Origin of the sequence: Gillisella vitis (assembly GCF_021559775.1) — a bacterium.
Classification (GTDB): domain Bacteria; phylum Pseudomonadota; class Alphaproteobacteria; order Rhizobiales; family Rhizobiaceae; genus Allorhizobium; species Allorhizobium ampelinum.
Genome location: NZ_CP056048.1, coordinates 691,917 through 749,587, shown reverse-complemented (window position 1 = coordinate 749,587; position 57,671 = coordinate 691,917). Strand labels below are relative to the sequence as shown.

At 57.9% G+C, this 57,671-nt stretch carries 51 protein-coding genes and 1 riboswitch (2 of these 52 cut by a window edge); of the genes, 26 read left to right on the top strand and 25 right to left on the bottom strand.

Annotated features, from left to right (window positions below):
• From AVCG78_RS20375 to AVCG78_RS20360, 4 genes are all read left to right on the top strand, one after another.
• On the top strand, positions 1 to 439 hold the final stretch of the coding sequence (locus AVCG78_RS20375; protein ID WP_071204163.1) for a PLP-dependent transferase. The gene continues 749 nt to the left of window position 1, outside the view; the window shows 439 of its 1,188 coding nt (coding positions 750–1,188); its start codon lies off the left edge, out of view; it ends in the stop codon at positions 437 to 439.
• 191 nt (positions 440 to 630) lie between these two features.
• On the top strand, positions 631 to 1,881 hold the full coding sequence (gene lysA, locus AVCG78_RS20370) for a diaminopimelate decarboxylase (RefSeq protein ID WP_071204200.1): 1,251 nt from the start codon (positions 631 to 633) through the stop codon (positions 1,879 to 1,881).
• Between the two features lie 631 nt (positions 1,882 to 2,512).
• Complete coding sequence (locus AVCG78_RS20365; RefSeq protein ID WP_071204161.1) at positions 2,513 to 3,337, top strand: helix-turn-helix transcriptional regulator; 825 nt, start codon at positions 2,513 to 2,515, stop codon at positions 3,335 to 3,337.
• Positions 3,338 to 3,560: 223 nt separating this feature from the next.
• Entirely contained in the window at positions 3,561 to 4,838 is a 1,278-nt protein-coding gene (locus tag AVCG78_RS20360; protein ID WP_071584414.1) for a glycosyltransferase, read from the top strand.
• Positions 4,839 to 4,858: 20 nt separating this feature from the next.
• Here AVCG78_RS20360 and AVCG78_RS20355 read toward each other — a convergent pair whose 3' ends face one another.
• Positions 4,859 to 5,749, bottom strand: a complete 891-nt coding sequence (locus AVCG78_RS20355; protein ID WP_071584415.1) for an SMP-30/gluconolactonase/LRE family protein — start codon at positions 5,747 to 5,749, stop codon at positions 4,859 to 4,861.
• 164 nt (positions 5,750 to 5,913) lie between these two features.
• On the opposite strand from AVCG78_RS20355, the gene AVCG78_RS20350 reads away from it, so the two are divergent.
• Both AVCG78_RS20350 and AVCG78_RS20345 read left to right on the top strand, forming a co-directional pair.
• Positions 5,914 to 6,333 carry a GlcG/HbpS family heme-binding protein gene (locus AVCG78_RS20350; RefSeq protein WP_071204155.1) on the top strand — a complete coding sequence of 140 codons (420 nt, stop codon included), beginning with the start codon at positions 5,914 to 5,916 and terminating at the stop codon, positions 6,331 to 6,333.
• Complete coding sequence (locus AVCG78_RS20345) at positions 6,330 to 7,202, top strand: NAD(P)-dependent oxidoreductase (protein ID WP_071204153.1); 873 nt, start codon at positions 6,330 to 6,332, stop codon at positions 7,200 to 7,202. Before AVCG78_RS20350 ends, AVCG78_RS20345 begins: the two co-directional genes overlap by 4 nt.
• Before the next feature lie 50 nt (positions 7,203 to 7,252).
• Here AVCG78_RS20345 and amaB read toward each other — a convergent pair whose 3' ends face one another.
• Entirely contained in the window at positions 7,253 to 8,788 is a 1,536-nt protein-coding gene (gene amaB / locus AVCG78_RS20340; protein ID WP_156582612.1) for an L-piperidine-6-carboxylate dehydrogenase, read from the bottom strand.
• Positions 8,789 to 8,847: 59 nt separating this feature from the next.
• Positions 8,848 to 10,131 (bottom strand): NAD(P)/FAD-dependent oxidoreductase, encoded by a 1,284-nt coding sequence (locus tag AVCG78_RS20335; RefSeq protein WP_071204151.1) that lies wholly within the window; start codon positions 10,129 to 10,131, stop codon positions 8,848 to 8,850.
• A 214-nt stretch (positions 10,132 to 10,345) separates the two neighbouring features.
• On the opposite strand from AVCG78_RS20335, the gene AVCG78_RS20330 reads away from it, so the two are divergent.
• Entirely contained in the window at positions 10,346 to 11,245 is a 900-nt protein-coding gene (locus tag AVCG78_RS20330) for a LysR family transcriptional regulator (RefSeq protein WP_071584416.1), read from the top strand.
• A 122-nt stretch (positions 11,246 to 11,367) separates the two neighbouring features.
• Positions 11,368 to 11,513: riboswitch (FMN riboswitch) on the top strand.
• A gap of 127 nt (positions 11,514 to 11,640) precedes the next feature.
• The gene (locus AVCG78_RS20325) at positions 11,641 to 12,117 is read left to right on the top strand and encodes a 6,7-dimethyl-8-ribityllumazine synthase (protein ID WP_071584417.1); all 477 of its coding nucleotides are present in this window, start codon (positions 11,641 to 11,643) and stop codon (positions 12,115 to 12,117) included.
• A 49-nt stretch (positions 12,118 to 12,166) separates the two neighbouring features.
• On the opposite strand, the gene AVCG78_RS20320 is transcribed toward AVCG78_RS20325, so the two are convergent.
• From AVCG78_RS20320 to AVCG78_RS20285, 8 genes are all read right to left on the bottom strand, one after another.
• Positions 12,167 to 13,483, bottom strand: coding sequence for an extracellular solute-binding protein (locus tag AVCG78_RS20320; RefSeq protein ID WP_071584554.1), 1,317 nt, complete (start codon positions 13,481 to 13,483; stop codon positions 12,167 to 12,169).
• Positions 13,484 to 13,570: 87 nt separating this feature from the next.
• Entirely contained in the window at positions 13,571 to 14,413 is an 843-nt protein-coding gene (locus tag AVCG78_RS20315) for a carbohydrate ABC transporter permease (RefSeq protein ID WP_071584418.1), read from the bottom strand.
• Positions 14,410 to 15,375, bottom strand: a complete 966-nt coding sequence (locus tag AVCG78_RS20310) for a carbohydrate ABC transporter permease (protein WP_139191381.1) — start codon at positions 15,373 to 15,375, stop codon at positions 14,410 to 14,412. Before AVCG78_RS20310 ends, AVCG78_RS20315 begins: the two co-directional genes overlap by 4 nt.
• On the bottom strand, positions 15,368 to 16,468 hold the full coding sequence (locus AVCG78_RS20305) for an ABC transporter ATP-binding protein (protein ID WP_071204142.1): 1,101 nt from the start codon (positions 16,466 to 16,468) through the stop codon (positions 15,368 to 15,370). Before AVCG78_RS20305 ends, AVCG78_RS20310 begins: the two co-directional genes overlap by 8 nt.
• Positions 16,469 to 16,516: 48 nt before the next feature.
• Entirely contained in the window at positions 16,517 to 18,040 is a 1,524-nt protein-coding gene (gene arfA, locus AVCG78_RS20300; protein ID WP_071204140.1) for an arabinosylfuranosidase ArfA, read from the bottom strand.
• Positions 18,041 to 18,249: 209 nt separating this feature from the next.
• Positions 18,250 to 19,176 (bottom strand): ArsR/SmtB family transcription factor, encoded by a 927-nt coding sequence (locus AVCG78_RS20295; protein WP_071204138.1) that lies wholly within the window; start codon positions 19,174 to 19,176, stop codon positions 18,250 to 18,252.
• 77 nt (positions 19,177 to 19,253) lie between these two features.
• The gene (locus AVCG78_RS20290; RefSeq protein ID WP_071204193.1) at positions 19,254 to 20,633 is read right to left on the bottom strand and encodes a M20 family metallopeptidase; all 1,380 of its coding nucleotides are present in this window, start codon (positions 20,631 to 20,633) and stop codon (positions 19,254 to 19,256) included.
• Positions 20,634 to 20,715: 82 nt separating this feature from the next.
• Entirely contained in the window at positions 20,716 to 21,456 is a 741-nt protein-coding gene (locus tag AVCG78_RS20285; RefSeq protein ID WP_071204191.1) for a FadR/GntR family transcriptional regulator, read from the bottom strand.
• Positions 21,457 to 21,655: 199 nt separating this feature from the next.
• Here AVCG78_RS20285 and kdgD point away from each other — a divergent pair, with 199 nt between their 5' ends.
• The 10 genes from kdgD to AVCG78_RS20235 all read left to right on the top strand — a co-directional run bounded on the left by kdgD (position 21,656) and on the right by AVCG78_RS20235 (position 33,599).
• A complete protein-coding gene (kdgD, locus tag AVCG78_RS20280; protein WP_071584419.1) occupies positions 21,656 to 22,561 on the top strand; it encodes a 5-dehydro-4-deoxyglucarate dehydratase in 906 nt (301 codons plus the stop codon).
• A 112-nt stretch (positions 22,562 to 22,673) separates the two neighbouring features.
• On the top strand, positions 22,674 to 24,590 hold the full coding sequence (locus AVCG78_RS20275) for an ABC transporter substrate-binding protein (RefSeq protein WP_071204134.1): 1,917 nt from the start codon (positions 22,674 to 22,676) through the stop codon (positions 24,588 to 24,590).
• A 218-nt stretch (positions 24,591 to 24,808) separates the two neighbouring features.
• Complete coding sequence (locus tag AVCG78_RS20270; RefSeq protein WP_012654022.1) at positions 24,809 to 25,792, top strand: ABC transporter permease; 984 nt, start codon at positions 24,809 to 24,811, stop codon at positions 25,790 to 25,792.
• Entirely contained in the window at positions 25,789 to 26,952 is a 1,164-nt protein-coding gene (locus AVCG78_RS20265) for an ABC transporter permease (RefSeq protein ID WP_139191380.1), read from the top strand. The genes AVCG78_RS20270 and AVCG78_RS20265 overlap by 4 nt, the downstream gene beginning before the upstream one ends.
• Before the next feature lie 9 nt (positions 26,953 to 26,961).
• Complete coding sequence (locus AVCG78_RS20260; protein WP_071204132.1) at positions 26,962 to 28,668, top strand: ABC transporter ATP-binding protein; 1,707 nt, start codon at positions 26,962 to 26,964, stop codon at positions 28,666 to 28,668.
• Positions 28,665 to 29,525 (top strand): SMP-30/gluconolactonase/LRE family protein, encoded by an 861-nt coding sequence (locus tag AVCG78_RS20255; protein WP_071204131.1) that lies wholly within the window; start codon positions 28,665 to 28,667, stop codon positions 29,523 to 29,525. The genes AVCG78_RS20260 and AVCG78_RS20255 overlap by 4 nt, the downstream gene beginning before the upstream one ends.
• 137 nt (positions 29,526 to 29,662) lie before the next feature.
• Entirely contained in the window at positions 29,663 to 30,427 is a 765-nt protein-coding gene (locus tag AVCG78_RS20250; protein WP_071204129.1) for an NAD-dependent epimerase/dehydratase family protein, read from the top strand.
• A 145-nt stretch (positions 30,428 to 30,572) separates the two neighbouring features.
• A complete protein-coding gene (locus AVCG78_RS20245) occupies positions 30,573 to 31,763 on the top strand; it encodes a thioesterase domain-containing protein (RefSeq protein ID WP_234665036.1) in 1,191 nt (396 codons plus the stop codon).
• A gap of 214 nt (positions 31,764 to 31,977) precedes the next feature.
• The gene (locus tag AVCG78_RS20240) at positions 31,978 to 32,712 is read left to right on the top strand and encodes an SDR family oxidoreductase (protein WP_012654016.1); all 735 of its coding nucleotides are present in this window, start codon (positions 31,978 to 31,980) and stop codon (positions 32,710 to 32,712) included.
• 44 nt (positions 32,713 to 32,756) lie between these two features.
• A complete protein-coding gene (locus tag AVCG78_RS20235) occupies positions 32,757 to 33,599 on the top strand; it encodes a fumarylacetoacetate hydrolase family protein (RefSeq protein ID WP_071204125.1) in 843 nt (280 codons plus the stop codon).
• Between the two features lie 171 nt (positions 33,600 to 33,770).
• Here the strand turns inward: AVCG78_RS20235 and AVCG78_RS20230 are convergent, their stop codons facing one another.
• The 5 genes from AVCG78_RS20230 to scpA all read right to left on the bottom strand — a co-directional run bounded on the left by AVCG78_RS20230 (position 33,771) and on the right by scpA (position 39,652).
• Complete coding sequence (locus tag AVCG78_RS20230; protein ID WP_071204120.1) at positions 33,771 to 34,652, bottom strand: efflux RND transporter periplasmic adaptor subunit; 882 nt, start codon at positions 34,650 to 34,652, stop codon at positions 33,771 to 33,773.
• On the bottom strand, positions 34,649 to 34,858 hold the full coding sequence (locus AVCG78_RS20225; protein ID WP_070147578.1) for a DUF1656 domain-containing protein: 210 nt from the start codon (positions 34,856 to 34,858) through the stop codon (positions 34,649 to 34,651). Before AVCG78_RS20225 ends, AVCG78_RS20230 begins: the two co-directional genes overlap by 4 nt.
• Positions 34,859 to 34,863: 5 nt before the next feature.
• Positions 34,864 to 36,939 (bottom strand): FUSC family protein, encoded by a 2,076-nt coding sequence (locus AVCG78_RS20220; RefSeq protein WP_071204118.1) that lies wholly within the window; start codon positions 36,937 to 36,939, stop codon positions 34,864 to 34,866.
• Positions 36,940 to 36,944: 5 nt separating this feature from the next.
• Positions 36,945 to 37,409, bottom strand: a complete 465-nt coding sequence (locus tag AVCG78_RS20215) for a MarR family winged helix-turn-helix transcriptional regulator (RefSeq protein ID WP_071204117.1) — start codon at positions 37,407 to 37,409, stop codon at positions 36,945 to 36,947.
• A 104-nt stretch (positions 37,410 to 37,513) separates the two neighbouring features.
• Entirely contained in the window at positions 37,514 to 39,652 is a 2,139-nt protein-coding gene (scpA, locus tag AVCG78_RS20210) for a methylmalonyl-CoA mutase (RefSeq protein ID WP_071204115.1), read from the bottom strand.
• 118 nt (positions 39,653 to 39,770) lie between these two features.
• Here scpA and AVCG78_RS20205 point away from each other — a divergent pair, with 118 nt between their 5' ends.
• Entirely contained in the window at positions 39,771 to 40,040 is a 270-nt protein-coding gene (locus AVCG78_RS20205) for a type II toxin-antitoxin system ParD family antitoxin (protein WP_071204113.1), read from the top strand.
• The gene (locus AVCG78_RS20200) at positions 40,030 to 40,392 is read left to right on the top strand and encodes a type II toxin-antitoxin system RelE/ParE family toxin (protein WP_071204111.1); all 363 of its coding nucleotides are present in this window, start codon (positions 40,030 to 40,032) and stop codon (positions 40,390 to 40,392) included. Before AVCG78_RS20205 ends, AVCG78_RS20200 begins: the two co-directional genes overlap by 11 nt.
• Positions 40,393 to 40,433: 41 nt before the next feature.
• Here the strand turns inward: AVCG78_RS20200 and AVCG78_RS20195 are convergent, their stop codons facing one another.
• From AVCG78_RS20195 to AVCG78_RS20170, 6 genes are all read right to left on the bottom strand, one after another.
• The gene (locus tag AVCG78_RS20195) at positions 40,434 to 42,434 is read right to left on the bottom strand and encodes an acetyl-CoA carboxylase biotin carboxylase subunit (protein ID WP_071204109.1); all 2,001 of its coding nucleotides are present in this window, start codon (positions 42,432 to 42,434) and stop codon (positions 40,434 to 40,436) included.
• Positions 42,435 to 42,436: 2 nt separating this feature from the next.
• On the bottom strand, positions 42,437 to 42,811 hold the full coding sequence (locus tag AVCG78_RS20190; RefSeq protein WP_041698941.1) for a hypothetical protein: 375 nt from the start codon (positions 42,809 to 42,811) through the stop codon (positions 42,437 to 42,439).
• Positions 42,812 to 42,850: 39 nt separating this feature from the next.
• On the bottom strand, positions 42,851 to 43,228 hold the full coding sequence (locus AVCG78_RS20185) for a hypothetical protein (RefSeq protein ID WP_071204107.1): 378 nt from the start codon (positions 43,226 to 43,228) through the stop codon (positions 42,851 to 42,853).
• 79 nt (positions 43,229 to 43,307) lie between these two features.
• Positions 43,308 to 44,840 carry an acyl-CoA carboxylase subunit beta gene (locus AVCG78_RS20180; RefSeq protein WP_071204105.1) on the bottom strand — a complete coding sequence of 511 codons (1,533 nt, stop codon included), beginning with the start codon at positions 44,838 to 44,840 and terminating at the stop codon, positions 43,308 to 43,310.
• 253 nt (positions 44,841 to 45,093) lie between these two features.
• Positions 45,094 to 48,249 (bottom strand): efflux RND transporter permease subunit, encoded by a 3,156-nt coding sequence (locus AVCG78_RS20175; protein ID WP_071584423.1) that lies wholly within the window; start codon positions 48,247 to 48,249, stop codon positions 45,094 to 45,096.
• Between the two features lie 3 nt (positions 48,250 to 48,252).
• On the bottom strand, positions 48,253 to 49,413 hold the full coding sequence (locus AVCG78_RS20170) for an efflux RND transporter periplasmic adaptor subunit (RefSeq protein WP_071204101.1): 1,161 nt from the start codon (positions 49,411 to 49,413) through the stop codon (positions 48,253 to 48,255).
• A gap of 140 nt (positions 49,414 to 49,553) precedes the next feature.
• Between AVCG78_RS20170 and AVCG78_RS20165 the strand changes: the two genes are divergently transcribed.
• The 4 genes from AVCG78_RS20165 to AVCG78_RS20150 all read left to right on the top strand — a co-directional run bounded on the left by AVCG78_RS20165 (position 49,554) and on the right by AVCG78_RS20150 (position 53,380).
• Entirely contained in the window at positions 49,554 to 50,195 is a 642-nt protein-coding gene (locus tag AVCG78_RS20165; RefSeq protein WP_071204099.1) for a TetR family transcriptional regulator, read from the top strand.
• Between the two features lie 194 nt (positions 50,196 to 50,389).
• Entirely contained in the window at positions 50,390 to 51,520 is a 1,131-nt protein-coding gene (gene argE, locus AVCG78_RS20160) for an acetylornithine deacetylase (RefSeq protein ID WP_071204097.1), read from the top strand.
• Between the two features lie 15 nt (positions 51,521 to 51,535).
• Positions 51,536 to 51,892, top strand: a complete 357-nt coding sequence (locus AVCG78_RS20155; RefSeq protein WP_071204095.1) for a cupin domain-containing protein — start codon at positions 51,536 to 51,538, stop codon at positions 51,890 to 51,892.
• Positions 51,893 to 51,916: 24 nt separating this feature from the next.
• Positions 51,917 to 53,380, top strand: coding sequence for an aldehyde dehydrogenase family protein (locus tag AVCG78_RS20150; protein WP_071204092.1), 1,464 nt, complete (start codon positions 51,917 to 51,919; stop codon positions 53,378 to 53,380).
• 117 nt (positions 53,381 to 53,497) lie between these two features.
• Here AVCG78_RS20150 and AVCG78_RS20145 read toward each other — a convergent pair whose 3' ends face one another.
• The 3 genes from AVCG78_RS20145 to AVCG78_RS20135 form a co-directional block, all read right to left on the bottom strand.
• The gene (locus AVCG78_RS20145) at positions 53,498 to 53,674 is read right to left on the bottom strand and encodes a hypothetical protein (protein WP_174089740.1); all 177 of its coding nucleotides are present in this window, start codon (positions 53,672 to 53,674) and stop codon (positions 53,498 to 53,500) included.
• A gap of 185 nt (positions 53,675 to 53,859) precedes the next feature.
• Positions 53,860 to 55,134, bottom strand: a complete 1,275-nt coding sequence (locus AVCG78_RS20140; protein ID WP_071204090.1) for an NAD(P)/FAD-dependent oxidoreductase — start codon at positions 55,132 to 55,134, stop codon at positions 53,860 to 53,862.
• Positions 55,135 to 55,137: 3 nt separating this feature from the next.
• Positions 55,138 to 55,806 (bottom strand): haloacid dehalogenase type II, encoded by a 669-nt coding sequence (locus AVCG78_RS20135; RefSeq protein WP_071204088.1) that lies wholly within the window; start codon positions 55,804 to 55,806, stop codon positions 55,138 to 55,140.
• Between the two features lie 313 nt (positions 55,807 to 56,119).
• On the opposite strand from AVCG78_RS20135, the gene AVCG78_RS20130 reads away from it, so the two are divergent.
• Both AVCG78_RS20130 and AVCG78_RS20125 read left to right on the top strand, forming a co-directional pair.
• Positions 56,120 to 56,965, top strand: a complete 846-nt coding sequence (locus AVCG78_RS20130; RefSeq protein WP_071204086.1) for a GNAT family N-acetyltransferase — start codon at positions 56,120 to 56,122, stop codon at positions 56,963 to 56,965.
• A 16-nt stretch (positions 56,966 to 56,981) separates the two neighbouring features.
• Positions 56,982 to 57,671, top strand: the 5' portion of a protein-coding gene (locus AVCG78_RS20125) for an aspartate aminotransferase family protein (RefSeq protein WP_071204084.1). It continues 684 nt past the right edge of the window; the window shows 690 of its 1,374 coding nt (coding positions 1–690); the start codon lies at positions 56,982 to 56,984; its stop codon lies beyond the right edge, outside the window.

The following is a 57,671-nucleotide window of genomic DNA, read 5'->3' as shown; positions in this document are numbered from 1 at the left end:
ATTCGAGGCCTGGCTGGTATTGCGCAATCTGGAAACACTCCCTTTCCGCATGCGCCACCACCATGAGGCAGGTCTCGAAGTCGCGCACTGGCTGAAAGCCAGCCAAGCCGTAAGACGGGTCATGCACCCGGTCTTCAGCGATCATCCGGGCCGCAACACATTGACAGGCTTTGGCGGGCTGTTTTCGTTCGAAGTGACGGATGAAATCGATGTCGCGGCGTTTGTCGATGCCTTGCAACTGGTGCGGATCGGGGTCAGCTGGGGCGGGCCGGAAAGCCTAGTGGTGCCTGCCAAGGCGGCACTCAGCATTTCGCCGGAAACCAATGTCTTTGCCCGCTTCGGCGTCAGCGATCGGACCATCCGCCTCAATGTCGGGCTGCATGAGGCAAAGGCGATTATTGCCGATCTGGATCAGGCGCTCGCGCAAGCCGCACGGTAAAAGCTGCTTTCGATTGCCGTCTTAACAGCCATCCTGATTGATTGAAATTGCCACAAGACCGGCGGCGCGCCTGTAGCGCTTCGCCGGTATTTTTGCCATATGTCACGCGCGCGCCATTGTTTGCCTGCCTTTACTACATGCCGCGCTCAAATGTGCCGCCCGATTTTCGAACCCGGATCGATCCATATACCATGACATGCCTTTCAAACGACACACTCACCACGCTTGCACAAACCTACGGAACCCCCGTCTGGGTCTATGACGCAGACACGATCCGCGCCCGTATCGCGCAATTATCGTCCTTCGACGTCATTCGCTTTGCCCAAAAGGCTTGCTCCAACACCCATATCCTGCGGCAAATGCGTGAGGCCGGGGTGGTCGTCGATGCCGTAACGCTGGGGGAAATCGAGCGGGCCAGACGGGCGGGCTATGGCGCAGGCCAGGCCTCCGGTGTTGCCGAGATCGTTTTCACCGCCGATGTGTTTGACCGCAGCACACTGGACCGGGTTGTCGCTGACAAAATCGAGGTCAATGCCGGCTCCATCGATATGCTGCACCAACTTGGCGCACGCTCTCCGGGGCATCGCGTCTGGCTGCGCATCAATCCCGGTTTCGGCCACGGCCATAGCAATAAGACCAATACCGGCGGCGAAAACAGCAAGCATGGCATCTGGTTTGAGCAATTGCAGGAGGCTCTGGCCGCCGTGCGGCGCTACTCGCTGACGCTGGTCGGCCTGCACATGCATATCGGCTCCGGCGTCGATTACCGGCATCTGCAACGGGTTTGTGGGGCGATGGTGACATTCTGCTGCGAGCTTGGTGCCGATATCGAGGCAATTTCGGCGGGTGGCGGCCTCTCCATCCCCTATAAGGATGGTGAGGAAGAAATCGATACCGTCCATTATTTTGCACTTTGGGATAGCGCCCGCAAACAGATCGAGGAATATCTGCGCCACAAGATCCGGCTCGAAATCGAGCCGGGCCGGTTCCTGACGGCGGATTCGGGCGTGCTGCTGGCCGAGGTCCGGGCCACCAAAACCATGGGCAGCAATCATTTCATCCTTGTCGATGCCGGATTCAGCGATCTGGCCCGCCCGGCGATGTATGGCAGCTATCACGGCATCTCCGTCTTGCCCGCCCCGAATAATAGCGCGCCGCGCAGCGACGTGCCGGTGCCGACAGTGGTGGCAGGACCGCTTTGCGAATCCGGCGATGTCTTCACCCAGGGCGAATTCGGGACGATTGAAAAGCGCGACCTGCCGCAAGCGCAACCGGGCGACTACATGGTGTTTCACGACACCGGCGCCTATGGCGCCTCCATGTCGTCAAACTATAATAGCAGGCTGTACGCACCGGAAGTCCTGATCGAGGGGGACAACCACCGGCTGATTCGCAGGCGCCAGACGCTGGATGACCTGCTGGCGCTTGAAACAACGGCATAAGCCAAAGACCCAACGAGAGCCGAGACGGCAAATTCTGCCGACGACAACGAAGAATATGCTCAAGGCGGTCAAATGCCTGAGCATATTCGCAGGCCGAATGCGGCAAGGCCGTCGCCAGAATGGGCGGCAGGCATTTATGGCTACCTCTGACAGAACCTCGCGTTTTATAAACCGCACACAGGATGCTGTAATACGTTATATTTCCTGGATGATTTTGCATCGCAACACGCGAATTTACCCCTAAAAACGCCCAGAGTCACAACAGGACTCGTGCCACAACAGACCACAAACACGAAATTTGCGCGCGCAAAACTGACCTGATCTGGGGCAGTCGCCAATCGTAAACGCACCATACGGGCGTGGCAGGCGTCAATGTTCAGATTTTGTTTCCATTGAAATTGACCCGTTTCAATTTCAAATTGACATTGACCCCCTGCTTGTAAATGCTACACTGCAACATGACGCATAATACAACACATTTTCAAGCGCTACCAATAGTTACATTTATTTTCCAATATTAAAACAGCATTTTCTGAATTTTATATTTGCGGGCGTTTTAATCCTCCCAATTTCCGGCCCCGAATGCCCGGCCTCAAAAATTTCACGAAGTGACGATTTGGAGTTTTATTTCATGCATGACATCAAACATAAGACCGTAGATCCTCTCGATCGCTTTATTATGCGCCTCAATGCCGCCGTCTCCGCCGCTGAGATGAAAGCCGTCATGGAATCCAGTATAAAATCACTGGGTTACAAGTATTTTTCCTATCACATCCTTCAAACCCCTGTGCTGAATGCTACGAATGAGACCCGCCATACATTCGGCATCAACAACTATCCAGAGGAATGGGTTGAGCGATACGCATCGGAGCGGTATGTCTACTGCGATCCCATCGTCGGGATTTCTCTCTCTCGCAAGACCCCGTTTCGTTGGAACGATGCCATCGATAGCGACAAGCTGACGGAAGAAGAGCGTTGCGTTATCGAAGATGCTGCAAAACGTGGCATTGCCAACGGGCTGACCGTGCCTCTCATGTCCCGCCATGGCGAACTGGCAATCATGACTGTTATTCCCGACGAAAAATTCCAGGACAGCCTGCCGGAAGCGCATCTTATTCACATTATCTCGCAATTCTTTCATTCCTGTGCGCTGCCAGTTGTCATGGAAGAGCACCTGATCGGCAGCTATCGCCGCCGACGGTCATTCCTGTCGGCACGGGAAAAGGAAACCGTGATCTGGGTGTCCAAGGGCAAGTCGTCATGGGAAATTGCCAAAATCCTCGGCATTTCCGAAAAATCGGTTGAATTTTACATGGAGTCGGTCAAGCGCAAGCTGGAAGCCGTCAACCGTACCCAGGCCGTTGTCAAAGCAATCATGCTTGGATTGATCCAGACCGACCGTTTTCAGTCGGGCGACGGACGCAAAGCCACAATGGCCATGCCCAGCCGAGCCTGACGTCATCGTCGCTGACTAAAATCCTCTTAGGCTTGATAGGGGGAGTGGAGCTGAACGACTGACGTGTTGCAGTGCCAAGTCGCTAGCATTGGCACATTGCAATTCGAAAGTTGCATCGCAGAAAATGCATGGGGCATTGAGTGACTTGCCCAATAGCCGCTTTAGAATGTGTCCAATGTCGGGTGCCAATGTCAGGCATCACTATCTGGTGAATGAGTAAACCATGCAGATCGTCATATTCACGATTGGCACCGAAGGCGATGTGCGGCCGCTGGTTGCTCTTGGCGTTGGGTTGAAGCAGGCCGGTCACAAGGTCAGAATTGCCACCGATCCGCAATGTGCCGATCTCGTCACCCATCACGGCTTGGAATTCGCCCCCTTGCGTGGCGATTTCCTTGACTGGATGCGCAATGATCGGACGACGCTGTCCAACGGTCTTTCACCGCTTGCTATTGCCAAGGCGGCGCGGCGAAGGTTGAAAACCATGGCCGCCAGTTGGCCTGCCCAAGGCCTTAGAGCAACAGAGGGTGCCGATCTGCTGATTGGCAACGGTATGGTCTTTCATCTTGCCGCAGCGCTCGGCGAATATCTGGGCCTTCCTGTCGCGGAAACGCAATTGGTCCCCACCCTGCCCTCGCGGCAACCGCCGCTTCTGCCGCTGCCGGATTGGGCGAGGAGCTTGCCGGGGCCAATCAATGTGGCTCTTGGTCATGCCACGCAAATGCTGATTTGGCATATTTTGCGCCCCGCTTATAATGAGGTCGTGCGTCCGGCCCTGCGGTTGGCGCCTTATCCCTGGCGTGGTCCCTATACCTATAAGCCTCGTTCGCATCTGCGCCTATTTGCCTATAGCCCGACGCTGGTCGAGCCGCCTGCCTCGCTCCCCTCCAATGTTCGGGTTACCGGCCCCTGGCAGTTGCAGGAAAGTTCGACATGGGCCGCACCGGATGATCTGACGCGCTTTCTAAAAGGTGGGCCTCCGCCCGTCTATGTCGGCTTCGGCAGCATGGTTGGGCCGGATGGAGGCCGCTTCACTGATATCGTGTTGCAAGCGGTACGCAAGACTGGCAAACGCATCGTGCTTGCCAGTGGTTGGGGCGGGCTCAACGGCGCTGATAGCGAGGCTGGCGGAAATATCTTCCGGATAGACCGGGCGCCGCATGATTGGCTGTTTCCCAAAATGGCGCTGGCGGTTCACCACGGCGGCGCTGGCACCACGACTGCTGCGGCACGTGCTGGCATTGCCTCGGTGGTTGTGCCATTCTTTGGCGATCAGCCATTCTGGGGCAGCCGCCTTGAAAAACTCGGCGTTGCTCCGCCTGCGCTGGACCGCGCTGCCTTGACCGCAGATGCCCTAGCCTCGGCAATTATCTCTGCCGACTGCGACGACATGCGCCATCATGCGACAGCGCTTGGTCAACGCATGCGGGCAGAAGACGGGATCGCTGTGGCCATTTCTGCAATCGAAAGCCTTGGCGTGAAAAGCAAATGGTCGGTCTGACCTTTGCTAGATAGATCCTGTCAGGCCGCGCCCTTCCGGTTCAGGGAAATGGCATAAAGACTGGTTGTTGCGGTTATGAACAATCGATGCTTGCCACGCCCGCCGAAGCAGAGATTGGAGACCGTTTCCGGCACCAGGATCTTGCCCATCAAATGACCGTCCGGGGCGATGCAGTGGACGCCATCGGCAGCCGAGGACCAGAGATTGCCGTCAGAGTCGAGCCGCATGCCGTCGGCACAGCCCTTGTCGATTACATGAACAACGTTGCCGCCGGTCAGCGTCCATCCATCACCGACATCGAACACGCGGATATGCTGCGGATCGCTGCTATGCATACGGCCAGTATCGGCGACGTAAAGCCGTTTTTCATCCGGGCTGAAGGCCAGTCCGTTCGGCCCGTTGAAATCGGTCAGCACAGCAGAAATCACCCCGGATGGATCGACACGGTAGACATTGCAGGGCAATTCCTGCTCGCTTTTCGTGCCTTCATAATCGGTAGCGATGCCGTAATGCGGGTCACTGAACCAGATCGCCCCATCGGAAGCCACAATCACATCATTGGGTGAATTGAGACGCTTGCCATCATAGCTGTCGGCAATCACTGTGATCGTGCCGTCATATTCAGTGCGGGTCACACGCCGCGTGCCGTGCTCACAACTCACCAAGCGCCCTTGCCTGTCTCGGGTATGGCCATTGGCAAAATTGGAGGGCGCACGAAAGGTGGTAAGACTGCCATCTGGCGTCCAGCGCAGAATACGATTGTTGGGGATGTCGGAAAACAGCAGGCAATCCAGATCGCCAAACCAGACCGGTCCTTCCACCCAATCAAAGCCGGTTGCCAATTGCTTGACCGGGGCATTTCCCATCACAAACCCGCCGAAGGCAGGATCGGAAATTTCAAAGAACGACATGACGGAGCGCCTCCCAACACTTGATAGTCTGGACTTGGTATTCAAGTTCGAAAATCAAACTGACCGTGACAGGTGAGAACGCCTATTCCTACTCGCCAAGCTGGGCCGGTTCGAATATGGTATCGATAACATGACCGGTAGAAACTGCCAAGGGAGAGCATGCCATGAGCTTTACGATACCTTCAAGCGCCTTGACCGACGAAGGCGTCGCAGCACTTTTGCGCGCTGCAATTGATGCTGCGACGGCGATGGGCCAGCCGCAATGCATTATCATTGTCGATCACAGCGGCGTAGAGCTGGCTTCGTTTCGGATGCGCGGGTCGCGTTATCTCTCCTTAAAAAGTGCGAGGGCCAAGGCGCGGACAGCAGCCTCGCTTGCCGCTCCCAGCCACAGCGTTCCCGACCACGCCAAGCTGTTGCTGGCCGCCGCAACCCAAGGCGAAGCGACGGGGCTGAAGGGTGGCCTGCCCATTAAGGTCAACGGCATGTTGCTCGGCGGGATCGGGATCGGCTCCGGCTCGGGCGAACAGGACGAAGACGTGGCACGCGCAGCCCTTTCTGCCATTGGGGCGGAACTGTCATGACGCGGATCGCCTTTCTCGGCACTGGCTTGATGGGAGAGCCAATGGCCCGTCATCTGGCGGCGGATTTCGAGGTCGTGGTCTGGAATCGCTCCCCACAAAAGGCGCAGGCCTTGTCCGACGTGGCCCGCATTGCCGCCAGCCCGGCAGAGGCCGCCACAGGTGCGGATGTGGTCATTTCCATGCTGCTCGATGGCCCGGCCACCCGCGCCACACTTGAGGACAGCGGCGCAATGGCAGCGGCAGGCGATGGCGCGCTGATTATCGACATGGGATCGGTAGAACCGACCTGCGACCGCGATCTTGCGGCGCTGGCCCAGCAAATGGGCAAGCGTTTCCTCGATGCCCCCGTCTCCGGTGGCGTGGCTGGGGCCAAGGCAAAGTCACTATCGATTTTCGTCGGTGGCGCGCCGGAGGATTTCGCAGCCGCCGTGCCGGTTTTCGAAAAACTGGGCCGCCCGACATTGATGGGGCCAGTTGGCACCGGCCAGACGGCGAAACTCGCCAATCAGTTGATCGTCGCCGTCACCATCGGCGCGGTCGCGGAAGCCTTTCGGCTGGCACAATCGGCAGGATGCGATCCGGCAACGCTACGCGGCGCTTTACGGGGCGGCTTTGCCGATAGCCGGATTCTGGACCTGCATGGTGAGCGGATGGTGACCGGCAATTTCACACCGGGCGGACGGTCCGCCGCGCAGTTGAAAGACTTAAATAATGCGCTTTCGGTCGCCGCCGAGCACGATTTGACGCTGCCGCTATCGGAAACGGTGCGGGCGGGCTTCACCGACCTGGTGCAGAACAAAGGCGGCGCAGATCTCGACCACTCGGCCTATTATCTCTGGCTGCAACAGATTCAGCCCGTAAAGGATTGAAGTATCGCCGCCATACTCCCGGTCTCTACCGGGAGTATGGCGGCAAATGATCATTCGACGTCGAATTTCACGCCCTGGGCCAAGGGCAGCGAGCGTCCGAAATTCACCGTGTTGGTGGCGCGGCGCATATAGGCTTTCCAGGCATCCGAGCCGGATTCGCGTCCGCCACCGGTTTCCTTCTCGCCCCCGAAAGCGCCGCCAATTTCCGCACCGGATGGGCCGATATTGACATTGGCAATGCCGCAATCGGAGCCGCGATCCGATAGAAACGCCTCGGCTTCGCGCAGGTCGTTGGTGAAGATCGATGAGGACAGGCCCTGCGGCACATCGTTATTCAGCGCCAATGCGGCATCAAAATCGCTGTAGCGGATCACATAGAGGATCGGCGCAAAGGTTTCATCCTTCACCGGCCCGGTCTGCGAGGGCATTTCCACCAGGGCGGGACGCACATAATAGGCCGAGGCAGCCTCTTCTTCCCGCACGCGCATGCCGCCATGCACCACGCCGCCAGCCGCCTTTGCCGCAGCCAGCGCCGTTTGCATCGCCTCATAAGCGCGGCCATCGATCAACGGTCCAACCAGCGTGCCGGTCTCCAGCGGATTGCCGATGGTGACAGAGCCATAGGCCTTGATCAGCCGGGGAACCAGCGTGTCGTAAACGCTGTCATGCACGAACAGGCGGCGAAGCGTCGTGCAGCGCTGGCCAGCCGTGCCCATGGCGGCAAAGGCCACGCCGCGCAGGGTCAGGTCGAGATCGGCAGTTGGGCCAACGATGGCGGCGTTATTGCCACCCAGTTCCAGGATCGAGCGGGCAAATCGGGCCGCCAGACGCGGACCGACCGCCCGGCCCATGGCTGTCGAACCGGTGGCCGAAACCAATGGCACTTTCGGATGATCCACCAGCACTTCGCCAATGGCGCGCTCACCAATCAGCACGGTTGAAAGCCCGTCCGGCGCGCTGCCGCCAGCGGCCACATAACGGCGAACGGCTTTCTCGAAAATCGCCTGGGTGGCAAGGGCGGTAATCGGTGTCTTTTCCGAGGGCTTCCAGACGGTTGAATTGCCGCAAACCAGTGCCAGCGCCGCATTCCAGCACCAGACGGCCACCGGAAAATTGAAGGCTGAGATAATGCCGGTGACGCCGAGGGGATGCCAGGTTTCCATCATCCGGTGTTCGCCGCGTTCCGTGGCAATCGTCAGGCCGTAGAGCTGACGCGACAGGCCGACCGCGAAATCGCAGATGTCGATCATTTCCTGCACTTCGCCAAGCCCTTCGGACGTGACCTTACCAACCTCAATGGACACGAGACGACCGAGATCGTCCTTATGCGCCCGCAATTCCTCGCCCAGCAAGCGCACCAATTCGCCGCGCTTGGGGGCTGGCACCATGCGCCACGCTAAGAAAGCGGCATGTGCCTTGTCGATGGCCTTGCTTGCCTCATCGCTGGACACCGTTGCAAGCGTAGCAAGCGTGCTGCCATCGACAGGCGATGTGACCGTCAGCGAACCGCCCGACAAAGTCCCGGCGGAAATACCGAGATTTGCAAGAATGCGCGATACATCGGCAGGCAGGTTGAGTTTCGACATCGATATGATCTTTCCTTGAAACGTCGTTTGCATGTGAATGGTGTTGAGTGGCGACCGGATCAGAACCTGCTATCCGCCAGATGAGCGATTTGCGCGCCCGCTTCGTAATAGATTTCCTTTACCGCACGCAACGCAATGGTTTCCGGCTCAGACAGCGGCAAGGGCAGATCCGCCTCGCCGATCTCGCCCAGAACCAATTGCGCCAATGTCCGCCCGAAAGACGTCCCGGGCGCAATGCCACGGCCATTATAGCCGCTAAAGCCGACAACCCGCTTGGCAAACCGATGGAAGCGCGGCACGGCATCGCTCGTCATGCCGATCTTGCCATACCATTCGGTCTCGAACTCGACATCGCCCAATTGCGGAAACAGCCGCTTCAGGCTGCGCTTTGCCCAGGCGCGGTGGACCGCAGCCCCGCCATGGCGTAGTGCGCCGACACTTCCAAACACCAGGCGACCGGCCTGATCCATGCGGAAAGACGACAGGATTTCCCGTGTATCCCAGCAGCCTTCGCGGTTCGCCAACAAAGAGCGGCGCAAATTTTCTCCAAGCGGTACGGTGGCGAAATTGAAATAGGGAAGATGCATCTGCTCTTCCCGCACACTTTTCCAGGGACCGGTGGAATAAGCATCGGTGGAAACGATGATCCAGCGGCAGGAGACATGGCCGGACGCGGTCTTCACCACCCAGCTCTCGCCTTCTCGCTCAGTTTCCACCACCGGGCTGCAGGTGAAAATCCGCACACCGGCGCGAATGGCGGCAGCAGCAAGCCCCCGCGCATAGGCAAGCGGTTGCAGCGTTCCGGCCCGGGGATCAAACAATGAACCGGCATAGGCAGTGCTTCCGACGCGAAATGCCGTTTCCTCGGCAGACAGAAGCTCCACCGGCGCACCGCGCGCTACCCATTGCCGGTGACGGTTCTGCAATTCCTCCAACCCGGCGTTACCCACGGCCAGATGCAGCGTGCCATTGGTTTCCAACTCGCAGGCGATACCGTGTTTTTCGATTGTCTCGCGCACCAAGAGCGGCGCTTCGCCCAATTGCTTCAGCGCCCGCTCTCCATGCACAGGGCCAAGCACCTTCGGCACGTCGTCCGGCATCACCCACATGCCGCCGTTGATCAGCCCGACATTACGGCCCGCGCCGCCAAAGCCGATCTCGACCGCTTCCAGCAACACAACGGAAACCCCGGCCTCGGCCAGATGCAAGGCAGCGGACAGCCCAGTATAGCCGCCACCGACCACGACGACATCGGCAATCAGGTGGTCGGTGAGCACCGATGTGGGTGGCGGCGATGGCGCGGTTCGCTCCCATAGCCCGTGCGATCTTGGATTCCCCTGCATGACAGTTCCCTTATATCGCAACCGAACCGGAAGCCGGGCAAAACGGCAGCAATTATTCTGCCAAAACACTAGCAAGTGCTGAACCAGTCCGCCAGTGCGCAATTATCGATGTTTCTGCAAGAGTTCTTTCCCAAATGGAATGACCTCAGGCAAAAGACCGCCTATAGAAGACGATCTCATATTCTCATCTGATCTGGTGATACCCGGAGCCTCCATGCAAAGTCCCCGCCGTTTCCTGCCATCCCTGCATCTTCTTTCGGCTTTTGAGGCCGCGGCCCGCACCGGCAGCGTCACGGCGGCAGCGCGGGAATTGAGCCTGACGCAAAGCGCGGTCAGCCGGCAGATCAAGGCGCTGGAGGAACAGCTCGGCGTCGAGCTGTTTCACCGTGAACGCCAGACGATCCGGCTGACGGCAGGCGGCAACATCTATGCCCGCGAAATCCGCGATGCGCTGCGGATCATCAGCACCGCATCGCTGACGCTGAAGGCCAATCCGTTCGGAGGGACGCTCAATCTCGCCATCCTGCCCACCTTCGGCACCCGATGGCTTGCGCCGCGCCTGCCGGGATTTCTCAGCCGCCATCCCGGCATTACCATCAATCTCGTCACCAAGCTTTCCTATTTCGATTTCCGGCTGGAGCCGGTCGATGCTGCCATTCACTTCGGTCTGGCCGATTGGCAGGGGGCGGAAATGTCGCTGCTGCGCTCTGAAACCGTCATTCCCGCCTGTAGCCCTGAGTTGCGTGACACCTACCGGTTTCAGACCCCGCTGGATCTGCGCCAGGCCCCTCTTCTCCATCTCACCACCCGCCCCGACGCATGGGAACGCTGGCTTGCCAGCAATGATGTGCAGTCAGACCAGGTACGTGGCATGTTGTTTGACCAGTTTGCAACAGCCGCTCAAGCCGCGATGGCAGGGCTTGGCGTCGCGCTGCTGCCTGAATTCCTGATTGAGGAGGAAATGGCCTCCGGTCGCCTGGTCAAGGCTATCGACCGGCCGATGCAAAGCACCGAGGCCTATTATCTCGTCTGGCCGAATGAACGCGGTTCACACCCACCTTTGCAGGCTTTTCGAGACTGGATATTGGAAGAAACCGCAGACGACAGACGTTAAATTCTCTGGTTTTCGTTTGTCTTTTCGGGAAAACCGGATTCCACTTTTCCCTGACAAACTCTAATCTACCGAATAATGAGAAAAACGGCCTTGCAATTTCTGCAACTTCAATTCTATGTTATAACTGTTCTCAGGGCGGGGTGAAACTCCCCACCGGCGGTATCGGGCTTGCCCGGAGCCCGCGAGCGCTTTCAGGGCAACCTGGGAGGTCAGCAGATCCGGTGCGATGCCGGAGCCGACGGTATAGTCCGGATGGAAGAGAGCATGCAGGAAATACCCCAGCGGAGATCCGTCTCCTGAACGGGTGTGCCCTGCTGTTCGCCCAAGGGAAAATTGGCCGCCTCCGTGCGGTGTTCCAGCCAACTCTGTTTGGCTGACCCTTGAAAGGCAGAGACATGACTATCGCAGCAAGACTTGAACCAAACCGTATTGCCGTCATCCGCGCCCGCTGGCATGCCGGGATCGTTGATCAATGCGTAAACGCCTTCGTCGCCGAATGGCAGGCGCTTGGCGGCACTGCCGCCGAGATCGACATTGTGGATGTGCCGGGCGCCTTGGAAATTCCCCTTCATGCCCAGACGCTTGCCAAAACCGGACAATACCGCGCCATCCTCGGCTGCGCGCTGGTGGTGGATGGTGGCATTTACCGCCATGATTTCGTGGCCGCCACCGTCTTGGACGGCATGATGCGCGTGCAGCTCGATACCGAAGTGCCGGTGCTTTCGGCCGTACTGACACCCCACAATTTCCAGGAAAGCGAGGCGCATATCGCCTTCTTCAGGGAGCATTTCGTCATCAAGGGCAAGGAGGCCGCCACGGCCTGCAAGGCCATTTTGGCAGCGCGCGCAGACGTGCTGGTATCGGCAATTTGATATGGAAGCGCCCAAGGCTTTTGGCTTTAGGCGCTCACCTATCTTGTTTTTAGAGATTGCCAAGCAGGTCATTCACCCGGCTCTGGGCATCCTTCAAGGCCGCGTCGACATCCTTCTGACCGGTCACCGCAGCACTCATTTCTTCACCGATAATGTCCTGGATCGGGAACTGGCGCTGCACTTGCGATGGCAATGGCCGCCCAAGCTGGGCAATATCGGACACCGTGTCGCGATGCGGCAGTGCCTTGAAGGCATCCGAAGTCAGGACAGCCTGCACGGATGGCAGGTGGCCGGTGCGCGACCAATCGAAATCATTGTCGACGAAGAATTTCAGGAACCGCGCCACGGCCTTGGTCTGCTCGGGCGTCCGGTCTTTGACGGAAACAGCCCAGGTGTGACCATCGGCAAACTGCGCGTGGTCGCCGGAAAACAGCTGCGGATAGGGATAAACGGCATAACCGCCCTTGTTCAGCGCCGTGCCCGGCTTGGCAGCCGAGGCATTATAATCGCCAATCATCCAGGTGCCATTCAGATGAACACCGCCGGCACCGGCCAGAAAGGCAGTGATCGAGGCGCCGTAATCCATGTCCTTGGTGGTATAGCCCTTGGCGTAGATGGTCCGGTACATCTCCACCACCCGCTTGGCCTCAGGCGTGTCGAGCTTGATATGGGTCGGATCAGCGAAGAAATCAGAGTTTTGCTGGAACAGATAGGTATAGAGGTTGCGCATATAAAGCGCCGTCTCATTGGCAAGATTCTGCACGAAATACGGCTTGCCGGTTTTCTGCTTGAACTGTTCGGCCTGGGCCAGAAGCTCTTCCGGGGATTTCGGCAGGATCGGTGTGCCATCGGCATTGACGAGACCCGCCTGCTTAAACAGATCCATATTGATATGGTAGAGCATGGTCCAGCTGTCGATCGGCAATCCGTAGAACTTGCCGTCCTTGGTCGCGCCCTGCCGCGCCGCCTCGGTAAAGGTTTCAGGCTTGATGCCTTGGGTGGCCAAAAGCTCGTCCAGCGGCATGATCAGGTTTTTGGACTGATAATCCGACAAGGCCGATTCATGGATGGTGACGATGTCAGGCGGATCGTTGGAGGCAAATTGCGCGTTGAGCTGGTCATAGCCCGGCCATTCCACCGTCGCCACCGAGACATGAATGTCGGGATTGTCAGCGTTGAACTTGTTGATCAGCGAGGTCATGATCCCACATTCGCCGACCGATTTGCTGACGTCTGTATTGCTGCCATATTCGGCATCGCAGGCGCCGAAGAACCTTTGGACGTTCAGTTCCACAGGCTCCGCCGCGAAGGCGGCATGGCCCATCATCAGTGCCACCACCGGAATGGTGGTGCGCATCAGTTTCATGATCCTCGATTTGATTGGCGTCGCTTTCATGGTCTCTCCTCCCACGTGTTTCCTGTTATCTTCTTGCTTGTAATGTCAGGGCAAACGCTACCGAACGGCTGCCCCCGACACCGCCGTGACGATATATTTTTGGAAAAACAGATAGATGATAAGGATAGGCGCTCCAGCAAACACCGCCTGCGCCATCAGAAAGCCCAGGCCTTCCGACTGGCCGAAATTGGTCTGGGTTGAGGCAAGCCCCACTGTCAGCGTATACATATCCTTCCTGGAGGCGGAAATCAGCGGCCAGAAATAGTCGTTCCAGGACGCCAGGAACGTGAAAATGCCAAGTGTCGCCTGGGCGGGCAGCGTCAGAGGCAAAAGCACTTTCCAGAAGATCCGGAACCGGCTGGCATTGTCCAGAAGGGCCGCCTCATCCAGATCGCGCGGAATGGCCCGGAAATATTGCGTCATCAAAAAGACGCCGAAAGCACTGGATAGGCCGGGCAGCACAAGGCCCGGATAGGTATTGTGCAGGCTCAACATGCTGAAAATCTGGTGGCGGGCAACCAGAACCGCCTGTTCCGGCACCGCGAGCCCGAACAGCACGACCACGAACAGCACATCCCGGCCTGGAAAATTCAGCCGGGCAAAGCCGTAGCCAGCCAGCGACGACAGGATCAGCGTGCCGATGGTCAGGCTGATCGAAACGATCAGGCTGTTGAGAATCCAGCGAAACACCGAGGATGTCTGGATTATATTGAGATAGTTGCTGATGATATAGGGCGGATGAAACACCGAATTGGGGTCGGCCATCAGCACACTGTTTTCCTTCAGCGACAATCCGATCACCCAGAGTATGGGCAAAAGCATCACGAGGGATAACAGCACGACCAGCCCAAGGACGATCCGGTCGCCAAGCTTGCTGTGAGAAGAGGAAAAGCCGCTCATGCCGCATCTCCCCTGCTTCCGGCTCCATTGCGTCTGGTTATCAGATATTGCGCCATGGCGGCGAGCAGGATCAGAATGAAGAGGATTTCGGAGGCTGCGGCCCCGAGACCGAGATCCCAGCGGCGGAAGGTAACTTCATAGATATAGAGAACGATGGGTCTGGTCGCATTGTTCGGCCCGCCCCGCGTCATCAACAGCGCCTGGCCAAATAGCTGGAATTGCAAGACAATCTGAATGACGACCACCAGGAGGAAGGTGCGCTTGATGGATGGCAGGGTGATGGCCGTCAGCGTCCGCCAACGGCTGGCATTGTCCAGCGCCGCCGCCTCATAGATATCGCCAGGGATTTGCTGCAAAGCCGACAGAAACAGCATCATCGGCAGGCCAAGGCACCACCAGACGGTGGCAATGGCAATCGCGATCATCGCCAGGTCCGGATCGGACAGAGCGGCGGGAGCCGTTGCGCCAAACCAACTGAAAATGGTGGCGAGCAAGCCGACTTGCGGAATGAACACGATCCGCCAGACCAGCGTGACAATGGTGACGGACAAGACCGAGGACGCAAAGAATAGGGTTCGCAAAACCGCCGCCGTCCGCGTCTGCCGGTTGAGCGCCAGCGCCAGAAATAGCCCGAGCACCGCCAGCGTCGGCACCGTCAATGCCACGAAATAGAAGGTATTCCAGATCGATTGGATGAAAACGGTATCGCGAAACAGCCGTAGATAATTATCAAAGCCGACGAACCGCCCGCTCGAAAACATATCGGCCTTATGGAAACTCAGCCAAATGCCCCAGATCAGGGGAAAAACCAGAAGCGTGGTGAAAAATGTCAGGTAAGGCGCCACGAATAACGCATGGCTCCAGCGCGGAGCATGAATGCTCATCGACGCAGGGGCCGAACGGCGGCGAAGGCCCGTACCCGGCAGGCCCACACCCGGCTGGACAGAAGAGCGGTCAGCCATCGGAGAGCACCTCCGCATGCCGGGCGGTGCCATCCGCATCGAAAAGATGTGCTTTTTCACCGTCAAAACCAAGGCCAATGCGATCGCCGATTTTCAGGCGCGTCTGCCCCGTCGTTGCGGCCACCACAGTCTGCCCATCCTGCAATCGTGTATAGATCAGCGTCCGATCACCCAGACGCTCCAGTACATCGATAGTGCCATCAACGTCCCCGCCCTCAGGAGGCGTGACGTGAACCGCCTCGGCGCGAATACCGAGCGCAACCGCCGACGCCGCATTTTTCGGACTGATATGGGTTTCGATGCGCAGGCTCTGGCCGCAGGTGGCGATCATGCCGGATCCGCCGGGGGTAAAGCCGGTAATATCGAGAAAATTCATTGCAGGCGACCCGACGAAACCGGCAACAAACCGGGTTGCCGGGCGCTCATAGATCTGCATCGGCGTGCCAATCTGCTCGATGCGACGATTGTTCATCACCACGATCCTGTCGGCCAGCGTCATGGCTTCGGTCTGATCATGGGTGACGAAAATCATTGTCGAGCGCAGCCGTTGATGCAATTGCGCTAACTCGATCCGGGTGCGTGTGCGCAGCGCGGCATCCAGATTGGAGAGCGGCTCATCAAACAGGAAGGCTTTGGGCTCCTTTACCACCGCCCGGCCAATCGCCACGCGCTGGCGCTGACCACCGGAAAGCTGCCCCGGCTTGCGCTCCAGCAGATGATCGATTTCCAGCATCCGCGCCGCTTCCGCAATACGCGCATCAATGACCGATCGGGAAACCTGAATATTCTCAAGCCCGAAGGCCATGTTCTGGCGCACGGTCATATGCGGATAGAGCGCATAGGACTGAAACACCATAGCCACATCACGCTGACCGGGCGGCAGTCCGTCAATCCGCTCGCCATTGATGCGGATTTCGCCGTCATCGACGCTTTCAAGCCCGGCGATCATCCGCAGCAAGGTCGATTTTCCGCAGCCGGACGGACCGAGGAAGACCACGAATTCATGGGCCGGAATGGACAGCGACAAGCCATCCAGCACGGTCATGGCGCCGTAGGTCTTGCTGACATTGCTGATTTCGATCTGTGCCGTCATCGCTATCCTCCTCCCAGGTTTAGCAAGGTCAGGAATTATCCATTCCCCCTAGGAGACATCCCGAACCTTCACCCGGATCATCTGGTAGGACAGCGCCGGAAACGACGCCGTCAGGCTTGTGCCGTCGATAACCAGCCCCTCGCCGGGGCGTGGCGCAACCTCCGTCATCCGCTCCTGCGTATTGACCGCCTTCAAATCGGCATGGGTCATCACCTGATAATCGGCGATAGATGGCGCGGTGCCAAACCCCTGCAAATCGAATGTGGTCTCGATGGCCGCCTCTGAACGATTGACGATGAAGAAAGCAATCGAGCCATCCGCCGTGTCATGCACGGCGGCAATGTCGAGACTGTCGACCTCACCGACGGCAGACGCCGTATAGGTCGGGCTTTTCACCCTGAGATCCAGCGCCGTGCCACGGCCATGCACCGAGGCGAACAGGAACGGATAGAAAATCGTCTGCCGCCAGGCTGGACCGCCCGGCGCCGTCATGATTGGCGCGATCACATTGACCAATTGCGCCAGGCAGGCGATGCGCACCACGTTGGAACGGCGGATGAAAGTGTTGATAATCAGCCCGACCTGCAACACATCCTCGAAATTATAGATGTCTTCCAGCAACGGCGGCGCAAAGGGCCAGCCGTCATTGCCCTGAAGGATCGCCTTGTCCTGCTCGTTGGAATGATACCAGACATTCCATTCATCAAAGGAAATATAGACGTTCTTGGAAGAGCGTTTCTTGGCCTTGATGAAATCAATCACACCCGATACCGAGACGATATAATCATCCAGCTTCTTGTTCTGGGCGAGATAATTGGGCGTATCGCCTGCCTTGTTGTCAAAATACATATGCAGGGAAATATAATCGACCTCATTATAGGTATGGTCGAGAACGGTCGCTTCCCATTGCGGATAGCTCGGCATCTTGGCGTTGGACGAACCGCAGACCACCAGTTCCAGCGATTTATCGAAGGTCCGCATGGCCTTGGCGGTTTCATGGGCAAGGCGACCATATTCATCCGCGGATTTGTGGCCGATCTGCCAAGGGCCGTCCATTTCATTGCCAAGGCACCAGAGCTTCACATCAAAAGGCTGCGGCCTACCATTGCTGATACGCAGATCGCTCCAATAGCTGCCGCCGGAATGATTGGCATATTCCAGAAAATTGCGCGCCTCATCCAGCCCGCGCGACCCGAGATTGACGGCCAGCATCATCTCCGTGCCGACAGAGGCGCACCAATCGGCAAACTCGTGAAGACCGACCTCATTGCTCTCGGAAGTATGCCAAGCGAGATCGAGACGAACCGGGCGCTGATCCCTAGGGCCAACGCCGTCTTCCCAATTATAGGCTGAAACGAAATTGCCGCCGGGATAGCGGACAATCGGCACGTTCAACTCCCGAACCAGATCGATGACATCGCGGCGCATGCCGTTTTCATCGGCGCTTGGGTGATCGGGCTCATAAATACCGGTGTAAACTGCCCGGCCCAGATGCTCTATGAAGGAGCCGTAGAGCCGTGGATCAATCTCCGCAATGCTGAAATCGGCATGCGCCAGAACGGTCGCCTTCATGTCATCCTCCCTATATATATCCAATATGATGATTTAAACCATCTTATCGGATATAAAATAGCGATTTTGGCAAAGCGTCAAGCTGAAAAGCGACCTAAAAGACATGAAAATCAATGCTGCAACACAGCAAAATCTCAATGACAACAATGTGACAACGGCATGACGGTCGGTATTCGCGCTGAAAATCTTTCAATCACCAAAGCTGATATTCACTCTGTTCGGATACGGAGTACGATATCCTGGTCGTAATTGCCAAATCCGCGTCCGAAAATATTGATCCCACCGGGATGGCGCGCATCGTCACGCACACCAATCCGCACCCGAATGGAGTGATGGGCCAGCAGATCGATGGCATTGAGATCGACGGATGAAATCTTGACGCCATCAACGAAGGTGCCCTCTGAGGAAATTCGCCAATTCTTCAGCTTGCCATATTGCGAGCCCTTCAGCTTCCACCAGTCGGGCGTATAAACACCGCGCTTGTCACCGAAATCGCCGGGAGAGGTCCATGTTCCGACATCCGTGCCATTGATCGACAAAGTGATGTCGGATGGCCAGTCGGCACTGGTGCCGGGTACTTCCGAACTCAACTCCATGGCAATTTCGATTTCGCGGATTCTGCTGCCAGATAGCTTGGCATTGTTGGGGAATTGATATTCCACATAGCCTCTGGTGAACCAGATCAGCCCGGCCTTCATCCGTTCCGGATCAAGGAAGGTATTGGGGACGTCCAGCAAGCCAATGATGCCTTCGGGGGAACAAAGACCACAGGGTGCCGTCACCTCATAGCTGGTATAAAGCCCGATTGGCATCGCGACTTCGATGGCATGGGCATCGATCTTGCGCCGCTCGCTCTTGAAGACAACCAGCACCTCCTCGGCAGTCGGATAGCAGATCTTCTGGCTGCCCTTGCGGGCTTTCTGGCTCTCGGTGCGGATCAATCCCGCGTCTTCCAGAACCTGAAGATTGGTGGAGACAGTGGATTGCGGCAGCGACAGTTCGGCAGCGATGTCATTGACATTCATCGCGCCCTTGTCATGCAACAGCTTGAGCATTGCGATCCGCAATGGCGAGGCCAGTCCTTTCAGAACCGCCATGCCGTCTTCCGGGTCGATCACAAGAAAATTTCTGCTCATTGCTGATATTCATCCGAAAACAAGGCGTTTGACGAATGAATATCAGAATTCCTGATGCAATCAACTGGCCCAAAGTCTCAAACGGATTTCAACGCGGCAGCCTGTTCGCCAATATCCAGGAACAGGCCGGTCATCACCCGCATGCCCTCTTCGGCAATGGACAGAAGAGCGTGCTCGTTCGGCCCGTGCTGGCCGCATTCGGCATGGGAATGGGGAATCCAGATAGTCGGCAGGCCAAGAATATCGGTAAAGGCGTCATTGGGCAGCGAGCCCGCCAGATTGGGCAGGACATGCACCGGCTTGCCACTGGTGCGGGTTATCGATTGCTCGACAAACCGCACCCAGGGATGATCGGGGGAAAATCGAGTGGCCCGGAAGGCCTCGCCACGCGCTGGCTCCACCACCACCATGGGAAACCCATGGGCATCCAGATGGCGGCGCAGGGCAGGCAGAATGCCCTCCATATCCGTTCCCACCACGAAACGCAGTTGGCAGGTGGCCCGCGCCGATCCGGCAATGGCATTTTGCGGCGCCTCAATATTGCCCGAGGAGATGGCCAGAACCGCCATGGAATTCCAGCCGAAGATCCGCTCGGATGGCGTCAGATCCGCTTGCCCCCAGTCCGCGTCATGCTTGCGGGACGGCAGGTCCTTGAGGGCAGCGCGAATGTCAGGGGTCAGGCTGGTCGGCAGCCATTCCGGGATCTGGATCTGGCCCCGCGCATCAACAATCGTGGCGATGGCATGGGCGAGAATGATCGCCGGATCGGCCAGCAATCCACCGAAATTGCCGGAATGGTGATCGCCGTCGCGCAAGTTAACGATGAGGTTGAAGGCAAAGCCGCCGCGTGAGCCCATGAACATGGTCGGTGTATCAGCAGCCAATCGCGGCCCGTCGGATGCGATCAGCACATCGGCGGCAAGGGCTTCGCGCTTAGCCTGGAAAAACTCCCGCAAACCGTAGGAGCCGGTTTCCTCAGCCATTTCAATGATAATCTTGACGTTGAAGCCAAGCTTGCCCTGCTCCTTCAAAATCAGTTCCAGCGCCTTGATATTGATGAGATGCTGGATCTTGTTATCCGCCGTGCCGCGCCCGTAGAGCTTATCCCCCTCCTGATGCAGCACGAAAGGGTCGAGCCCGTCGCGCCAGCGATGCGCCTCGCCATTACAGACATCGCCATGCCCATAGATCAGCACGGTCGGCAGGCTGGCGTCCTCGATCAGGCTGCCGATCAAAAGCGGTGCGCCATTTTCTCTCGGGTTGGCGAAAATCTCCGTGGCAAAGCCAAGCGACGACAGCAGCGGTTGAATATCCTGCATCAGATAGGCTTGCAGATCCTCTGGTCTGCCTTCCGACTGGCTGACCGAGCGGCGTGCGATAAGCTGAGCCAGATCCTTGGCCAGCTTGCCGCCCAGCGCATAATCGGACGCATTGCGGATGAAGATCTCTCTGGTCATAAAACCTGCCTTTTGATTATTTTGCGACGCAATGCCAAGACCATAGAGGATAGGCAAGCAGAAGCGCAAATATCAATGCGCCTCAGCCGCCCTCCTTGCGCAGATTCCGGGCCAGCGCCCGATGCCGCTCCTGGGATTTCTCGATATGCTCGCGCATCGCGGCGCGCGCACCCTGCGGGTCCTGACCGGAAATGGCATCAGCAATCCGACCATGCTCCTCCACCACTTGCGAAAGATAGGTTTCGCTGCGTGAAGAGGCCAGGTTGGGCAAGTTGGAGCGCGGAATGGCCTGCGGACCAAAGCTTTGCAAGGCGCTTAGATAATAGCTGTTATTGGTGGCCCGGGCGATAGCCAGGTGAAAATCGAAATCCGCCTTGGACGTCGGCGCTTTTTCGGCGACAAGATCCGCCATCACCTCATTGGCCGCCCGGATCTCGTATTCCTGCGCCGAAGAGCGGCGCACGGCGGCAAGCGCTGCGGCTTCCGTCTCGATTGCCACCCTGAATTCCAGCATTTCCAGGGTTTTCGGAATGCTCCGCTGCTCTTCCGTACTGAGGCGCATTTCCTGTCCGGGCAGGTCATCAACAACAAAGACGCCCTTGCCCTGACGAGCATCGACAAGACCGGCGGCACGCAACTCGGCCAATGCCTCGCGGATCACCGTGCGGCTGACCCCGAACCGCTCGATCAGCCCTGGCTCGGTCGGCAATTGTGTGCCGAGCGCCAGCCGTCCGCCAACAATATCGGCACGCAAGGCTTCGATGACGCTTTCGGCCAGCCTTGGCTTGCGCTGTGCTTCATTCGGCGATGGGGCTTTGGCCATGAAAATCTCCATAAAGGGATAGGGCAAATATTGAACGGAATTCGACTGGACAGGTGTTTTAAATCATAATATGACTTCGCTAGAAATCATGATATGACTCGGTTGCAGTCATTATAAAGCACGAGGATAGGTGCCCGTTCAAGTCTTTCGCGAAGAAGATCGTGTGGCACGGAGCAGTTGAACGCAGGAGAGGCGGACCATGGAACCGAATGAACTGAAACGTGCACTGGGCGCAGGCTTGCTGTCCTTTCCCGTCACCCCTTTCGATGACAAGGGCGAGTTCAACCCGGATGTCTATGGCGCGCATATCGATTGGCTTTCGGGCTATGACGCAACGGTGCTGTTTGCCGCTGGCGGCACTGGCGAAATGTTCTCGCTGTCGCCGGATGAAATTCCTGGCATCGTCGCCACCGCCAAGGCGGCATCGAATGGCGTGCCTATCGTCGGCGGCTGCGGCGGTGGCACAAGGGTTGCCGTTGAAATCGCCAAGGGCATCGAAAAGGCCGGTGGCGACGGCATTCTTCTGTTGCCGCAATATCTGATCGATGCGCCGCAGGCGGGCCTCTATGCCCATGTCAAGGCGGTCTGTGATGCGGTCGGCTTCGGCGTCACCGTCTACAACCGCGACAATTGCGTGCTTCAAACCGAAACCATCCAGCGCCTGGCCGATGATTGCCCCAATCTGATCGGTTTCAAGGATGGCACAGGCGAACTCGGCCTGGTGCGCCGCATCACCGCGACGCTGGGCGACCGCCTCACCTATATCGGCGGCATGCCAACGGCGGAATTGTTTGCCGAGGCCTATCTGGGTGCCGGTTTCTCCACCTATTCGTCGGCTGTCTTCAATTTCGTGCCGCAACTGGCCTGCGATTTTTACAAGGCGCTGCGGGCTGGCGACCGGGCGACCTGCGAAAGCATTCTCAACCGGTTCTTCTTCCCCTTCATGGATTTGCGCAGCCGCCAGAAGGGCTATGCGGTCGCGGCCATCAAGGCTGGCGTTCGTCTTCAGGGCTTTGCCGCCGGTTCGGTCCGTCCGCCTCTGACGGATTTGACCTCGGAAGAGGTGGATATTCTGGCACGGTTGATCGAGCCCTGGAAACAGTAAGAAACAACAGCCAACAGGATAGGCCCGGGAGCGTCTGTCTTGTTTGGCTTGCGAATGCAGCAAAGTGACTTCGACCCATCATAAAAGATATTTCTTCGGGAGGAAAAACACGATGAAGACCAGAAAACTGCTTGCCACAGTAGCGCTTGCCGCACTGGTGGGCATGCCGGTCATGGCGATTGCCCAGGACTATCATCAGGCGCCGCAGCTTGATGCGCTGGTCAAGGAAGGCAAATTGCCACCGGTCGAAAAACGTCTGCCAGAAAATCCGCGTGTCGAGGACATGGTCGAACGTGTCGGCGTCTATGGCGGCTACCAGACCGGCGGATTGGTGGGCGGCAATGACCGCAACGCACTGGCCAAGCTGACGGGCTACGAGCCGCTGATGGCCTGGGACCGGGAATGGTCGGGCAAGATCATTCCCAATGTCGCCACCTCCTACAAAGCCAGCGATGATGCCACGACCTTCACCTTCGAATTGCGCAAGGGCATGAAATGGTCGAACGGCATGGATTTCACCGCCGAAGACATCGCCTTCATGGTCAATGACGTGCTTCCCGACGACAAGCTGTTTCCGGCCAAGCCCGCCTGGATGCTGGTGGGGGGCAAGCTGCCGGTGGCGACCGTCAACAGCCCAACCAGCGTCACCATCAAATTCTCCGGCCCGAACGGCCTGTTCCTCATGAATGTCGCGGGCGTGTTCGGCACGCAGCTCACCTTGATGTCGAAGCAATATTGCGGCCAGTTCATGCCGAAATTCAATCCGGATGCCGAAAAGCTGGCAAAGGATGCCGGTGATGCCAGCTGGATCGAGCATCTGACCAACAAATGCGGATTGGAAATCGAGCAGGTACAGCGCTGGCGCAATCCAGACATGCCCGTGCTCGGCCCCTGGAAGATCAAGGACCCCTATGTGTCCGGCGCCACCCAGGTGACGTTTGAGCGCAATCCCTATTACTGGAAGGTCGATCCGGCGGGCAACCAGCTGCCTTATCTCGATGGCGCCCGCTATAGCGTCAATTCAGATGTGCAGACCGTGCTACTGGCGGCGATTGCCGGCAAGATCAACTATCAGGAACGCCATATCGGTGTGAACCAGAACCGTCCAGTCTTGAACGAAGGCGCGGACAAGGGTGGGTACGAGTTGATCGACCGGATTACCGGCCAGGGTGCGGACACGTCCTTTTCCTTCAATATGACCCATAAGGACCCGGAGATGCGCAAGATCTTCGGCAACAAGGATTTCCGGGTGGCGATGAGTATCGCCATTGATCGCAAATCGGTCATCGATGCGATTTATCTGGGCCTGACGCAGCCGAAACAGGTGGCGCCAAACGAAAACACCCTCTACGCCAATGACCGGCTGGCGCATCAATATCTCGATTACGACCCTGACAAGGCCAACAAGCTGCTCGACAGCATCGGCCTCGACAAGAAGGATGCCGATGGCTTCCGGCTTCGCCCTGATGGCAAACGCCTGACCTTTACCGTCATCACGCCTGCGGCGCTGTCCAACTGGGGCGATGTTGCCGAACTGGTCATTCGCTACTGGCAGGCCGTTGGCGTCGATGCGCGCTTCCAATCGATGGACCGCACGCGGTTCTATGAGGTCAAGAACAATAACGACCATGACGTGGCACTGTGGACCGGCGAAGGGTATGGCGTCGATGCCCTGCTTGATCCGCGCCTCTATATGCCGGTCTCGATTGAATCCAACTATGCGGTCGCCTGGGGCAAGGCTTATCTGAAGATGCAAGGCGGAGAAGAGCCGCCGGAGCCGGTCAAGAAACAGTGGGATCTCTATAACCAGATCAAGGGTACCACCGATCAGGCCAAGCAGACGGCGCTGTTCCAGCAGATTCTCGATATTGCCGCCGACCAGTTCTACACGATTGCGATTTCGACACCGCCCGCTGGCTTCGCCGTCAAGGCCAAGAACCTGCACAACGTGATGAACAATGCGCCGACCTCCTGGGTCTATCCAAGCCCGGCACCCAGCAATACCGAGCAATGGTTCATCCAGAACTAGAGCCTTTTGTTTTCGTTTGTCTTTTCGGGAAAGCCGGTTTCCACTTTTCCTAAGGCAAACTCAAAGTGAGCTCCTCCCGACTTCGGGGCGTCGTCCGTGTGGCGCTTGCCCAACCTTGCGCTGCTCGGCCGGCGCCCCGAAGACAAAGCTTTTGGTCACACCGCCTCCCCCTGCCGATCTCAACGGACAGGAACGCAAGACCCCGGAAAGGATCGTCGATGTTACGGTTCATCACATTGCGCGTGCTGGGTATGATCCCAGCCATGTTTGCCATTTCGCTTCTGACCTTCGTGGTGATCCAGTTGCCGCCCGGCGATTTTGTCTCGACGCTGGCCGCCCAGGCGGCTGAAACCGGCGACACCATGTCTCCTGCCCAGTTGGAGACCCTGCGCCAGCGCTATGGCATTGGCGAGCCGGTCGTGCTGCAATATGTCCACTGGATTGGCGGCGTGATGCATGGCGATTTCGGCTATTCCTTCGAGTGGAACCAGCCTGTCAGCCAATTGGTGATGCAGCGGATGGGGATGACGGCGCTGGTCGCCTTCATCACCCTGATGTTCGTCTGGCTGACGGCCCTGCCGATCGGCATCTACTCCGCCGTGCGCAAATACTCTCCGGGCGACTACCTTTTCACCCTGCTGGGCTTTATCGGCATGGCAATCCCGAATTTCCTGCTGGCCATCCTGCTGATGTATGTGGCGACCATTCACTTCGGCCAGAGCGTCGGTGGGCTGTTCTCGCCGGAATTCGCCAATGCGCCCTGGTCATTGGCCCGAATCGGGGATTTTCTCAAGCATGTCTGGATCCCCGTGATCATCCTGGGGGCCAGCGGCACGGCGGCGCTGATCCGCGTCATGCGCGCCAATCTGCTTGACGAATTGCGCAAGCCTTATGTGGAAGCGGCCCTTGCCAAAGGGCTGCCAGAAAGACGGGCGATCCTGCGCTATCCGGTGCGCGTTGCCATTAATCCCTTCATTTCCACCGTCGGCTGGGTATTGCCGACCCTGATTTCCGGCGAGTTGATCGTCTCCACTGTGATGAACCTGCCCACCGCCGGACCTCTTCTCTTGCAGGCGCTGAAATCCCAGGACATGTACCTGGCCGGTGCCTTCCTGCTGATGACCGGTGGCCTGGTCCTGGTCGGTACGCTGCTGTCCGACATCCTGCTTGCCATCGTCGATCCAAGGATTCGTCTGACATGAGCGTAACATCTTCCCCCCTGCCCCAAGCCACGACAGGCGCTGGCACGCCAAAAGAACCCTTGCTGGACAATCAGACAACCGGCGACCGCATGGTGGTCTCCTCGCAATGGGCGTTGATGTGGTTCAAGTTCCGCCGCCACAAGCTGGCGATGATTGGCCTGATCGCTACGGCAGCGATCTATTTCCTGGCGATTTTCGCAGAATTCCTGTCGCCAACCCTGCCGACAACCTTCAAGCCGCAATATACATTCGCGCCGCCGCAACCGATCAGCCTGTTTCACGATGGCAAATTCCTGCCGCATGTGAAGGGCTATAAGAATGTGGTCGATCCGAAATCCTTCACCCGGGTTTTCCAGGTGGATGACAATGCGATCATCCCCATCGAGTTTTTTGCCCGTGGCGAAAGCTATGACATGTGGGGCCTGTTCACCACTAATCTGCACTTCATCGGCCCGCTCGATCATACCAAGCCTTTCTATATTCTGGGTGCCGACCGGCTTGGCCGCGATCTCCTGTCGCGCGTCATCTATGGCACACGGATTTCCATGTCGATTGGCCTGATCGGCGTGTTTCTCAGCCTGGTGATCGGCCTGATCCTGGGCGGCATATCCGGCTATTTCGGCGGGATGATCGATAGCGTCATCCAGCGCACCATCGAGTTTATCCGCTCCATCCCGACCATTCCGCTGTGGCTGGGGCTGGCCGCCGCCATGCCGAAGGACTGGTCGTCGCTCAAGGTCTATTTCGTTATCCTGGTCATTCTCTCGCTGATCGGCTGGACAGAAATGGCGCGGGTGGTGCGAGGCCGATTCCTGTCCTTGCGCACCGAGGATTTCGTCACCGCCGCACGGCTGGACGGGGCCAGTGAAATGCGGGTGATCGGACGTCATATGATGCCTTCCTTCACCAGCCACATCATCGCCGCCGTAACACTGGCAATCCCGACGATGATCCTTGCCGAGACATCGCTGAGCTTCCTAGGCCTTGGCCTGCAACCGCCCATCGTCAGCTGGGGCGTGCTGCTTCAGGATGCCCAAAACCTGCGGGCGTTGACCCAGGCTCCGTGGCTATTGGCACCCGGTGTGGCGGTGGTGGTCGCAGTCCTCAGCCTGAACTTCCTTGGCGACGGCCTGCGCGATGCAGCCGATCCCTATGCATGAGGTAACTCCATGACATCGAACGTAAAGCCCCTCTTGCAGGTCAAGAACCTCAGCGTCGAATTTCCCGTGCATCGCCAGGTTATCCAGGCCGTCCGCAATGTCTCCTTCGATGTCTATGAAGGCGAAACCCTTTGCGTGCTGGGCGAAAGCGGCTCGGGCAAAAGCGTTACCGCCCGCGCCATCTTGAAACTGCTGGCCGATCCGGGTCGCCTGACATCGGGTGAGATCCTTCTCGCTGGCGAAAACGGCAAAGCGGACCGCGACATCGCCAAGCTCAAGTCTTCCAGCCAGGACATGCAATCGATCCGAGGCGGCCAGATCGCCATGATCTTTCAGGAGCCGATGACCTCGCTATCGCCCGTACATCGGATCGGCGAGCAGATCATCGAAGCGATCCTGCTGCATGAGAAAATGGACAAGGCTGAGGCGCGCGTCCGCGCCATAGACCTGTTGCGCCAGGTGCGGATTCCCGACCCGGAAACGGCCATCGACCGCTATCCTTTCGAATATTCAGGCGGCATGCGCCAACGCGCCATGATCGCTATGGCGCTGTCCTGCAATCCACGCCTTTTGATTGCCGATGAGCCGACCACGGCGCTCGACGTCACCACCCAGGCCGAGATTCTCGACCTGATCGTCTCGCTTCAGCGCGACCGCGGCATGGCCGTGCTGTTCATCACCCATGACATCGGCGTCGTAGCGGAAATTGCCGACCGGGTGATGGTGATGTATCGCGGCGAAAAGGTCGAGGAAGGGCTGGCCGAACAGGTTCTGCGCCGCCCGGCTGCCGCCTATACAGCAGCACTTCTGGGTGCCGTGCTGAAGCTGGAAACGCCCCTTCCCAAGCGCACGCTGCCTGCCGCCGCCAAGCCGCTGATGGAGGTTTCCGACCTGCACTTGCAGTTCGGTTCGCGCCGTCGCTGGGGAGTGAAACAGACATTCGGCGTTAAGGCTATCGACGGGGTCAGCCTGACGCTGGCGCCCGGCGAAACCCTTGGCATTGTCGGGGAAAGCGGTTCGGGCAAGACCACGCTTGGCCGCACTATGCTGCAAATCTACAAGCCCACGGCTGGCCATGTGCATTATGCCGATGCCAACGGGCAAGACGTTGACATCGCCAAAGCATCGCGCAACACCATGCGTCATCTCTATACGGAAATGCGCATGGTGTTTCAGGACCCACATTCTTCGCTCAATCCACGCATGACGGTGTTTGAAACCATCGCCGAGCCGATGCGGATGATGGGACTGACCACAACCCAGATGCGGGAGCGGGTGGAATATCTGCTCGACCGCGTTGGCCTGCCGACCAATGCCATCAACCGTTATCCGCATGCCTTTTCGGGTGGCCAGCGTCAGCGTATTTCCATCGCCCGCGCCATCGCGCCCAATCCACGGCTGATTATTGCCGATGAGCCGACCTCGGCGCTGGACGTGTCGCTGCGCCATCAGGTTCTCGATCTACTGGCCGAATTGCGCGCCGAGCTTGGCATCAGCTTCATCTTCATCAGCCATGACATTACCGTTGTGCGCTATTTCTGCGACCGGGTTGCGGTGATGCAAAAGGGCAAGATTGTCGAAATGGGCGATGCCGACGACATCTGCCTGCGGCCGCAGCATCCCTATACCCAAAAGCTGATCGCCTCAGTGCCACAGCCCGATATGTCGAGACGGCGCAAACCGCTGATCATGCCGCAGGCGATGGGGGTGCAATGAGAGAATTTACCGCGCAACCGCTTGATATTCCAGCCGTCACCGTGGCAGAAAGCCCGCTATGGCATGGTGACGCGCTCTGGTATTGCGACATCGAGGCAGGCGGCCTGCTGCGCTTCGATCCGCAAGATGCCAGCTTGAAACGCTGGGTGCTGGATGGCGCGCTTGCCTCCATCGCACCATGCGGCGATGGCTTTATTGCTGGAACCTCATGCGGGTTCGAATATCTCTCGCTGGATGGCGACCAGCTGAACCGAAAACTGCTGCATTCTCCTTTCACTGCCGCGCCCGGCACCCGCATGAATGACGGCATCGCCGATCCGGCTGGGCGCTTCTGGTGCGGCAGTATAGAGCCGCATCGTGCCCATCTCGGGCGGCTTTTCTGCATCGACAAAGGGCAGGTTCGCGTGGTGCGCGACGGCTTTCGCACCTTGAATGGTCTTGCCTTTTCGCCCGATGGCAAGCGACTTTACGTGTCTGACAGCCATCCCACCCTTGCTAGCGTCTGGACAATTGAGCTTGACAGTGATGGCATGCCACTGGAGCCCCCACAGCTCTTCGCGGACCTGTCCGAGATCGGCGGGCGCCCAGATGGCGCAGCGGTGGACGAGGACGGTTTTTACTGGATCGCCGCCTCCGATAGCGGGCGCGTGCTGCGACTTGATCCCAAAGGCCGCCCCGATATGGTCATCCATGTGCCCACCACCAATCCGACCAATATCACCTTTGGCGGGCCGGATTTCAGAACGGCTTTCATCACCAGCCTGAAACCGGGGGGAGAAGGCAATGCGTTCGCGGGCCTGGTCTTTGCGGTCGATCTGCCGGTAGCTGGGCGCAAACCGGACGGCTATATCGCTTGAGCCCTGCCATTTGACCTAAAGCACTTTCCGCTTAATCGCTCTCATAGAATGTGCTTTAGGTTTTTGTTTATACGCATGTCTTTACCCCAAAACCGGAAACCACTTTTGGGAGACAGACTCTAGGCAAGGAGTGTTTGATGACCCGTCTCCTGATCACCGGTGCCGCCGGCAATATTGGCACCACGCTTGCACCGCGCCTCACAGCACTTGGCTATGACCTGGTGTTGAGCGACCTGCATGACGATACGGCCCGGGGCATCAAAGGTGCCGATCTCGGCGATTTCGATGCGATATGCGCCGTCATGCAAGGTGTGGACGGCATCATCCATCTCGGCGGCATGGCCAATGAGGCATCGTTCGAAACGGTGCTCAATGCCAATATTCGCGGCACCTATCACATATTCGAAGCGGCCCGACGCCTTGGCGTCCCGCGTATCGTGCTGGCCAGTTCCTACCATGTCGTCGGCTTACACCCGTTCGGGGCGCCAATCGATGAGACCGCGCCAATGCTGCCCGACAGTTTCTACGGCCTGTCCAAGGCCTATGGTGAGTTGCTGGCCCGCACCTATCACGACAAATGCGGCATTCAATCGGTATCCGTGCGCATCGGCTCCTGCTTCGATACGGTGCGCAGCCCCCGCATGCTCACCACATGGATCAGTGCCGATGACCTGACCCGTCTCGTCGACCGCGCCTTCAAGGTCGAGACGCTCGGCTGCCTGATGGTTTACGGCGTCTCCGACAATGATCGCGGCTGCATGGTGAGTAGCGACGCCGATAAGCTCGGCTGGAAAGCGCAGGACCGGTCACAGGACGCGCCGATGGACCAGGGCCGCGAAAGCGAGATCATCGGTCCCCTGCTGGGCGGACCATTTGCCGAAGCCCCCCTGCCACAAAACTAAACGCAGCGCCTCGTGGTCTGACTTTTTTGGTGAAATCCATTCTCATTAACGTCATAATGTCGTAGATAGACCACGACGAGGTCTTTTGGCTTCATCGTGATTGTCCTCGCTATCCTCTCCACCTAAGGCGATGGATATCGAGATCATGTCTGCGAGGATCGTAAATGAAGACGATTTGGGCCGGCAACGGGCTGTTCGTATGAATGTCACGGCATTGCTGGTCGATCTCTGTCGCCAGGAATTGAAACGTGCTGTGTCGCCCGACGACAATCTGCTGGAAGACGGTCTGACCATCAACCGGGCCTTGCGCATCATTGACCGTTTCTGGCGGGAGACCTCGATAGAACTGGATGTCAACAGTTTCTATCTCTGGCCAAGTCCGCAGGCGCTTGCCCGTGCCATCGAGAATGGGGCCTATTTGAACCTGCCAAAGATTATCGAAATCAGGAAGGGTTCCACGGACAAGACATTGATCGTTTTTGCCGGAGGCTTGAGCTGTTTTCTGGAAGTACAGGACTTCATTCAACGATTGCACTTTCCGGGCCGAATTCTTGGCATGTCCCTGACGCCCTTCGATAACACCAGTCGTGACCCGGCTGTTGTCGAGGATGAAATTCGCACTTGTCTCACAGCCCTGCGAGAGGCGAACATTCCCGGTCCCTATTGTTTGATGGGCTATTCCTTCGGCGGGGTTTTGGCGCTTGAACTGGCGAGAGCATTGAAAGACAGTGGCCAGGATGTCGCCTTTCTCGGCCTGATCGACACACCCCAAAGCGAGTATATCTGGCCGCTAGCCGTCTGGTCGCGGTTCATGCTGAAACGCTTGACGCGGCGGCTGAAGACCGTAAAGCCCCGGCTTGACCCGGCCGCCATACCGCCTGACCGGCACACCAGACGTGATGGAGGTCTTCCCATCAGCACCCGATGGACAAAAATTACTGCCCGAGCCGCTGGCATTGCCAGCTATTTCCGCCCGTTTCTGTTTCGCTTCCGCGATCCCCGTCACCCCGACTATCCGACGATGGCGCCGCAATGGATCGGCAATTACCCTCCCAGCTATGATCGACTGGCCCGTCAGCTTCTGAGAATGAAGGGGCTCTACCGGCCACGACTTTATACCGGTCGTTTGACATTCTATCGCGCCCTTGGTGGTTCACCGATTGATTGCGATCCGAAGACCATATGGGAGGCTTTCTTGCCGGGCGCAGAGTGGATCGACATGCGCGGCAATCACCAGAGTATCGTGATTGGCCGCAATGCCGAAACACTCGCCCGCGACCTGGATTGGCGGTTGGACGAATGCCTCAGATGTCCTTCAGATCAGTGCGCCAAGTAAGCTTGACCTTACACCGTCCAGCGACCTATAGTTCATCGCGCATTCCCCGTAATGCATTATTTATACATTACAATTTCCCCTTGAAATGGAAGAGGATCAGGCGGAAATTCTGCAATAATCCGGTGATATCGATAGGAAGACGAGTGGTTCGTACACCAAAAGCCCAACCCCTTCGTCCCCTTAAAGGCTGCCCGAACCCCAGGAGGAAAACCCAATGTCGTCGTCTCTTGATCATAAAAAGGTGCTGATAACAGCCGCTGGCCAGGGCATAGGCAGGGCCAGCGCGCTGGCCTTTGCCCGCGCCGGCGCCACGGTCGTCGCCACTGACATCAACGAGCAGGCGCTGGCCAGCCTGGAAGCGGAGGCTGGTATCACCACACGCCGGCTCAACGTTTTGAAGGACGAAGAGGTCAAGGCGGTGATTACTGAAACCGGTCCCTTCGACGTGCTGTTCAATTGTGCGGGGTTCGTTCATGCTGGCTCGGTCCTCGACATGAAGGACGACGAACTGGACTTTGCCTTCGACCTCAATGTGCATGCCATGGTGCGCACCATCCGTGCCGTGCTGCCTGCGATGATCGAAAAAGGCGATGGCGCGATCATCAACATGTCTTCGGTCGCCTCCAGCGTGAAAGGCGTTGCCAACCGCTGCGCCTATTCCATCACCAAGGCCGCCGTGATCGGCCTGACCAAATCCGTCTCCGCCGAATATGTCGCCAAGGGCATCCGCTGTAACGCCATTTGCCCCGGCACGGTGGAAAGCCCTTCGCTTCAGGACAGGCTGAAGGCGCAAGGCGATTATGAGGCTGCCCGCGCCGCCTTCATCGCCCGCCAGCCGATTGGGCGGATCGGCACGCCGGAAGAGATCGCCGATCTTGCCGTCTATCTGGCTGGCGCCACCTATACGACCGGGCAGGCTTATGCCATCGACGGCGGCTGGTCGATTTAGGGCATTTCCAAGAAAATACTTCGAAACTTGAAAGGAAACATCCGATGAAACTGATGCGCGTTGGCCCGATTGGCCAGGAAAAGCCAGCCCTTCTCGATAGCGATGGTAAGATCCGCGATCTCTCCGCCCATGTCACCGATATCGGCGGCGCCGCGATTTCGCCGGAGGGGCTGTCGCAACTGGCGGCGCTCAATCCCGCAACGCTGCCGGAACTTGCGCCCGACCGGATCGGCGCCTGCGTCTCCGGCACCGGCAAGTTCATCTGCATCGGCCTCAACTATTCCGACCATGCCGCAGAGACAGGAGCAACCGTTCCACCTGAACCGGTGATCTTCATGAAGGCGACTTCAGCGATTTGCGGTCCTAATGATGAAGTATTGATCCCTCGCGGTTCGGAAAAAACCGATTGGGAAGTCGAACTTGGCGTCGTCATCGGCAAGACGGCGAAATATGTGTCAGAAGCCGAAGCCATGGACTATGTCGCTGGCTATTGCGTTTCCCATGACGTGTCTGAGCGCGCCTTCCAGACCGAACGGGCCGGTCAATGGACCAAGGGCAAATCCTGTGACACGTTCGGCCCAATCGGCCCCTGGCTGGTCACCAAGGACGAGATTGCCGATCCGCAGAACCTGAAAATGTGGCTGACCGTCAACGGCGAGACCATGCAGGACGGCTCCTCCAAGACCATGGTCTACGGCGTCGCCTTTCTCGTGTCCTATCTCAGCCAGTTCATGAGCCTGCATCCCGGCGATGTGATTTCCACCGGCACGCCGCCCGGCGTCGGCCTGGGCATGAAACCACCACGCTTCCTGAAAGCTGGCGATGTGGTTGAGTTGGGCATTGAAGGTCTCGGCACCCAGAAACAGGCATTCATCGCCGATATCTAAGGTTTTGTGGTCCTTGCAACCTCGTGGTTAGGTGCGAATCACCACAGGCTCGCCGTCAGCAGTATATCGGCCTCGGCAATAAAAATGCCGAGGCTCAAGATATCAGAGGTCGCGGTGGCTTACTGGATAATGACGTAAACCGGAATCGGTTGAAGGAATTATGCAGTATCGCTACTTCTGACCAGCCTCCACTTCCGGTTGGATGTCCACTGTGGCCGTCAGGCCCGAGATCAGCCTTGTACCCTCTGGGACATTTTCGAGATGAATGCGCACAGGCACGCGCTGCGCCAGCCGGACCCAGTTGAATGTCGGCGTGATATTGACCAGCAGGCCTGAGCTTGAATCGCGCTCGCGGTCCTGAATGCCGGTCGCCATGCTTTCGACCCGGCCAGTCAGCACGGTTTTTTGTCCCATGATCCGCACGGAGGCCCGGTCGCCTTCACGAATGCGCTGCAATTTGCTTTCCTCGAAATAGGCCTCGACCCGCAAGGTATCGGTGTTGACGACAGCCACCGTTGCCGTGCCTCTATTGACGAAATCACCGACCTGGAGAGAGAAATTGCTGACCGTGCCGTTAACGGTGGATTTGACTTCGGTGCGATCCAGATCCAGCTTGGCAACATCGCGGCTGGCAAGGGCCTTGTTATAGGAAGCCTGGGCCTGCTCTTCGGCAGACACCGCCTTGTCGCGCGCCTGTGCCGAAGCGGAATCGCCAAGCCGCTCTTCGCGCTGGCGTTCGCGGACGGCCTCATCCAGCGAGGATTTCGCCTGATCGAGATCGGCCTGCGCCTGCTCCAGAGCCAGTTCGAACCGTTTTGCATCGACCTTGAACAGAACATCGCCCTTACGCACGGTCGCGTTGTCCTTCGCCAACACCTCGCTGACGGGGCCGGTGACATCAGGGGCAATCTCGGCGACATCGGCGCGCACGCGCCCGTCGCGCGTCCACGGCTCTTCCATATAATAGACCCAGAGGTGATAGCCGGCAAAAAGCGCGGCAACAACGACAACCAGGGTAACAGCGACCCTACCGAGAGATTTCAACATCGTCATGAGACAAACCAGCGTGTTAGAAAGGAAAGACCTGCCGTCAGCAGGACAAAGAGCGCAACATCGAAAAGCCCACGATGCCAGATGAGCCCATAGGCACCCATCCAGGCCAGCAGCTTGCGGATCACCATGCTGATCAGCAACGCGATCAGCATCACCACGAAAAGGCGCGGGATATAGACGCCATAAATATCGAATTCGGTCGGCATTGACGTTACTCTGCTGCGAAAGAAAGTTGGTGGGCGCCGGACTGCGAACCACCAGCCTGGGAAGAGAGGCTTGGCGGTGGCGATTGACCAAACAGCACACGCCTGAGACCGACCAGCGCGTCGGTGACCCGACGCCCGACATCGCCCTCGTTGCGCATGACCGTCTCGAGCGCCCGGTCGATGGTGTCCTGCAATTGCGGCTGCGCCGACCCTGACCCACCCCGCTTCAGCCGACGCCGGTAATGATCTGCAATGCCAGCCAAAACCTGCGAGATAAGCTTGCCGCTTTCCTGCCCAAGCGACGACCGCTGTTGTTGCAGCGTCACCACATTGAAGCCGAGCCGGACATCGGCAAAGCCATCGACATCGCCGAGATCGCGCACATTCAATGCTGCCAACCGGGGGACAAGCTGTCCAAGCCGGTCGAGACTGCGGCTGGAAAGGCGGTCGACATCTCCCGACCGTGATCCGGAAGCCGTATCGGCAAGATCGCGCCATCCCGACTTCATCAGCCGCCGAGCCGCCAGTTCAGCCCCGAAAGGCTGGGCGACGGTGACCCAGAGTTGGGCAAAACCGATGCCAAGCAGGGTGGCCAGCCCGCCATTGGCAAAGCTGGTCAGATCGGCGGAATACTGGTCCTGAATGGCGATCAGCGTGGCACTGTTGACCGCCAGCAGCATGAAAAACATCCCCATTTGCGGATTGCTCATCTTCAAGCCTATGAACAGGAACATTGGTGCCAGCGTCAGCACCAGCATTTCGAAGGACGTGACGGCCGGGAGGATGGCAAAGAGATAGACAAAGGCCACCACAATCGACAGGGCCGTCCAGATCAGCATTTTGCGGATCATCGGCGCAGGTCGGTCTTGGGCGGCAAAAAACGAACAGGATACCGCGACCATGGAAACGAAACTCGCGCCTTGGCTCCAACCGCTGGCAATCCAGAATGCGCAAGCCAACAGAATGCCCACCACCACGACGGCCACTTTCATGGCCAGCAATGCATGGTCGAAATGCCGTGAACCCGTCAAAATACGTCTGGTGTGCAGGAGCGGCAAAGTCTCCGCCGCATGGCCACCGCTAGCGATGTGATCGCGCAGTGTGAGGCAGTCCTGCCAGAGTTCGACGACATCCTTCAGCCGCGTCAGCAGGCTCGACATGACGAGGCCGTCCCAGCCATGCAGCTTATCCTGCGTCTGCAAGGCGTCGATCCGCCCCAGCAGGCTGGCGCCAGCCTTTTCCGTCTCGACGCCGCCACCCAGCTTGAACCAATCGGCGATATCATTGAGCATTGCGATGAGGGTGTCATCCAGGCCGGATTGCTGTTTGACGGCATGCAGGCGGTCTGCCAGCGATGAAAATACTGGCAGCAGCATCAAAAGCCGGCCGCGAAGCTCCCGCGCCTGACCAACGACATCCTTGGTTCCCGGATCGTAACTCAACTGACTGATCATCAGGTCAAGACTGGACACATCAGAGGCCAATTGCTGACGTTTCAGCGGGGTGGACGGTATGGCACCTTCGCCGCGCAAGATATCTTCGGCCCAGGCACCGGCGTCGGCCAGCCAGACATTGATCCTGTCCCCAAACAAGCGACCGATGCTGGAGGGAAACACCACCTGATTGACAAGCGTGGCGCATAAAATGCCCAGGGTAATCTCCTCGGACCGCGCCAGCGCGACATCGAAAACGCCGCCGGGATCGCTAACGCTGGGTAAGGCAATCAGCGGCAACGTGTAACCGGCCAGCATGAAAACATAGGCACGCGCTGAACGGTCCAGCATCGACAAAAACAGCAGAGTTCCGGTCCAGAGCGCCACGACCAGAGATAAAAGCTCCGGCGCGTTGACAAAGACCGGCACGAACAAAACCGCAGCGCTTGCGCCCAGAAGCGTTCCAAGCACGCGGTACAGTGCCTTGGATTTGGTGGCACCCGCAAAAGGATTGGAAACAATATAGACAGCCGACACAGCCCAATAGGGGCGCGACAGATCAAACATCAGGGCAAGATAAAGGGCCAGCATGGCAGCCGCGAAAGCCTTGCCGGAAAACACCCAGTCTCTCCAGGTTGGTGCGACCATCGACCCTAGTCCTTCTTGTCCCGGCTCGCCCGCAGATCGACGCAGCGCTGCTGAAACTCCATCAAAACGCGCAGAGTGGTTTCTATATCCGCTTGGGAAACGCCTTCGAAGGCCCCTGCCCGTTCGTCGTCCAGCACAGCCTCAATCCGCGCTGCCATGCGCGCGCCTTCCGGCGTCAGCCAAAGACCCTTGGCCCGTCTGTCGGTGGGATCGTCCTTGCGCATGACCATTCCCGAGGCTTCTAGCTGATCGAGCAGCCGCACCAGCGAAGGCCCTTCGATGCCGACATGTTCGGCAAGGGTGATCTGGCGAATACCACCCCCTAACCGTCCGATCCACACCAGGGGCGAAGCGCAAGCCTCGGAAATTCCATGCTCGGCCAGGACAACATCAATCGTCCGGCGCCAGAGGCGCGCGGCCGAAAACAGCTGACTGGTCAAACGTCTGCGCGTGTCGAGATCATTGTTCATGACCTCTAAATAGCACGAATATAATTAGTATTCAAACTATTTTGATAAAAATAATACCCACAACCCTGTGCTTTCCGAAAAGAGCCCGCACCTCAAGCGTGGTCTTACTGGTTTCGCAACCGACCCTGCATGAGATTGATGACGGCTCTTGCAGCCTCCAGCACGTTTGTTCCGGGACCGAAGACGGCTGCGACGCCGTGGTCGAGGAGGAACTGATAATCCTGTCTTGGGATCACACCGCCAACCACGACGATGATGTTTTCCGCGCCTTTGGCCTTGAGTGCAGCAACCAGTTGCGGCGCAAGCGTTTTATGGCCAGCCGCCAGCGACGACATGCCGACGACCTGCACCTTGTGGCTGACGGCAAGATCGGCGGCTTCTTCCGGCGTTTGGAACAACGGACCGGCGATGACATCAAAGCCGATATCGCCAAACGCCGAGGAAATGACTTTGGCACCCCGGTCATGGCCATCCTGGCCAAGCTTGGCCACCATGATCTTCGGCTTTCCCCCCAGCACTGTGGCAAAGTCAGATAGCTGGCCGACAAGCGTCTGATATTCTGGATCGTCATGATAGCTGTCGCCGTAGACCTTGGACACCACTTTGGGCACGGCGGTGTGATCGCCAAACACCGACCGCATGGCATCCGATATTTCGCCCACGGTGGCGCGGGCGCGGGCGGCATCAACCGCGGCGGCCAAAAGATTGCCCTCTCCGGTTTTGGCAATGCGGGTCAACTCCTGAAGGCTCGCCTCCACCGCTTTTGCATCCCGGCGGCGCTTGGTGTCTTCAAGGCGCTTGATCTGGCCAAGGCGAACGGTGGCATTGTCGATATCGAGAATGTCGATATCGTCCTCGGTTTCCAGCCGGTATTTGTTGACGCCAACGATCACCTCCTCGCGGCGATCTACAGCCGCCTGGCTGCGGGTGGCGGCCTCCTCGATCAGGCGTTTGGGCAGGCCGTCAGCCACCGCCCTGGTCATGCCACCCAGGCTTTCCACCTCTTCAATCAGCGCCCAGGCCGCATCCGCCAGTTCCTTGGTCAGGCTTTCGACATAGTAAGAGCCAGCCAGCGGATCGACCACCTTGGTCACGCCGGTTTCATGCTGCAAGATCAGCTGGGTATTGCGGGCAATGCGCGCGGAGAACTCGGTGGGAAGCGCAATGGCTTCATCAAAGGAATTGGTATGCAGCGATTGCGTGCCACCCAGCACCGCCGACATCGCCTCAAAGGCCGTGCGGACAATGTTGTTATACGGGTCCTGCTCGGCCAGCGACACGCCTGACGTCTGGCAATGGGTACGCAGCATCAGCGAGGCGGACTTTTTGGGGTTAAACTCCTGCATGATCCGGGTCCACAGCAGCCGGGCGGCCCGCAGTTTTGCAGCTTCCATAAAGAAATTCATGCCAATGGCGAAGAAGAACGACAGCCGGCCTGCAAAGGCATCGACATCCAGGCCCTTGGCCAGCGCTGCCCGCACATATTCACGGCCATCGGCAAGGGTGAAGGCCAGTTCCTGCACCAGCGTCGCGCCCGCCTCCTGCATATGATAGCCGGAGATCGAGATGGAGTTGAACTTCGGCATCTCCCTCGCGGTATAGTCGATAATATCTGCGACAATCCGCATCGAAGGCTCGGGCGGATAGATATAGGTGTTGCGGACCATGAACTCCTTCAGAATATCGTTCTGAATGGTGCCCGACAATTTGTCCCGCGAAACACCCTGTTCTTCGCCCGCCACAATGAAGCTCGCCAGGATCGGAATGACCGCGCCATTCATCGTCATGGAGACAGACATCTCACCCAGCGGAATGCCGTCGAACAGGATCTTCATATCCTCGACACTGTCGATCGCCACACCCGCCTTGCCGACATCGCCCTCAACACGGGGATGGTCACTGTCATAACCGCGATGGGTGGCAAGATCGAAGGCGACGGATAGTCCCTTCTGTCCAGCCGCCAGATTGCGCTTGTAAAAGGCATTGGAGGCTTCCGCCGTGGAAAACCCGGCATATTGGCGGATCGTCCAGGGCCGCCCGGCATACATCGTCGCGCGTGGCCCCCGCGTGAAGGGCGCAAAGCCAGGCAGGCTATCGAGGTGATCGACGCCAGCAAGATCATCTGCCGTATAAAGCGGTTTGACGGCAATGCCTTCCGGCGTCTGCCAGATCAGGCTGTCCGGACTGGCTTTCAGCTCTTTTTCGGCCAAAGCGCGCCAATCTGCAACCGTCTTCTTCGACATCGATTAATCCCTCCACCCTTGCAGACGAAAGACGACATGAAAGCGCCTCTCCGTTCAGCTTGATTTTAATGCGACTGAGTAGTATTTTTAATAGCTAATCCTTGAGGAGCCTGTCCCCATGTCCGTGAAAGCCTCCGTTTCCATCTCCGATCAGCAAGACAGGTTTGCCCGCAAGCTTGTGGAAGACGGGCGGTATTCAAGCCTGAGCGCCGTCGTGCAGCGCGGTCTTGAGCTGCTGCGGGAGGAAACAGAGATGAAGGAGGCGGAAGTTCAGGCGTTGCGCGCGCTGATCGACGAGCGCAGCAAAGGTCCGTTCCTGAACGCCGAGGAAAGCAGCCGGACAATCCAGCAGATGATCGCTGCCAAAAAGTCTTTCTATGGCCTTTGATTTGGTGCGGTCTGCCGCCAGCAATCGAGATCTTGACCTTATCTTTGATCACCTTGTCGAAGCCTATTTGTCTTTCGGAGACGCGATACAGGAAGCCTTCGATCGCGCCTCGGCGCGTCTTCAAGCGATCGACGATGATTTGAAGGCGCTGGTCCATGCGCCCTTTCAGGGAACGTTGTTGCCACACATTTCGCCTGACTTGCGCCATGTGACGAAAAACCGTGCCGTCATCTATTTCAAAGTCGATGAGGTTAAAAACCAGGTCCAGATCCTGGCCATTTTTTTCGGTGGGCAGGACCATCAGAGACATATGCTGGCGCGACTGGGTGAGCGGCAGGGCGATGATGCCTGATCCTTGGCTACCCGATCTTTGGCCAAAAGCACATTTGCCCATCACTCGAATTCCATGATCAGTTCGTCCACGGCCAGGCTTTGGCCAGCCTTGGCAACAAGCCTCTTCACCACACCGCGTCGCTCGGCCTTGAGGATATTTTCCATCTTCATCGCTTCCACGGTCGCCAGTGCCTGACCGGCCTCCACGGCGTCGCCTTCGGCAACCGCAATGCCTGTCACCACACCCGGCATCGGGCAGAGCAGCATTTTTGACGTGTCGGGCGGTAATTTCCGGGGCATAAGCCGGGCAAGCTCGGCGACACGCGGATTGCGAACATGCGCCACGACATCCATGCCCCGCCAGCGCAGGCGGATAGCAGGCCCCTTGATGTCAATTTTAACCGCGATGCTTTGGCTATCGACGGTAAAAATTGCCAGCGTCTGGCCCGGCTGCCACACGCCATCAACCGAGAGCACATTGCCATCGGCAAACATCATGCTGCCGGGATCAGTGGAAAGCGTCAGCGGATAACTCCGCTCTGCCAGCTCCACCACCCAATCACGGCCAATGGTGCGGGCGTGATTGCCCATGGTGCCGGAGACCTGCGCGGCACGGGCCTCGCGCCGCTGGTGGACGAGGGCTGCAATGGCGGCAAGCGTCTTACCCGCCATCTCATCCGGCTCGACCCCGGAAAAGCCCTCTGGAAACTCCTCTGCGATAAAGGCGGTGGTGATCTTGCCGGAGCGAAAGCGCGGATGCTGCATGACCGCCGACAGAAACGGCAGGTTATGGCCAATACCCTCGACTTCAAACCGGTCCAGCGCCGCACTCATCGCATCGATGGCGGTGATCCGGTCAGGCCCCCACGTACACAGCTTGGCAACCATCGGATCGTAATACATCGAGATTTCCCCGCCTTCGAAGACCCCGGTATCGTTGCGGACCACCGTGCCATCGGCTTGCTGGCCTTCGTTGGGCGGGCGGTAGCGTGACAGCCTGCCGATCGACGGCAGGAAATTGCGATAGGGGTCTTCGGCATAGAGCCGGCTTTCGACCGCCCAGCCCGTTAGCGTCACATCCGCTTGCGCAAAAGCCAACGCTTCGCCCGAGGCCACCCGGATCATCTGCTCGACCAGATCAAGCCCGGTGATCAGTTCTGTTACCGGATGCTCCACCTGCAAGCGGGTGTTCATTTCCAGGAAGTAGAAATTGCGATTGCCATCGACGATAAATTCCACCGTGCCAGCGGAATAATATCCAACCGCCTTGGCCAGCGCCACGGCCTGCTCGCCCATCGCCTTGCGGGTGTCCGCATCCAGAAACGGCGATGGCGCTTCCTCGATCACCTTCTGGTTTCGCCGCTGGATCGAGCATTCGCGCTCGCCGAGATAGAGCACAGTGCCATGCTTATCGCCCAGCACCTGGATTTCGATATGGCGCGGTTGGTCAACGAATTTCTCGATAAAGATCCGGTCGTCGCCAAACGAGTTCATCGCCTCGTTCTTCGAGGATTGGAAACCCTCGCGCGCCTCGGCATCGTTCCAGGCGATGCGCATGCCCTTGCCACCGCCACCGGCGGACGCCTTGATCATCACGGGATAGCCGATCTGAGCAGCGATTTTCACCGCTTCATCGGCGTCGGCAATCAGCCCCATATGGCCAGGCACGGTGGACACCCCCGCCTCTGCCGCCAGCTTCTTGGAGGTGATCTTGTCGCCCATCGCCTTGATGGCGCCAACCGGCGGGCCAATGAAGGCGACGCCTGCCTTGTCCAGCGCCTCGGCAAAGGCGGCATTTTCCGACAGAAACCCATAGCCGGGATGCACGGCATCCGCGCCGGTCTGCCTGATCGCCTCGAGAATTTTGTCGATAACGATATAGGATTGGTTGGAGGGCGACGGGCCGATATGCACCGCCTCATCCGCCAGCTTGACATGCAGCGCATTGGCATCCGCATCGGAATACACAGCGACCGTGGCAATGCCCATCCGCTTTGCGGTCTTGATCACACGGCAGGCGATTTCGCCACGGTTGGCGATCAGGATTTTGGAAATTGCCATCTTCACACCCCTGCCGTGTCATCAAAGGCCTGCGGAAAGTTCTTCCGGGCTAGCTTTTCGTTGAGTTTCAGCTTGGCCGTATAGGAGGTCGGATCAAAACCCCGCTCCGCAGCCAGAAGCTCCCGGCCAAATAGACGACACAGCCGCTCGCCATCCAGATTGCCGCGCTCAAAAGGCTCTGCGCCAAAATACTCCCAAAGCGCCCGCACAAAACCGATATCCGCCAAAGCCACGGTCTGGTCCATAGTGCGGTGGCGCGGCATGGAGGTGAGCTTTGTCACGTTGGAATTGGCGCGGCGCAGCGTGAACTGCCATTGCGTGCCGAGAAGGCCCGCCGGAAAGCCGCGATGCTTCGGCATCTCAGAGGTTTTGACCATCATGCAGCATCCCGTTGAAACAGGAGAGAAACCATCGCCTCACACCTCAAATACATCGTCGAAGGATTCCGGAAAGCTGTGCCTCGCCACCCGCTCATCAATCCGCAGCATCGATTCATAAGACAGCGGATCGAAATCCTTTTCCACCGCCACCACTTCGCGCCCGAACAGCAGATTGAGCCGGGCCGCATCGAGATTGCCGCGCTCAAAGGGTTCTGCGCCGAAGTGATGCCAGAGCGCGTGCAGGAAAGCCGCATCGACGCGATGTTCCTTTGTGCCGGGATAGGCCTTGCGCGGCATGGCCTTGATCGGGGTGACGCCCCGGGGATTGGCCCGGCGAATGGTGAACTGTATACCTGTTCCGGGCATGCCGGAGGGAAATCCACGGTGCTTGGTCATATCAGGGGCCTTGGACATCCATGCCGCCCTTTCTTGTCTGCCGGAACAGGTCCGATCTTGTTGTTGAAGTGAACCCGCTATCAAAGTGGGCCCGTTTTTAAAGCGGAATGGTATCGTGTTTTTTCCAATGGGTCGCAACCTGCTTGCCACGCAGCGAGGCAAAGGCCCGGGCGATGCGTTTGCGTGACGAATGCGGCATGATCACCTCATCGATAAAGCCGCGCTCTGCCGCAACAAACGGATTGGCAAACCGCTCCTCATATTCCCTGGTGCGCATCGCAATCTTTTCGGGATCGGCAAGTTCGGAACGATAGAGGATTTCGGTCGCGCCCTTGGCTCCCATGACAGCGATTTCCGCTGTCGGCCAGGCATAATTCACGTCAGCGCCAATATGCTTGGAGGCCATCACGTCATAGGCTCCGCCATAGGCCTTGCGCGTAATCAGCGTCACCATCGGCACGGTGGCCTCAGAATAGGCAAACAGCAGCTTGGCACCGTGTTTGATGACGCCGCCATATTCCTGCGCTACGCCGGGCAGAAAGCCTGGCACGTCCACCAGCGTCAGGATCGGAATGGAAAAGGCATCGCAAAAGCGCACGAAACGAGCCGCCTTGCGCGATGAGTCGATATCCAGGCAGCCGGCCAGCACCATCGGCTGGTTGGCAACCACACCGACCGTCTGGCCTTCCAGCCGGATAAAGCCGGTGATGATATTTCTGGCAAAGGCCTCCTGAAGCTCGAAGAAATCGCCCTCATCTGCCAGCGCGTGGATCAGTTCCTTCATGTCGTAAGGCTTGGTGGAACTGTCGGGGATCAGGGTGTCCAGCCGCATTTCAAGCCGGGCCGGATCATCGTAGAACGGCCTCTTCGGCGGCTTTTCGCGGTTGTTCAGCGGAAGGAAGTCAAACAGCAGGCGCACCTGTTCCAGCGCCTCGACATCGTTTTCAAAAGCGCCGTCCGCTACCGAGGATTTCTTCGTATGGGTACCAGCTCCGCCCAGCTCTTCCGCCGTGACGATTTCGTTGGTCACCGTTTTCACCACGTCAGGGCCGGTGACGAACATGTAGGAGGTGTCGCGCACCATGAAAATGAAATCGGTCATGGCTGGTGAATAGACCGCGCCACCCGCGCATGGCCCCATAATCACAGAGATCTGCGGAATGACGCCCGACACCTCGGCATTGCGGCGAAACACTTCGGCATAGCCAGCAAGCGAGGCCACACCTTCCTGAATGCGTGCGCCGCCGGAATCGTTAATGCCGATGACCGGCGCCCCGACCCGGACGGCCATATCCATGATCTTGCAGATTTTCTGGGCATGGGTTTCCGACAGCGAGCCGCCGAGCACGGTAAAATCCTGGGAAAACACATAGACTTGCCGACCATTGATCGTGCCCCAGCCGGTGACGACACCATCGCCCGCCACCTTCTGGCCATCCATGCCGAAATCCGCGCAGCGATGGGTGACATACATATCGTATTCTTCAAACGAGCCTTCATCGAGCAAGATCTCGATCCGCTCGCGTGCTGTCAGTTTGCCTTTGGCGTGCTGCGCGTCAATCCGCTTTTCACCACCGCCAAGACGGGCCTCGGCGCGGCGGCTTTCCAGCTGATCCAATATTGTCGGCATGTGATCCTCATCCTCTTTCGCACGGACCTTAAAGCATAAAAGCTTAAACCGGAATCGGCTTAAGGTATCATGCAGAAAAGACGTTTTATGAGGCGGGACCGTGATAGCCAATGGGCTAGGTCGCAATGGCGACCGGGTGCCATTCTCGCTTCAACGCGCAAAATGGCCGGAATATCACGTAAATTGACCGGATCGGAAACTGCGTTGCAATCTCCGATCCGGTCTTTTCAAACGATATGCTTAAACATCAGATTTAAGGGTCGGTATGCGGCGCGTGATGTCCGGATGGTTTGCCCAAGCCAAGCCAGGACTTCAATTTTTCACGCACGGTCTGGAACGTGACGTAGAGCATCGGGATCACGAACAGACCGAGTGTACTGGCCGTCAGCATACCGATGAAGACCGGCGTACTGACATTGTGCCGCGCCATCATCGAGGCGCCATTTGCCCAGACCAGCGGCACGAGACCGAGGATGAAGGCAATCGATGTCATCATCACGGCGCGAAAACGCAGCTTTGCGCCCAGAACCGCCGCATCAGCAATCGGCATACCCGCCTCACGCTTTTCCTTGGCGAACTCGACGATCAGAATGCCGTTCTTGGCGGCAAGGGCGATCAGAACCACGAGACCGATCTGTGCGTAGAGATCCATCGTCATGTGGGTGAGCGCCATGCCGGCAAAGGCACCGAACACACCCACGATGACGGAAAGCAGAACCGGCACGGGAATGGTCCAGCTTTCGTAAAGCGCCACCAGGAACAGATAGGCAAACAGCAGGGCCAGTGCCAGGATGATACCCGTCTGGCCTGAGGCCTGCTGTTCCTGATAGGCCGTACCTGTCCATTCCAGCGCAAAGCCGGATGGCAGGGTCTTGGCGACCACCTGCTTGAAAGCCTCCATGGCATCCCCGGAAGACGTGCCGGGAGAAGGCGAACCGTTGATGGTCACGGCGCGATAGTTGTTATAGCGGGTGATGACCGGCGGGCCGACAATTGTCTTTACCTCGGCAATCGACTGGAGAGGCACCATGTCACTATTGGAGTTGCGGACATAGATGTTCCAAAGCGCCGATGTATCGCGGCGATTGGCGGCATCGCCCTGGACCTTGACCTGCCAGGTGCGTCCGAACTCGTTGAAGTCGTTGACATAAGAGCCACCGAGCGTTGCCTGTAGGGCGTTAAAGATATCACTGATGCTGATACCGAGCGCCTGGGCTTTTTCACGGTCGATATCGAGATAGATCGACGGCGCATTGGCACCATAGGTGGTAAAGACACGTGCCAATTGCGGGTTCTGATTGGCCGCACCGACCACGCCATAGGCCACATTGGCCATGGTTGCCGGATCAGCACCCTCAAGCGATTCGATCATCGCTTCGAAACCGCCGCTGGTGGAAAGACCAAGAACCGGCGGAAGGTTGAAGGGCAGAACCGTGGCGGCCTTGACCTGCTGGACCATGCCGAAGGTCCGGCCGATGACCGCTTGGACCTTGTCCAGGGCTGCGGGACGATCCGCGAAGGGTTTCAGCCGCACGATCATGAAGGCGGAATTGCTGGCCGAATAGCTGTCAAGGAAGGAATAACCGATAACCGAGGAGACGTTATCGATTTGAGGAATAGCCTTCAGCAAATCCTCCACCTGTCCAACCGCACCACTTGTCCGCGCCACCGAAGCGCCATCGGGCAATTGTACCGCGATGAAGAACGTGCCCTGGTCTTCTTCCGGTAGGAAGCCGCTCGGGGTGATCTTCGACATGCCATAGATACCAGCGCCACCGACCCCGATGATCAGCAGGGACAGGACCGCCATGCGGACCATTTTCTGGACCGCCCAGGCATAACCGTCGCGGGTATTGTCGATACGCCGGCTGATCCAGCCCATGATGCCGCGTTTTTCGCCGGTATGGCGCAGGAAGACGGCGCAGAGAGCCGGAGACAGCGTCAGCGCGTTAATGGCCGAAATCAGCATGGCAACACTGATGGTGACCGAGAACTGCCGGAACAATTCCCCTGAGATACCGGAGATGAAGCCGATGGGAACGAAAACCGAGAGCAGGACAAGGGTGATCGCAATAATCGGACCGGTGACCTGCCCCATGGCCTTCTTGGTGGCGGCAACCGGGGTCAGCTCCGGCTCCTCCTCCATCACGCGCTCGACATTTTCCACAACGACAATCGCATCGTCAACGACGATGCCGATGGCGAGAACAAGGGCGAGAAGCGAGACCGTATTGGCCGAATAGCCAAGCGCCAGCAATACCGCGAATGTGGCGATAACGCTGACCGGTACGGCGATGATCGGGATGATTGTCGCCCGGACATTGCCGAGAAACAGGAAGACGACCACAGCCACCAACACGAAGGCTTCGATCAGCGTATGAATAACGGATTCAATCGTATCCTGAACGAAGGTGGTCGAGTCGTACATGACATTGGCGCGCATCCCTTCCGGCATCCGGCTGTTCAATTGCGCGATCTTGGCGCTGACGGCCGCAGCCGTATTCAGCGCATTCGCACCGGGAGACATGTAAATGCCCATGGCAACACCCGGATCGCCTTCGCGTCGGGAGACCGTGTCATCGTTCTGTGCGCCCAGTTCAACACGGGCGACATCCTTCACCTTCAGGACAGAGCCGTCCTTATTGGCACGGAGCACGATATTGCCGAATTCCTCCGGCGTCTCAAGGCGGCCCTGGGTCTGGACGTTGTATTGAAATGCCTGGTCATCAGGCACCGGACGTGCACCGATACGGCCAACGGGTGCCTGAACGTTCTGGGCTGAAATCGCACTTGTGACATCCGAAGGCACCAGGCCAAGGCTGGACAAGCGGTCGACATCGAACCAGATGCGCATCGAATACTTCATGTTGCTGAAGAGCGATGCCGAACCGACGCCTGGAACACGCGAGATCTCGTCCAGGACGTTGATCGTCGCATAATTGGTCATGAACAACGGGTCAAACTTGCCCTTGTCGCTCTGTAACATAATAAATTGCAGGATGGACGAGGATTTCTTGCTGACCGAGACACCCAGACTTTGAACGTCGCTGGGCAGCGAGGACAGAGCCGTCTGCACGCGGTTGTTGACGTTAACGGTGTTAATGTCAGCATCGCTGCCCAGCGCGAAACTGACAGTCAGCGAATAGCTGCCATCATTACCGCTGGTGCTTTTCATATAGAGTGCTTTGTCGACCCCGATCACCTTGGATTCGATCGGTTGCGCGACGGTCTGTTCCAGCACCTCGGCGGAAGCGCCGGGATAGGAGGCCGTCACCTGGACCTGTGGCGGCACGATATCGGGAAGTTGGGATACCGATATTCTGGTCAGCGCCAGCCCACCGGCAATCGTCAGCACGATGGCAATGACGATTGCCATGCGTGGACGATCAATGAAAATATTGGAAAACATCGCTTAGCCCTGCTTTGGTGCGGCGGGTGAAGGAGCCTGGTCGGCCGGCTGTGCATTAACCGGTGTATTGGGCCGAACACGCTGGATGCCGTCGGTAATCACCTTGTCGCCTTCCTTGAGGCCATTGGTGACAACAGCCATGTCAGGCGTGGATTGCCCAAGCGTCACACGGCGCACCTGCGCAATGCTCTTGTCATCAACCACATAGACGTAGGAACCCTGCTGGTCGATCATGACCGAGGCGCGCGGAATGGTGAGGTAGTTGGTTGGCTCGACGGTTTCGAGGATCACGCGGACGAATTCGTCATTCACCAGTTCCCGATGTCCCGTTGGCAGCAGCGGATTGGGGATCGTGCCACGCAGGGTGATGGAATCGGTATTCTCGGAAACGCTGATGTCGTAGAAATCAAGCGTGCCTTCCTGAGCGTATAGTCTGCCATCGGGCAAGCGGATCTTGAGCTTCACGCTCTTTTCCAGACCACCTTCCTTGTCGAACCGCTGTCTCAATTCAATGAGACGGCGCACCGATATCGGGAATTTCACATACATCGGGTCCTGACTGACCACAGTGGCCAAGGTTCCCGATGAGGACGACACGACATTGCCGACCGTGACCGAAGCAAGGCCGATACGACCATCGATAGGCGCGATGATATCGGTATAGCCAAGATTGATCTGCGAGGTGCGCACATCCGCTTCGGATTCCGCGACCTTGGCAATCGAGGTCCGCTGCGTGGCGCGTGCGTCGTCCAGATTGCTCTGGCTACCGCTTCCACCAGCTCGAAGTTGTTCATTACGAGCAAGGGATATATTTGAATTTTCAAGGGTGGCCTGGTTCTCGGCAAGAGTGGCCTTCTTGGAATCCAGATCAGCCTCATAGGACTGCCGCTCAATGCGGAACAGGACCTGGCCCTTCTTGACCTCGGAACCTTCCTTGAAAAGTTGTTCTTCCAGGAATCCGGTCACACGGGCGACGAGATTGACGGAATCTTTCGCCTCGACCCGGCCATTGACCTCGGTCGTGTCATTGATCGGCTTCAGCTTGGCAATCGTGACGCCGACGGCCGGCGGTCCAGCATTTGGCATCTGCGCAAATGATGGGGTGGAAAAGGAAAGGGCTGCAATAGCGCAACCCGCAACAAGAAATCGCTTTGTTTTTTGCATGGCTAGGAACACTCCAACGGTAGCCTCCCCGATATATATACATACATACCGTTTGTAAATAGGATTGATCGCGGCGTACAAATATGTGATGAATTAGAAAACGACGCGCCGTGCCCAATAAATTCGCCCAGGAGGACCCATTGCGGAGAACCAAGGAAGAAGCAGCCGAAACCCACATGCAGCTCCTGAACGCTGCCGAGCAACTTTTCCTCACCAAGGGCTTTGACCAGACGTCATTGGACGAAATTGCCCAGACAGTTGGCGTGACGCGCGGTGCTGTCCATTGGCACTTCAAGAACAAGCGCGGCATTCTCGAAGCCCTGCGCAACCAGGCTTTCAAGCCTTTCGAGCATTTGGCGGCTCGGCTTCCGGCGGACAGTTCCGTCGACGTGTTTGCCGCCCTTGAACAGATATTGTTCGACATGCTGGCGCATCTTCAGGCCGATGAGCGGCGGCGCGGTGTGATCCGAGTCAGCCTCCATCTGGACCTTTCGATAAAGGAAACCGACTCGGATGGCATTCTGAGCACGCTCAAGGGCAAGCTGCTGCCCCTCTTCCAGGTTGCCGCCGACAGGGGCCAGTTGACAGCACCCTGGAACCCTGCCTCCGCAGCCATGACCCTGAGCGCGACCATATCGGGCCTGATCGGCGAATGGGCCTTCGGCAGGGATAATTTCCAGCTCGTACCGTATGCACAGCAATTCGTCCGGATTGCTCTGGTGGGTTTCGGCATGCAAAGCCAGGACTGTTCTACAGCGCATAAAGAGCCAGGGAAGGCCTGATCCATCTGTCTCAGTGGCGTCGGTATAATCCGCTCCCCTTAGCCTCCGGAACCGAAGATTCCACCAAATATCCCCTGCTTTCAGCAGTAAAAATACCGCTTGGCTTGTAGATTCCAGATCCGACGCACTCAGCTTTTCAAAGGCATTGAGCTTTGCGTCCTATCAGCAGTGTGCCGCACTGCGAGACCGGATCGATGGAGCGACCCTTGGACATTCTCGAACGCCTCGTGGCCTTCCCTTCCGTTGTCGGCACAGCCAACGGCGAGATCGTCAGCTTCATTCGTGACTATCTGCAAAACCACGGCGCGGCGGTGAGCGTGCTTCCCGGGCCGGAAGGCGACCGCAGCAATCTGTTTGCCACCATTGGTCCCAAACATGTGCCCGGCTATATCCTCTCCGGCCATATGGATGTGGTGCCAGCGGGCGAAAGCGGCTGGGTGAGCGATCCATTCCAGTTGCGGCGCGACGGTGACAGGCTTTTTGGCCGTGGCACCAGCGACATGAAGGGGTTTCTGGCTTGCGCTTTGGCGTATGTGCCCAAACTCGCCGCCATGCCACTGGCCCGTCCCATCCATCTTGCTTTTTCCTATGATGAAGAGGCCGGGTGCCGTGGCGTGCCGCATATGCTGGCGCAATTGCCGAGCCTTTGCGAAAGCCCGCTTGGGGCTATTATTGGCGAACCCAGCGGCATGCGGGCCATCCGCGCCCACAAGGGCAAGGCAGCAGTCCGTGTCACCATCACCGGACGCTCCGGCCATTCATCGCGGCCTGATCTGGGGCTGAATGCGATTCATGCGATGAGTGAGGTTCTGATTGCTGCCCGCGATGCTGCCTCTGATTTAACGAGCGGCCCGTTTGAAGCGGTGTTTGAGCCGCCCTATTCCTCGCTGCAAGTGGGAACCGTGCGTGGTGGACAAGCCGTCAATATCATTCCTGATACCTGTGAGGCCGAGTTTGAGGCCCGCGCCATTTCTGGCGTTGATCCCGCAGCGCTTTTGCAGCCTGTTCGTCGGGCAGCGGAAGCGTTGAAAGACAAAGGCTTTGGAATGGAATGGGCTGAAATGAGTGCATACCCCGCACTCTCACTCCCGCAAAACGCACCTCTTGCCAGCTTGCTGCACACTCTCACCAGCGTCGAGCCGCTGGCTGCCGTGAGTTACGGCACCGAAGCCGGGCTTTTCCAGCAAGCGGGAATCGATGCCATCATCTGCGGCCCCGGCGATATCAGCCGTGCCCACAAGCCCAACGAATATATCCTGATGGATGAGCTGGCCAGCTGCCAGACCATGATCACCGCTCTCGCAGACCACTGCTGCCAACTTTAAACCGAGGACTAATCCATGTCTCTTTTGAAAACCATTGACACCAACCCAACCTTCACGCCGAAAGAATCCAAGGCCCTGCCAGAACGTTTGATCTCTGGTGATCCGGCCTTCAAGACCTGGCCGCAGGATGTCTGCCGTGGCGAAATGATCCACACCGGCGTGTGGGAAGCCACCCCCGGCGAGACAAAATCCATCAAGGGCGAGAGCTTTGAATACTGCCATATTCTGTCGGGCGTGGTGGAAATCACCCCGGATGGCGGCGAGCCGATTATCTACAAGGCAGGCGATCATTTCATCATGAAGCCGGGCTTTGTTGGCGTGTGGAAGACCATTGAAACGGTGAAGAAAATCTACGTCACCATCATGGCATAACCCGAGCTTGCCCAAGGAAACACCATGACCCTCAGCTTCGATCCAGACACCATCGCCCTGCCTATCGGCCATTTCATTGGCGATACATTGGTGGATGCCAATGGCGCCATAGACATGTACCGCCCATCAGATGGCAAGGCCTATGCGGGCTGTCCGATTGCCAATGAGGACATGGTGGATCGGGCCGTCCAAACCGCAAAGCAAGCACTGAAAACCAGCAAATGGGGCAGCGTGCGCCCACGCGAACGCACCATTGTGCTCCAACGTTGGGCGGACCTTATTGAGCGCGAGGCCGAAACATTGGCAAAGCTGGAGGCTCTGTCCTCCACCCGCCCTGTTGGTCATCTGATTGCCGGTGACATTGCCGTCACCGCCGAGCAGATCCGCTTTTTTGCCGAAATGGCAGATAAGGAAGGCGATGCGCTGGTACCGACGGATGGTGATAGTCTCGGCATGATCATGAGCGAGCCTTATGGCGTGGTAGGAGCCATCACGCCATGGAATTTCCCGGTTTCCATGGCAGGCTGGAAGCTTGGGCCAGCGCTTGCCGCGGGCAATGCCGTGGTGCTGAAACCCTCGGAAATGACACCGTTTTCCAGCATTTATCTAGCGCAATTGGCAGTTCAGGCCGGGATTCCGGCGGGGCTGATCAATATCGTACTGGGCGATGGCGCTGTGACCGGCAATGCCATCACTGGCCACCCGGATATTGCCAAGGTCAGCTTTACCGGCTCTACCGGAGCAGGTCAGGCGATTATGGGCAATATTTCCCGCACGGGCGTCAAACCCATGACACTGGAACTGGGCGGCAAAAGCCCGCAACTGGTGTTTGCCGATGCCGATCTGGACAAGGCCGCCACCGCCATTGCCCAAAGCATTCTCTCCAACGCTGGCCAAGCCTGCGTGGCTGGCTCACGCCTGATTGTTGAGCGCAGTGTGATGGAGCCTTTGGCAGAAGCAATCATCGCCAAAATGAAGGCGGTGAAAGCTGGTCCAACCTGGGATGCGACCGCACAATATTCGCCGATTATCTCCCAGCGCCAACGCGAGCGGATCGACAGCATCGTCAAAGCCGCCATTGATGCCGGGACTGAGTGCCTGACGGGTGGCGATATTATGGAAGGCGATGGGTATTTTTATACGCCAACCTTGCTCTCCCATGTCGATCAGCATTCTCCGGCTGTGATGCAAGAAATTTTCGGCCCCGTCTTGACCATGCAGTCGTTTGCGCATGAGGACGAGGCGCTGGCACTGGCCGATCACCCCACCTATGGCCTTTGCGCCGGACTGTTTACCCGTGATCTCTCCCGCGCCCTTCGCCTGACACGCTTGCTTCAGGCGGGAACTGTCTGGGTGAACCGCTATGGCCGTTCGCGTGATCATATTCTGCCCACGGGCGGATACAAACAATCCGGCATTGGCAAGGATTTGGGCCGCGAGGCCTACCATGCCAATCGCAAGAGCAAGAGCGTGTTGATTGGGCTTTAGACCGCCCATCTAGAGTTTTTTCAGGAAAAAGTGGAACCTCATTTTCCCGAAAAGAAAAACGAAAACCAGAAAATCCAGAATCTGCCCGGTTCAATCTGAATCTGACAGGCTCTCGTTTTAGGCGTCGCCGATTTTTTCGGCGGGCACGTCCGCTTCGCTGGCTTCGTTTTTCTTCTTCTCTGCTTTATCCTGATCGTGATGCCATTTTATGGCGAAGAACATGGCCGTGCCCAACACGATAATCTTTGCCGGAAAGAAGACGATAGGGAACCAGTCCACCCAGTCGCTCGTCATTGGCCATTTCCTTTCAGAGATTCATCAATGCGGTCTCCCATAGAATAATACAGCCACACATGACATGTGCGTTTTGTCGCAAGCGCGACGCCAGACGATGGCTTGGGAAAACATATCAAGCAGACGCGCAAAGCTTTCATGCATCCGCAAATCCAATGATCCTGCACGATTGCAGGCTGCCCTTCTCACTGAAATCTATCGAGAATCTTATAATACATGCCCACCAACGGCAAAAACCATGGCTTGCCAAAGTGTCCCGGCACGGCTGGCCAATCCAACCCTTTCAGCGGATTGGCATCGGGCTTGCCCATGATGGTATCCGCCATGATCATGCCGAGATGGGTGGAAAGCTGGGCTCCGTGGCCGGAATAGCCCATGGCATACCACAGGCCGTCCTGATAGCCTGCGCGGGGATAGCGGTCCTTGGTCATATCCACCAGACCGCCCCAGCAATAATCAATCTCGACCTTGGCAAGCTGCGGAAAAATCGCGGCAAGGGATTGGCGCAGGATTTCGCCGCTTTTTGCGTCTGATTGCTGGTCGGATGTGGCGGAAAAGCGGGCGCGGCCGCCGAAAATCAGCCGATTGTCGGGCGATAGACGCCAGTAATTGCCGATGTTCATGGTGTTGACGCAGGTGCGGTTGCCCGGCATCACGCTCGCCACTTCCGTGTTCGATAAAGGCCGGGTGGCAATCAGAAAACTGCCAACGGCAATGATGCGGCGGCGGAAGAAGCTGAAATTGGGCGTGGTATAGGCCCCGGTGGCCACCAGCACATCCTTGGCGGTCACGCGGCCCCGCGCAGTGGCCAGGTGGTGGCGGTCGCCTTGTTTTTCAACAGAGGTGACAGAGGCCTGTTCGGCAATGTCAGCGCCATGGCGTTGGGCGGCTTTCGCGAGGCCCACGACATAGCGGCCCATATGCATCATGGCGCTTTTTTTGGAGAGCATGGCACCAAAAAAAGGTGAGCCAACCTCATTTTTTAAATCCGCAGGCGACAAAAGCGCCGTATCTGGATCAACCTCGCCATGCAGGGCTTCGAAATTGCGGGCAAGCCCTTCAAAATGCTGGGGCTTGGAAGCCAGTTTCAGCTTTCCGGCACGGCGGAAATTGCAATCAATGCCTTCCTCGGCAATCAGCGCCTCGATGGTATCGATGGAACTGTCGAGCGCTTGGTAAAGCGCAATCGCCCGCTCTTTGCCCAGCTCAGCCTTGGCCCCCAGATAGCTGTGGGCCAAGCCATTGTTGAGATGTCCGCCATTGCGGCCAGAAGCACCCCAACCAATGCGCTGCCCCTCCAGCACGATCACCTTTGCCCCCGCTTTCGCCAGTTGGCGGGCCGCGGCCAAGCCTGTAAAGCCGCCGCCAATCACCGCGACATCAAAATCGCCTTCAATTGCGCCGGTGATGCCCTCGGCAAATTTCGGGGCGGTGTCGTGCCAGTAGGAGAGATATTTCATCGCTTAAAGACCAAACACGCCGGGCAGATCGTGAACGCCTGCGATTTCCTGATAGCCATAATAGGGATTGGCTGGCTCGTGACCACGGTTGACCCAGACTTTGTTTTTAATGCCCAGATCATGGGCGGTCATCAGATCATAGCGGAAGGAAGACGACACATGGGTAATGTCATCAGGGCCGCAGCCGAGCATGTCGAACATATATTCAAAGCCCTTCATGCGTGGCTTGTAGGATTGCGCCTGCTCTGCCGTATAGACCGCATGGAAGGGCGCGCCGAGCTTTTCCACATTGGACATGATCTGCGAATTCATGGCGTTGGAGAGAATCACCAGCGGAATCTCCTTGGCCACTTTGGCAAGACCAGCAGGCACATCCGGGTGCGGACCCCAGGTGGGTACGCGCTCATATACAGTCTTTGCGTCTTCATCGCGGAAGGTCACGCCGTTTCTCTTGCAGGTGCGCTCGATAGCATTGTGGACCACATCGGCATAGGGCTTCCAATCACCCAGCACTTCATCCAGACGATAGGCGGAGAAGTCTTTGACAAACTCATCCATATGGGCCGCATCCAGCTGGGCGCTGTAAATATCGCGGGCCGCTTCCGCCATTTGGAAATTGATGAGCGTGCCGTAGCAATCGAAGGTGATGAATTTCGGGCGGAAGGGAGCCATGGGTTTCTTGATCCTTGCAAAGCATATCGTTGAGGTTTTCCCATCATAGGCAGAGCCGCGCCAAGCGGTTCACCGCAATTGCCTCCTCTCAAAGCACAATGTTGCGTATGCAGTGGGGGATTTGGCAGAGAGTTTTGCGAACGCTCCGGCCCCCTGCCCTCGCAGCCAGCGAAAATACACGCTCACGGCATAAGATGCGGCAGTGATCACTTGGAACGGCGAAACATACCAAGGACGCACCATCGTCGGGATGATCTTCTTTGCGCTCGGGTCTATCACTGAGAAGCAGTAAAACAGATTTCAGGAAAGTGGCATGCAGGCGAGCCAAATCGACATCATTTCCTTTGGTCCCGAACACATCGACGGCGCATTTATGCTGTCGCAGCAAGCCCAATGGCCACATCGCCGGGAAGATTGGGCCTTTTTGCTGTCCTTGAGCAAGGGCTTTGTGGCGCTTGAAGGCGGGCGCGTAGTGGGAACCGCCATGGCGACGCTTTACGCAGAGACCTGCGCCACCGTCAACATGGTCATCGTCGACGCCTCCATGCGCGGTCGCGGGCTTGGCCGCAAATTGATGGACATGGCCTTAAATGCCGCAGATGGGCGAGAATGCCGTCTGGTGGCAACGCAGGATGGTCTGCCCCTTTACGAAAAGCTCGGCTTTGTTGCCGCTGGTGAAATTATCCAGCATCAAGGCATTGTCGAAGATGGCGCTATCGCCCATTCTGCAATCTCCTGGGCTGATCAGGACGTGGCCCAAGATTTGGCCATCCTTGATGCGGCAGCCTTTGGCGCGGATCGGAGTGGTCTGCTGAGCAAGCTCGCGGAAACCGGCAGGTTTGCCATTCTCAGGGATGCTGGCCGCATCACCGGCTATATCGCCCTGCGTCCCTTTGGTCGCGGTGAGGTCGCGGGGCCGGTCGTGGCGGCCAATCAGGACGATGCGAAAGCCCTTCTGTCCTTTGTGTTCGCTGCAAGAACAGGATCATTTCTGCGCGTCGACACAGCAGTTGCAACAGGCCTTGCGCCTTGGTTGACGCAGCAAGGCCTTGTTCACGTGGGCGGCGGCGTGCCGATGCGACGCAATGCGGCACAGATAGATCCGAATGAATCGGCTACCGTTGAAACCTATGCACTCGCCAGCCAGTCACTCGGCTGAATTTGGAGATCTGATAATGTTGAGCAATTCCCTGATTGAGTTGGACCGTGCCCATCTGGTGCATCCGGTTGCATCCTATCGCAGCCATGAAAAGGCAGGCGTGCGCGTTCTGAAATCGGCCAGCGGCGCAACCGTCACTGATTCCACCGGACGTCAACTGCTCGACGGCTTTGCCGGTCTGTGGTGCGTGAATGCCGGTTACGGCCAGGAAAGCATTATCGAGGCAGCAACCAAGCAGCTGCGTGAACTGCCTTACGCCACCGGCTATTTCAGCCTCGGTTCGGAACCCGCCATCCGGCTGGCTGCGGAACTGGCAGACCGGGCACCGGGTGATCTCAACCATGTCTATTTCACGTTGGGCGGCTCCGATGCCATCGACAGCACCATCCGTTTCATCCGTTATTATTACCATTGCAAGGGCACACCGCAGAAGGACCAGTTCATCTCGGTGGAACAGGGCTACCATGGTTCGTCCACCGTCGGGGCAGGCCTCACCGCGTTGCCGCTATTCCACGCCGGATTCGGCCTGCCGTTTGACTGGCAGCATAAAATTCCGTCGCACTACGCCTATCGCAACCCGGTGGGCAATGATCCGGCAGCCATTATCGCTTCGTCGGTTGCCGCCTTGCGGGCAAAGGTCGAGGAACTGGGTTCTGAGCGTGTGGCAGCTTTTTATGTGGAACCGATTCAAGGCTCCGGCGGCGTG

Excerpts from the sequence above, each read along its gene's own strand:
- AVCG78_RS20285 (WP_071204191.1), bottom strand. The coding sequence starts at position 21,456 with ATGGCCAAAGCCCCATCGCCGAATGAAGCACAGCGCAAGCCAAGGCTG.
- AVCG78_RS20245 (WP_234665036.1), top strand. The coding sequence starts at position 30,573 with ATGTCTGCGAGGATCGTAAATGAAGACGATTTGGGCCGGCAACGGGCT.
- AVCG78_RS20150 (WP_071204092.1), top strand. The coding sequence starts at position 51,917 with ATGACCCTCAGCTTCGATCCAGACACCATCGCCCTGCCTATCGGCCAT.
- AVCG78_RS20225 (WP_070147578.1), bottom strand. The coding sequence starts at position 34,858 with ATGCCGACCGAATTCGATATTTATGGCGTCTATATCCCGCGCCTTTTC.
- AVCG78_RS20170 (WP_071204101.1), bottom strand. The coding sequence starts at position 49,413 with ATGCAAAAAACAAAGCGATTTCTTGTTGCGGGTTGCGCTATTGCAGCC.
- AVCG78_RS20175 (WP_071584423.1), bottom strand. The coding sequence starts at position 48,249 with ATGTTTTCCAATATTTTCATTGATCGTCCACGCATGGCAATCGTCATT.
- AVCG78_RS20310 (WP_139191381.1), bottom strand. The coding sequence starts at position 15,375 with ATGGCTGACCGCTCTTCTGTCCAGCCGGGTGTGGGCCTGCCGGGTACG.
- AVCG78_RS20240 (WP_012654016.1), top strand. The coding sequence starts at position 31,978 with ATGTCGTCGTCTCTTGATCATAAAAAGGTGCTGATAACAGCCGCTGGC.
- scpA (WP_071204115.1), bottom strand. The coding sequence starts at position 39,652 with ATGTCGAAGAAGACGGTTGCAGATTGGCGCGCTTTGGCCGAAAAAGAG.
- AVCG78_RS20335 (WP_071204151.1), bottom strand. The coding sequence starts at position 10,131 with ATGCAGGGGAATCCAAGATCGCACGGGCTATGGGAGCGAACCGCGCCA.
- AVCG78_RS20145 (WP_174089740.1), bottom strand. The coding sequence starts at position 53,674 with ATGACGAGCGACTGGGTGGACTGGTTCCCTATCGTCTTCTTTCCGGCA.
- AVCG78_RS20220 (WP_071204118.1), bottom strand. The coding sequence starts at position 36,939 with ATGGTCGCACCAACCTGGAGAGACTGGGTGTTTTCCGGCAAGGCTTTC.
- AVCG78_RS20295 (WP_071204138.1), bottom strand. The coding sequence starts at position 19,176 with ATGAGCAGAAATTTTCTTGTGATCGACCCGGAAGACGGCATGGCGGTT.
- AVCG78_RS20135 (WP_071204088.1), bottom strand. The coding sequence starts at position 55,806 with ATGGCTCCCTTCCGCCCGAAATTCATCACCTTCGATTGCTACGGCACG.
- AVCG78_RS20195 (WP_071204109.1), bottom strand. The coding sequence starts at position 42,434 with ATGGCAATTTCCAAAATCCTGATCGCCAACCGTGGCGAAATCGCCTGC.
- AVCG78_RS20255 (WP_071204131.1), top strand. The coding sequence starts at position 28,665 with ATGAGAGAATTTACCGCGCAACCGCTTGATATTCCAGCCGTCACCGTG.
- AVCG78_RS20345 (WP_071204153.1), top strand. The coding sequence starts at position 6,330 with ATGACGCGGATCGCCTTTCTCGGCACTGGCTTGATGGGAGAGCCAATG.
- AVCG78_RS20235 (WP_071204125.1), top strand. The coding sequence starts at position 32,757 with ATGAAACTGATGCGCGTTGGCCCGATTGGCCAGGAAAAGCCAGCCCTT.
- AVCG78_RS20215 (WP_071204117.1), bottom strand. The coding sequence starts at position 37,409 with ATGAACAATGATCTCGACACGCGCAGACGTTTGACCAGTCAGCTGTTT.
- AVCG78_RS20230 (WP_071204120.1), bottom strand. The coding sequence starts at position 34,652 with ATGACGATGTTGAAATCTCTCGGTAGGGTCGCTGTTACCCTGGTTGTC.
- AVCG78_RS20365 (WP_071204161.1), top strand. The coding sequence starts at position 2,513 with ATGCATGACATCAAACATAAGACCGTAGATCCTCTCGATCGCTTTATT.
- lysA (WP_071204200.1), top strand. The coding sequence starts at position 631 with ATGACATGCCTTTCAAACGACACACTCACCACGCTTGCACAAACCTAC.
- AVCG78_RS20350 (WP_071204155.1), top strand. The coding sequence starts at position 5,914 with ATGAGCTTTACGATACCTTCAAGCGCCTTGACCGACGAAGGCGTCGCA.
- kdgD (WP_071584419.1), top strand. The coding sequence starts at position 21,656 with ATGGAACCGAATGAACTGAAACGTGCACTGGGCGCAGGCTTGCTGTCC.
- AVCG78_RS20265 (WP_139191380.1), top strand. The coding sequence starts at position 25,789 with ATGAGCGTAACATCTTCCCCCCTGCCCCAAGCCACGACAGGCGCTGGC.
- argE (WP_071204097.1), top strand. The coding sequence starts at position 50,390 with ATGGAGCGACCCTTGGACATTCTCGAACGCCTCGTGGCCTTCCCTTCC.
- AVCG78_RS20130 (WP_071204086.1), top strand. The coding sequence starts at position 56,120 with ATGCAGGCGAGCCAAATCGACATCATTTCCTTTGGTCCCGAACACATC.
- AVCG78_RS20205 (WP_071204113.1), top strand. The coding sequence starts at position 39,771 with ATGTCCGTGAAAGCCTCCGTTTCCATCTCCGATCAGCAAGACAGGTTT.
- AVCG78_RS20315 (WP_071584418.1), bottom strand. The coding sequence starts at position 14,413 with ATGAGCGGCTTTTCCTCTTCTCACAGCAAGCTTGGCGACCGGATCGTC.
- AVCG78_RS20185 (WP_071204107.1), bottom strand. The coding sequence starts at position 43,228 with ATGTCCAAGGCCCCTGATATGACCAAGCACCGTGGATTTCCCTCCGGC.
- AVCG78_RS20355 (WP_071584415.1), bottom strand. The coding sequence starts at position 5,749 with ATGTCGTTCTTTGAAATTTCCGATCCTGCCTTCGGCGGGTTTGTGATG.
- AVCG78_RS20325 (WP_071584417.1), top strand. The coding sequence starts at position 11,641 with ATGACTATCGCAGCAAGACTTGAACCAAACCGTATTGCCGTCATCCGC.
- AVCG78_RS20140 (WP_071204090.1), bottom strand. The coding sequence starts at position 55,134 with ATGAAATATCTCTCCTACTGGCACGACACCGCCCCGAAATTTGCCGAG.
- amaB (WP_156582612.1), bottom strand. The coding sequence starts at position 8,788 with ATGTCGAAACTCAACCTGCCTGCCGATGTATCGCGCATTCTTGCAAAT.
- AVCG78_RS20275 (WP_071204134.1), top strand. The coding sequence starts at position 22,674 with ATGAAGACCAGAAAACTGCTTGCCACAGTAGCGCTTGCCGCACTGGTG.
- AVCG78_RS20290 (WP_071204193.1), bottom strand. The coding sequence starts at position 20,633 with ATGACCAGAGAGATCTTCATCCGCAATGCGTCCGATTATGCGCTGGGC.
- AVCG78_RS20360 (WP_071584414.1), top strand. The coding sequence starts at position 3,561 with ATGCAGATCGTCATATTCACGATTGGCACCGAAGGCGATGTGCGGCCG.
- arfA (WP_071204140.1), bottom strand. The coding sequence starts at position 18,040 with ATGAAGGCGACCGTTCTGGCGCATGCCGATTTCAGCATTGCGGAGATT.
- AVCG78_RS20305 (WP_071204142.1), bottom strand. The coding sequence starts at position 16,468 with ATGACGGCACAGATCGAAATCAGCAATGTCAGCAAGACCTACGGCGCC.
- AVCG78_RS20200 (WP_071204111.1), top strand. The coding sequence starts at position 40,030 with ATGGCCTTTGATTTGGTGCGGTCTGCCGCCAGCAATCGAGATCTTGAC.
- AVCG78_RS20180 (WP_071204105.1), bottom strand. The coding sequence starts at position 44,840 with ATGCCGACAATATTGGATCAGCTGGAAAGCCGCCGCGCCGAGGCCCGT.
- AVCG78_RS20320 (WP_071584554.1), bottom strand. The coding sequence starts at position 13,483 with ATGAAACTGATGCGCACCACCATTCCGGTGGTGGCACTGATGATGGGC.
- AVCG78_RS20330 (WP_071584416.1), top strand. The coding sequence starts at position 10,346 with ATGCAAAGTCCCCGCCGTTTCCTGCCATCCCTGCATCTTCTTTCGGCT.
- AVCG78_RS20260 (WP_071204132.1), top strand. The coding sequence starts at position 26,962 with ATGACATCGAACGTAAAGCCCCTCTTGCAGGTCAAGAACCTCAGCGTC.
- AVCG78_RS20250 (WP_071204129.1), top strand. The coding sequence starts at position 29,663 with ATGACCCGTCTCCTGATCACCGGTGCCGCCGGCAATATTGGCACCACG.
- AVCG78_RS20270 (WP_012654022.1), top strand. The coding sequence starts at position 24,809 with ATGTTACGGTTCATCACATTGCGCGTGCTGGGTATGATCCCAGCCATG.
- AVCG78_RS20155 (WP_071204095.1), top strand. The coding sequence starts at position 51,536 with ATGTCTCTTTTGAAAACCATTGACACCAACCCAACCTTCACGCCGAAA.
- AVCG78_RS20190 (WP_041698941.1), bottom strand. The coding sequence starts at position 42,811 with ATGGTCAAAACCTCTGAGATGCCGAAGCATCGCGGCTTTCCGGCGGGC.